At 72.3% G+C, this 57671-nt stretch carries 42 protein-coding genes and 1 pseudogene (1 of these 43 cut by a window edge); 16 read left to right on the forward strand and 27 right to left on the reverse strand.

Features of this window, described 5'->3' with window-relative positions; translation table 11 throughout:
- Positions 1 to 165: 165 nt before the first annotated feature.
- Entirely contained in the window at positions 166 to 1218 is a 1053-nt protein-coding gene (locus ACFZBU_RS15550; RefSeq protein ID WP_391584077.1) for a 2-dehydropantoate 2-reductase, read from the reverse strand.
- A gap of 662 nt (positions 1219 to 1880) precedes the next feature.
- Here ACFZBU_RS15550 and ACFZBU_RS15555 point away from each other — a divergent pair.
- Both ACFZBU_RS15555 and ACFZBU_RS15560 read left to right on the forward strand, forming a co-directional pair.
- Positions 1881 to 2648 (forward strand): SDR family NAD(P)-dependent oxidoreductase, encoded by a 768-nt coding sequence (locus ACFZBU_RS15555; protein ID WP_391584078.1) that lies wholly within the window; start codon positions 1881 to 1883, stop codon positions 2646 to 2648.
- A 308-nt stretch (positions 2649 to 2956) separates the two neighbouring features.
- On the forward strand, positions 2957 to 3334 hold the full coding sequence (locus ACFZBU_RS15560) for a MerR family transcriptional regulator (protein ID WP_391584079.1): 378 nt from the start codon (positions 2957 to 2959) through the stop codon (positions 3332 to 3334).
- 325 nt (positions 3335 to 3659) lie between these two features.
- On the opposite strand, the gene ACFZBU_RS15565 is transcribed toward ACFZBU_RS15560, so the two are convergent.
- Positions 3660 to 4538, reverse strand: a complete 879-nt coding sequence (locus ACFZBU_RS15565; RefSeq protein WP_391584080.1) for a DMT family transporter — start codon at positions 4536 to 4538, stop codon at positions 3660 to 3662.
- Positions 4539 to 4566: 28 nt separating this feature from the next.
- Here ACFZBU_RS15565 and ACFZBU_RS15570 point away from each other — a divergent pair, with 28 nt between their 5' ends.
- The gene (locus tag ACFZBU_RS15570; protein ID WP_391584081.1) at positions 4567 to 5997 is read left to right on the forward strand and encodes a PLP-dependent aminotransferase family protein; all 1431 of its coding nucleotides are present in this window, start codon (positions 4567 to 4569) and stop codon (positions 5995 to 5997) included.
- A 60-nt stretch (positions 5998 to 6057) separates the two neighbouring features.
- The gene (locus tag ACFZBU_RS15575) at positions 6058 to 6306 is read left to right on the forward strand and encodes a hypothetical protein (protein ID WP_391584082.1); all 249 of its coding nucleotides are present in this window, start codon (positions 6058 to 6060) and stop codon (positions 6304 to 6306) included.
- Here the strand turns inward: ACFZBU_RS15575 and ACFZBU_RS15580 are convergent.
- Positions 6296 to 6892 (reverse strand): GNAT family N-acetyltransferase, encoded by a 597-nt coding sequence (locus ACFZBU_RS15580; protein ID WP_391584083.1) that lies wholly within the window; start codon positions 6890 to 6892, stop codon positions 6296 to 6298. The genes ACFZBU_RS15575 and ACFZBU_RS15580 overlap by 11 nt on opposite strands.
- Before the next feature lie 280 nt (positions 6893 to 7172).
- Here ACFZBU_RS15580 and ACFZBU_RS15585 point away from each other — a divergent pair, with 280 nt between their 5' ends.
- Positions 7173 to 9107: a LamG-like jellyroll fold domain-containing protein gene (locus ACFZBU_RS15585; protein ID WP_391584084.1), complete on the forward strand. Its 1935-nt coding sequence runs from the start codon at positions 7173 to 7175 to the stop codon at positions 9105 to 9107.
- Positions 9108 to 9269: 162 nt separating this feature from the next.
- Here ACFZBU_RS15585 and ACFZBU_RS15590 read toward each other — a convergent pair whose 3' ends face one another.
- Together ACFZBU_RS15590 and ACFZBU_RS15595 are read right to left on the reverse strand one after the other, a co-directional pair.
- Positions 9270 to 10049 carry an SDR family NAD(P)-dependent oxidoreductase gene (locus ACFZBU_RS15590; protein ID WP_391584085.1) on the reverse strand — a complete coding sequence of 260 codons (780 nt, stop codon included), beginning with the start codon at positions 10047 to 10049 and terminating at the stop codon, positions 9270 to 9272.
- A 174-nt stretch (positions 10050 to 10223) separates the two neighbouring features.
- Positions 10224 to 11441, reverse strand: coding sequence for an MFS transporter (locus ACFZBU_RS15595; protein WP_391584086.1), 1218 nt, complete (start codon positions 11439 to 11441; stop codon positions 10224 to 10226).
- A gap of 64 nt (positions 11442 to 11505) precedes the next feature.
- On the opposite strand from ACFZBU_RS15595, the gene ACFZBU_RS15600 reads away from it, so the two are divergent.
- The 3 genes from ACFZBU_RS15600 to ACFZBU_RS15610 all read left to right on the forward strand — a co-directional run bounded on the left by ACFZBU_RS15600 (position 11506) and on the right by ACFZBU_RS15610 (position 14054).
- Positions 11506 to 11889 carry a MerR family transcriptional regulator gene (locus ACFZBU_RS15600; RefSeq protein WP_391584087.1) on the forward strand — a complete coding sequence of 128 codons (384 nt, stop codon included), beginning with the start codon at positions 11506 to 11508 and terminating at the stop codon, positions 11887 to 11889.
- A 100-nt stretch (positions 11890 to 11989) separates the two neighbouring features.
- Entirely contained in the window at positions 11990 to 13354 is a 1365-nt protein-coding gene (gene hisS, locus ACFZBU_RS15605) for a histidine--tRNA ligase (RefSeq protein ID WP_391584088.1), read from the forward strand.
- Between the two features lie 55 nt (positions 13355 to 13409).
- Positions 13410 to 14054 carry a LysE family translocator gene (locus ACFZBU_RS15610; RefSeq protein ID WP_391584089.1) on the forward strand — a complete coding sequence of 215 codons (645 nt, stop codon included), beginning with the start codon at positions 13410 to 13412 and terminating at the stop codon, positions 14052 to 14054.
- Positions 14055 to 14188: 134 nt separating this feature from the next.
- Here the strand turns inward: ACFZBU_RS15610 and ACFZBU_RS15615 are convergent, their stop codons facing one another.
- The 4 genes from ACFZBU_RS15615 to ACFZBU_RS15630 all read right to left on the reverse strand — a co-directional run bounded on the left by ACFZBU_RS15615 (position 14189) and on the right by ACFZBU_RS15630 (position 16717).
- Entirely contained in the window at positions 14189 to 14548 is a 360-nt protein-coding gene (locus ACFZBU_RS15615) for a GNAT family N-acetyltransferase (protein WP_391584090.1), read from the reverse strand.
- Positions 14549 to 14791: 243 nt separating this feature from the next.
- Entirely contained in the window at positions 14792 to 15109 is a 318-nt protein-coding gene (locus ACFZBU_RS15620) for a GNAT family N-acetyltransferase (protein WP_391584091.1), read from the reverse strand.
- A gap of 180 nt (positions 15110 to 15289) precedes the next feature.
- Positions 15290 to 16120 (reverse strand): oxidoreductase, encoded by an 831-nt coding sequence (locus ACFZBU_RS15625; RefSeq protein ID WP_391584092.1) that lies wholly within the window; start codon positions 16118 to 16120, stop codon positions 15290 to 15292.
- A 207-nt stretch (positions 16121 to 16327) separates the two neighbouring features.
- Positions 16328 to 16717: a hypothetical protein gene (locus ACFZBU_RS15630; RefSeq protein WP_391584093.1), complete on the reverse strand. Its 390-nt coding sequence runs from the start codon at positions 16715 to 16717 to the stop codon at positions 16328 to 16330.
- Between the two features lie 249 nt (positions 16718 to 16966).
- Between ACFZBU_RS15630 and ACFZBU_RS15635 the strand changes: the two genes are divergently transcribed.
- Complete coding sequence (locus ACFZBU_RS15635) at positions 16967 to 17419, forward strand: heme-binding protein (RefSeq protein WP_391584094.1); 453 nt, start codon at positions 16967 to 16969, stop codon at positions 17417 to 17419.
- A 171-nt stretch (positions 17420 to 17590) separates the two neighbouring features.
- Here ACFZBU_RS15635 and ACFZBU_RS15640 read toward each other — a convergent pair whose 3' ends face one another.
- On the reverse strand, positions 17591 to 18712 hold the full coding sequence (locus ACFZBU_RS15640) for a dienelactone hydrolase family protein (protein WP_391584095.1): 1122 nt from the start codon (positions 18710 to 18712) through the stop codon (positions 17591 to 17593).
- A gap of 170 nt (positions 18713 to 18882) precedes the next feature.
- Entirely contained in the window at positions 18883 to 19419 is a 537-nt protein-coding gene (locus tag ACFZBU_RS15645) for a helix-turn-helix domain-containing protein (protein ID WP_391584096.1), read from the reverse strand.
- A gap of 161 nt (positions 19420 to 19580) precedes the next feature.
- On the opposite strand from ACFZBU_RS15645, the gene ACFZBU_RS15650 reads away from it, so the two are divergent.
- Positions 19581 to 20741, forward strand: coding sequence for a pyridoxal phosphate-dependent aminotransferase (locus ACFZBU_RS15650; protein ID WP_391584097.1), 1161 nt, complete (start codon positions 19581 to 19583; stop codon positions 20739 to 20741).
- Between the two features lie 279 nt (positions 20742 to 21020).
- Here ACFZBU_RS15650 and ACFZBU_RS15655 read toward each other — a convergent pair whose 3' ends face one another.
- The 3 genes from ACFZBU_RS15655 to ACFZBU_RS15665 form a co-directional block, all read right to left on the reverse strand.
- Positions 21021 to 21416, reverse strand: a complete 396-nt coding sequence (locus ACFZBU_RS15655; protein WP_391584098.1) for a cupin domain-containing protein — start codon at positions 21414 to 21416, stop codon at positions 21021 to 21023.
- A gap of 102 nt (positions 21417 to 21518) precedes the next feature.
- Positions 21519 to 22163, reverse strand: coding sequence for a hypothetical protein (locus ACFZBU_RS15660; RefSeq protein WP_391584099.1), 645 nt, complete (start codon positions 22161 to 22163; stop codon positions 21519 to 21521).
- Between the two features lie 228 nt (positions 22164 to 22391).
- A complete protein-coding gene (locus ACFZBU_RS15665; RefSeq protein ID WP_391584100.1) occupies positions 22392 to 22832 on the reverse strand; it encodes a MarR family winged helix-turn-helix transcriptional regulator in 441 nt (146 codons plus the stop codon).
- Positions 22833 to 22891: 59 nt separating this feature from the next.
- Between ACFZBU_RS15665 and ACFZBU_RS15670 the strand changes: the two genes are divergently transcribed.
- Positions 22892 to 23302 carry a VOC family protein gene (locus tag ACFZBU_RS15670; protein ID WP_391584101.1) on the forward strand — a complete coding sequence of 137 codons (411 nt, stop codon included), beginning with the start codon at positions 22892 to 22894 and terminating at the stop codon, positions 23300 to 23302.
- Here the strand turns inward: ACFZBU_RS15670 and ACFZBU_RS15675 are convergent.
- Positions 23296 to 23424 carry a hypothetical protein gene (locus ACFZBU_RS15675; RefSeq protein ID WP_391584102.1) on the reverse strand — a complete coding sequence of 43 codons (129 nt, stop codon included), beginning with the start codon at positions 23422 to 23424 and terminating at the stop codon, positions 23296 to 23298. The genes ACFZBU_RS15670 and ACFZBU_RS15675 overlap by 7 nt on opposite strands.
- Before the next feature lie 788 nt (positions 23425 to 24212).
- On the opposite strand from ACFZBU_RS15675, the gene ACFZBU_RS15680 reads away from it, so the two are divergent.
- Entirely contained in the window at positions 24213 to 24464 is a 252-nt protein-coding gene (locus tag ACFZBU_RS15680; RefSeq protein WP_391584103.1) for a hypothetical protein, read from the forward strand.
- Between the two features lie 97 nt (positions 24465 to 24561).
- Here the strand turns inward: ACFZBU_RS15680 and ACFZBU_RS15685 are convergent, their stop codons facing one another.
- The 9 genes and pseudogenes from ACFZBU_RS15685 to ACFZBU_RS15725 all read right to left on the reverse strand — a co-directional run bounded on the left by ACFZBU_RS15685 (position 24562) and on the right by ACFZBU_RS15725 (position 39395).
- Complete coding sequence (locus ACFZBU_RS15685) at positions 24562 to 25134, reverse strand: hypothetical protein (RefSeq protein WP_391584104.1); 573 nt, start codon at positions 25132 to 25134, stop codon at positions 24562 to 24564.
- A gap of 72 nt (positions 25135 to 25206) precedes the next feature.
- A complete protein-coding gene (locus tag ACFZBU_RS15690) occupies positions 25207 to 25788 on the reverse strand; it encodes a hypothetical protein (protein WP_391584105.1) in 582 nt (193 codons plus the stop codon).
- Positions 25789 to 25849: 61 nt separating this feature from the next.
- Positions 25850 to 26335 (reverse strand): annotated as a pseudogene (locus tag ACFZBU_RS15695) (BTAD domain-containing putative transcriptional regulator); the annotation flags it as partial.
- Between the two features lie 371 nt (positions 26336 to 26706).
- Positions 26707 to 27906 carry a methyltransferase domain-containing protein gene (locus tag ACFZBU_RS15700; RefSeq protein WP_391584106.1) on the reverse strand — a complete coding sequence of 400 codons (1200 nt, stop codon included), beginning with the start codon at positions 27904 to 27906 and terminating at the stop codon, positions 26707 to 26709.
- 952 nt (positions 27907 to 28858) lie between these two features.
- Positions 28859 to 30793: a CocE/NonD family hydrolase gene (locus tag ACFZBU_RS15705; RefSeq protein ID WP_391584107.1), complete on the reverse strand. Its 1935-nt coding sequence runs from the start codon at positions 30791 to 30793 to the stop codon at positions 28859 to 28861.
- Positions 30794 to 31398: 605 nt separating this feature from the next.
- Positions 31399 to 32352 carry an alpha/beta hydrolase gene (locus ACFZBU_RS15710; protein ID WP_391584108.1) on the reverse strand — a complete coding sequence of 318 codons (954 nt, stop codon included), beginning with the start codon at positions 32350 to 32352 and terminating at the stop codon, positions 31399 to 31401.
- Positions 32353 to 32355: 3 nt separating this feature from the next.
- Positions 32356 to 35376: an ATP-binding cassette domain-containing protein gene (locus tag ACFZBU_RS15715; RefSeq protein ID WP_391584109.1), complete on the reverse strand. Its 3021-nt coding sequence runs from the start codon at positions 35374 to 35376 to the stop codon at positions 32356 to 32358.
- Positions 35369 to 37930 carry an ATP-binding protein gene (locus tag ACFZBU_RS15720; protein ID WP_391584110.1) on the reverse strand — a complete coding sequence of 854 codons (2562 nt, stop codon included), beginning with the start codon at positions 37928 to 37930 and terminating at the stop codon, positions 35369 to 35371. The genes ACFZBU_RS15715 and ACFZBU_RS15720 overlap by 8 nt, the downstream gene beginning before the upstream one ends.
- 133 nt (positions 37931 to 38063) lie before the next feature.
- The gene (locus tag ACFZBU_RS15725; protein ID WP_391584111.1) at positions 38064 to 39395 is read right to left on the reverse strand and encodes an ABC transporter substrate-binding protein; all 1332 of its coding nucleotides are present in this window, start codon (positions 39393 to 39395) and stop codon (positions 38064 to 38066) included.
- 228 nt (positions 39396 to 39623) lie between these two features.
- Between ACFZBU_RS15725 and ACFZBU_RS15730 the strand changes: the two genes are divergently transcribed.
- Both ACFZBU_RS15730 and ACFZBU_RS15735 read left to right on the forward strand, forming a co-directional pair.
- Positions 39624 to 40526, forward strand: a complete 903-nt coding sequence (locus tag ACFZBU_RS15730) for an alpha/beta fold hydrolase (RefSeq protein WP_391584112.1) — start codon at positions 39624 to 39626, stop codon at positions 40524 to 40526.
- 114 nt (positions 40527 to 40640) lie between these two features.
- On the forward strand, positions 40641 to 42965 hold the full coding sequence (locus tag ACFZBU_RS15735; protein ID WP_391584113.1) for a hypothetical protein: 2325 nt from the start codon (positions 40641 to 40643) through the stop codon (positions 42963 to 42965).
- A gap of 48 nt (positions 42966 to 43013) precedes the next feature.
- Here the strand turns inward: ACFZBU_RS15735 and ACFZBU_RS15740 are convergent, their stop codons facing one another.
- The gene (locus ACFZBU_RS15740; protein WP_391584114.1) at positions 43014 to 43655 is read right to left on the reverse strand and encodes a TetR family transcriptional regulator; all 642 of its coding nucleotides are present in this window, start codon (positions 43653 to 43655) and stop codon (positions 43014 to 43016) included.
- A 61-nt stretch (positions 43656 to 43716) separates the two neighbouring features.
- On the opposite strand from ACFZBU_RS15740, the gene ACFZBU_RS15745 reads away from it, so the two are divergent.
- Positions 43717 to 46320: a beta-glucosidase gene (locus ACFZBU_RS15745; protein WP_391584115.1), complete on the forward strand. Its 2604-nt coding sequence runs from the start codon at positions 43717 to 43719 to the stop codon at positions 46318 to 46320.
- Positions 46321 to 46419: 99 nt separating this feature from the next.
- Here ACFZBU_RS15745 and ACFZBU_RS15750 read toward each other — a convergent pair whose 3' ends face one another.
- Together ACFZBU_RS15750 and ACFZBU_RS15755 are read right to left on the reverse strand one after the other, a co-directional pair.
- The gene (locus ACFZBU_RS15750; RefSeq protein WP_391584116.1) at positions 46420 to 51960 is read right to left on the reverse strand and encodes an amino acid adenylation domain-containing protein; all 5541 of its coding nucleotides are present in this window, start codon (positions 51958 to 51960) and stop codon (positions 46420 to 46422) included.
- Positions 51957 to 56978 carry an amino acid adenylation domain-containing protein gene (locus ACFZBU_RS15755; protein ID WP_391584117.1) on the reverse strand — a complete coding sequence of 1674 codons (5022 nt, stop codon included), beginning with the start codon at positions 56976 to 56978 and terminating at the stop codon, positions 51957 to 51959. Before ACFZBU_RS15755 ends, ACFZBU_RS15750 begins: the two co-directional genes overlap by 4 nt.
- Before the next feature lie 670 nt (positions 56979 to 57648).
- On the opposite strand from ACFZBU_RS15755, the gene ACFZBU_RS15760 reads away from it, so the two are divergent.
- Positions 57649 to 57671, forward strand: the beginning of a protein-coding gene (locus ACFZBU_RS15760) for a glycerophosphodiester phosphodiesterase (RefSeq protein WP_391584118.1). It continues 1909 nt past the right edge of the window; only the first 23 of its 1932 coding nucleotides appear in the window; it begins with the start codon at positions 57649 to 57651; its stop codon lies off the right edge, out of view.

The following is a 57671-nucleotide window of genomic DNA, read 5'->3' on the forward strand; positions in this document are numbered from 1 at the left end:
GCGGCCGGGTTCACCGGGCGGCCGGGTTCACCGGGCGGCCGGGTTCACCGGGCGGCCGGGTTCACCGGGCGGCCGGGTTCACCGGGCGGCCGGGTTCACCGGGCGGCCGGGTCGCGTGGCTCGGGCCGGGGACGCCCATCCGGCAGCGGGGCGTGTCGGGCCCGGTCAGGCGGTCGCGACCGCCGCGGTGAGTTCGGCCAGCAGATCCGGCCCGCTCCACTGCCGGGACTGCCCGGCCGGTGCGGTCTCCGCCTCGCGGATCAGCTCGATCAGGCGCGCATTGGCCGGCGCGGTCAGTCCGTTGCGCTCGGCGATCGCGAGTATCTCGCCCTGCACACTGTCGACCTCGGTCCGCCGACCCCGTTGCAGGTCCTCCCACATCGAGGAGCGTGCCTTCGCGTCGATCCGGAGCGCGGAACCCGCCAACCGACGGAACAGCGGATCGGGCAACCCCAGCAGTTGCCGGTTGCGCGCGGCGGAGCCGGGGCCCAGCTTGGCCGGCCGGATGCCCTCGGCCCGGAACGCGGTGAGCGCCTCGCCCTGGCACAGCGCCAGGCACGCCCGGTAGTCGCGTTGCCCGAGTTGATCGCGCAGCGGCAGGCCGGACAGCGCGTTGATCGCGTTGTTCAGGTTCATCAGCAGCTTCGCGTGCTGCACCTCGGGCATGTCCTCGCGGACCTGCACGGGGATGCCGGCCTCGGCCAGCACGTCCACGAGCGGGATCGCCCGCGGATTCGCGTCGATCATCAACGCACCCGAGGTGCCCTGATGGAACACCGCGGGCTCGGTCCGCACCACGTTGTACGGGACCATGCCGGCCAGCACCGTGTGCCCGGGCAGCGCGGCCCGCAGCACGGCCGGGTTGCGCACGCCGTTCTGCAGGCTGACCACGATCGCGGCCGGGCTGAGCCGACCGGCCAGCTGCCGGCCGGCCTCGGCGGTGGCCGCGGACTTGACGGTGACCAGCACGAAGTCGGCGCCGGCCACCGCGTCCGGCGTCTCGGCCAGGGTCAGCTGCTCCGGTCCGACCACCGTCGCGGGACGGCCCGCGCCGGTGACGGTCAGGCCGTCCGCGAGCGCGTCCAGGACGGCCGGGCGGCCGATCAGGGTGATGTCGGCGAACGCGGCGAGCCGACCACCGAGCTGGCAGCCGACGCTGCCGGCGCCGAAGATCGCGATCCGGGGTCGGGACCGCGAACGTGGAGCGGGTTGGGACATGTACGGCCTCCGCCTGTGGATGGAAGAGCCAGGGAATCAATCCGCAAGCGTACGTCCCCGGGCCCGCATGCGCGTTCGAGGCATCCGACGGCCGGGGCCTGCGCGTCGGGGGCACCGAATTCCGGCCGAGCGCGGCTCCCGGGGCCCGGTCGTCGGGGCCCGATTTCCGACCGGGGCCGGGCCGGCAGACGGCGTTCTTCGCGGTCGGGGCTCGGGCTCCGACTGCGGGCTTTCGGCCTTGGGCTCCGGGCTTTCGGGCTTTCGGCCTTGGGCTCGGGCCCTTGGGCTTCGGGCTTCGGGCTTCGGTCTTGGGATCGGGCCTTGGGCTTCGGGCTTCGGGCTTCACGCCTCGCCGGCTTCGGGCCCCGAACCTCGCGCTTCCGGTGTCGGGCCCCGGCTTACGGCCACGAGCCTCCGGCTTCGGTCCCGGCCTCCAGCTTCGACCTCCGACCTCGGCCTCGGCCTCGGCCTCGGCGCCGAGCCGAAAGCGCGTGCCTGCGACAGCATCCGCGTCGGATCCGCAACCGCCGACCCGTACCCCGCACCCGGCCGCCGCTCCCCGTTCGCCGCCCGCCGGGGGTTGCACACCCCGGGGTCGCCCGCCCGGGGTCGCCCGCGATCGCTTGACCCTGTCGTTGGCGGCAGGGTTGCACGATCGCCGCATGAACCTCGATGACAGCCTCACCGCCCGCTCGCCCCGCGTCGTCGTGATCACCGGCGCGGGTACCGGTATCGGCCGGGCCGCCGCGCACGCCTTCGCCGCCGAGGGCGCGCACGTGATCGCCGTCGGGCGCCGCGCCGAACCGCTCGCCGAGACCGCCGCGGGCCACCACCGGATCACCGCGCTGACCGCCGACATCACCGCCGACGGCGCGGCCGAACACATCGTGCGCACCGTCGCCGACGCCCACGGCCGGCTCGACGTCCTGGTCAACAACGCAGGCATCGTCGGCTCCGGCAACCTGGGCACCTACACCCGCGAGACGATCGACCCGCTGCTCGCCACCAATCTGATCGCCCCGGTCCTGCTCACCCAGACCGCTCTGCCGCTCCTGGAGGCCGCCGGCGGGGTGGTCGTCAACATCACCACCTCCGTCGGGCAGCGCGCCTGGCCGGGCAACTCGCTGTATGCGGCGACCAAGACCGCCCTGGAACTGCTCACCCGCAGCTGGGCCGTCGAACTCGCCCAGCGCGGGGTCCGGGTCGTCGCGATCGCCCCCGGCGCGATCACCACACCGATCGCCGACCACCAGGGCTGGACTCCCGAGCAGCACGCCGCCATCCGCGCCTGGCAACTCGCGCACACGCCGATGGGCCGGATCGGCGCTCCCGAGGAGGTCGCCTGGGCGATCACCACACTCACCGCGCCCGCTGCCTCCTTCGTCACCGGCGTGGTCCTCCCGGTCGACGGCGGCGCGGTCGTGGCGTAGGTCGTGTCGGCATCGCACAGGCCGCATTCGGGGAGCCTGCGGCTTCGACCCCGGGGCGCCGGCACCCGTCTCGGATCCCGCCTCGGGCTCCGCCGCCTCCGGTGCCGCGCATCGGCGTGCCGGGGAAACATCCGCGCGGCGATCCTCCTCGGGCGTTTCGCCGAGCCGGCGAGACGCGCGCAGCCAGGAGCCCGAACGGCGGATGGCCGGGCGTCGCGGTACTCGGCGTGGGATCGAGGACAGGCCCTGGCAGGCACCGGTCGGGCGGGATGCTCGTGATAGGAGTGGTGCGGATCGGAGGTGTCCGGATGCGGATCGGTGAACTGGCGAAGGCGACCGGTACGACGCCGCGTGCGCTGCGCCACTACGAACAGGCGGGGTTGATCGAATCGGTCCGGTCGGCGAACGGCTACCGGGTCTACGACGAGGACGCCGTGGCCCGGGTCCGCTCGATCCGCGACCTGCTCGGCGTCGGGCTCACCCTGGACGACGTGCGTGCCTTCCTCCCGTGCCTGGACGCGGGCGTCGACGTCGCCGCGCAACCGCCCTCTGCCTCCGCCGTCCGGATCGCCGTGGACCGATTGGCCGTCCTGGACGCCCGGATCGCCGCCCAGACCGAGGCCCGGAACAACCTGGCGGCGGCGCTGCGGCGGGCCGGCGTGGACCGCATCCGCCCGGTGGCCTGACCCGGTCCGCCCGGGAAGGTCAAGGCCCGCGTCACCCGACCCACGCGCACCCGGGCGGCGGTGTCGGCGCCGGACGAGCGCCGTCGGGCCGTCCACGACCGGGCGGTAGCCGAGCGGTGCGTGCGTCCGGGGTCACCGGCGCGCTGCGCGCGGTGGCCGGGGCGGGGCATGCCTCCCCGGTCACCCGAAGCGGCAGGCCCCGGACGCACCGTCCCGGTACCGCCGGACGATCTCCACCGCGACCGCGTCGGCCGTCGGGCCGTCGGCCGGTCCGCACCCCCGCCGAACCCGCCCCTCGTGGACCCGTGTTCGTGCCGACCCCGGGTCAGGCCCGGGCGGGGGTCGACCTGGCGCGCTGGGTCAGCACGATGCAGCCGAGCACGGCGAATGCGGCGATCGGCATCGCGGGCGACAACGTCTCGCCCAGGATCAGCACCGCCCACACCAGCGTCAACAGCGGCTGGCCCAGTTGCAGTTGGCCGGCCGCCGACACGCCGATCACCGCCATCCCCCGGTACCAGCCGACGAAGCCGAGGAACTGGGAGACCGCCGCCAGGTAGAACAGCCCACCCATGCCTCGGGCATCGAGGTGAACCGGCTCATTCGCCAGTCCCAGTACCGAGATCAGCGCGGTGGCCGGCGCCGCGAGCACCACGCCCCAGGCGATCACCTGCCATCCGGGCATGTGCCGGGCCAGTCGGCCGCCCTCGGCGTAGCCGGCCGCACACAACACCAGTGCGCCGAACAGGTACACGTCCGCGAGGCCGACCCCGCCGCTGCTCTGTTGCACGGCGAACGCGAACACCGCCGCCGCACCCGCGACCGACGCCGCCCAGAAGGACCGACTCGGCCGTTCACCGACGCGCAGCACCGCGCAGACCGTGGTGGCCAGGGGCAGCAGACCGACCACGACCGCCGAATGCGCCGTCGACGAGCTCTGCAGCGCGAGCGTGGTGAGCAGCGGCCAGCCGAGCACGCAGCCCACGGCGATCACGGCCAACCCGAGCCGGTCCGCCCGCGCGGGCAGCGGGGCCCGCACCGCCAGCAGGCCCGCCCCGGCGAACAGCGCCGCGAGCAGCCCGCGCAGCCCGGTGACCGTCCAGGGGCCGAACCCGTCCAGGGCCCACACGGTCGCCGGGAAGCTGAGCGAGAAGGTCACGATCGCGAGCGCGGCGAGGGTGGTGCCGCCGATCGCTATCGGCATCGGTCGAATAGCGCTATCCTGTACTGTCATGAGTCAGAGTAGCGGTCCCGTCGATCTTGTTGCCACCCTGCGCCGGGAGCTGAACCGCTACTCACCGGGCGAGAAGCTGCCGTCCAGTCGCTCCCTGGTGGACCGGCATCGGGTCAGTCCGGTGACGGTCTCCCGCGCGATCGCCACGCTCGCCGCCGAGGGGCTCGTGATCTCCCGGCCCGGGGCCGGCGTCTACCGCGCCGCGCCGAGCCGCCCGATCGCGCCGACCGGCGACACCTCGTGGCAGGAGGTCGCGCTCAGCGCGGAACCGGGCCTGCCGCCGCAGCGCAGCCCGGACGCATCCGGCGTGTTGTCCTCGCTCGTGGTGGCCCCGCCCGAAGTGGTCGACCTCAACAGCGGTTATCTGCACGCCTCCCTCCAACCCGAACGCGCGCTCGCCGCCGCGCTCTCCCGCGCCGGCCGCCGTCCGGGCGCGTGGGAGCGCCCGCCGCTGGAGGGCCTGCCGGAGTTGCGCGCGTGGTTCGCCCGCGACATCGGCGGCACGGTCGCCACGTCGGACGTACTGATCACCGCCGGCGGCCAGAACGCACTGACCACGGCGCTGCGTTCGCTGGTCGCACCGGGCTCACCGGTGCTGGTCGAATCGCCGACCTACCCCGGCGTACTGGCCGTCGCGCAGGCCGCCGGGCTGCGTCCGGTACCGGTGCCGATGGATGGCGACGGCGTACGTACCGACCTGCTCGCCGACGCGTTCGCGGCCACCCGGGCCCGGGCGTTCGTCTGCCAGCCGGTGTTCCAGAACCCGACCGGCACGGTGCTCTCCGTGGCTCGGCGTGCCGAGGTGCTGCACGTCGCGCACGAGGCGGGCGCGTTCGTCGTGGAGGACGACTTCGCCCGCCGGCTCGTGCACGCGGACGCGCCGCCGCTGCCCGCACCGCTGGCCGCCGACGACCCCAACGGCGTGGTGGTGCACATCCGTTCGCTGACCAAGCCCACCTCACCCAGCCTGCGCGTCGCCGCCCTGACCGCGCACGGCCCGGCCTTCGAACGGCTGCGCGCCGTCCAGACGGTGGACAGCTTCTTCGTTCCGCGCCCCCTCCAAGAGGCCGCCCTGCAACTGGTCGGCGCGCCGGCCTGGCCGCAACACCTGCGCATGCTGAGCGCGGCGCTGCGCGATCGGCGCCGGGTGCTGGCCGGCGCGCTGGAGCGGCGGCTGCCGGAGCTGTTGCCGGGCCGACTGCCGTACGGCGGCTACCACTTCTGGTTGCGGCTGTCCGACGGCCAGGACGTTCCGGCGTTGACCTCGGCCGCGCTGCGCGCCGGTGTCGCGGTGACGCCGGGACCGGCGTACTTCACCGCCGAGCCGCCGGCTCCGTACCTGCGCGTCGCGTACTCCTACCCCGAGGGCCCGGAGCAATTGGTCGAGGGTGTCGAGCGGTTGCACCGGGCGTTCACCGGGCAGGGCTGACCCCGGGTTCCGGGCGTCCACCGGGCCCGGCGGGTCGGCGGCGCGCGGGACTCGGGGCTGGTGGCGATCGCCGAGTCCGGCGCGGACGGCCGGACCGGCGAGATGCTGCGGGTGGCGACCGCGCACGGCCCGCGCACCGCGGTGTTCGCTGCGACGGCGGGCGCCGGGGTGACGCGGGTGAGCGCACCGCGTGGCCGGCGAGCGGGCCCGGCGAGCGTGGCCGACACACGATTGCTCGCCGGGCCGCACTTTCGCCGGGTGGTCGGCGAGGCCGCGGGCACCGTTGCCGCGAGGGGCGTCACGCCTTGAGGATCCGGTCGGCCGGCACCTCGAAGATGATCTCCAGGCCGTCCTCCTCGTCCATCTGCTCGCCGACCTCGACGAAGTGGAAACCCCGGATGGTGGCCAGCGACGCCGCGTTGTCCGGCGCGATGGTCACCCGGACGGTCCTCACCTCGGGCTCGTGGGCGGCCCGCTCCAGCAGTGACTTCAGCATCGCCCGGGCATGACCGCGACGGCGCGCCTCGGGCACCACGGTGTAGCCGATCTCCACCATGCCCACCTCGTCCGGCGGCCCGTGGAAGCCGGCGTACCCCACCACCGCACCGTCCGGCTCGGACACCGCGGCCCGGGCCAGCCACGGAGCACTCTCGGGTTCGGCGGTCACCTGCTCGAAGCGCCGCCGCCACAGCCGGCGGGCCTGATCGGAGACGAAGAATTCGGGCAATTCCAGGCCGGTCTGGTAGCGCGCCTGGGCCAGATCGCCGGCCAGCAGGGCGGTCAGCGGCCGACCGATCAGGTAGACCCAGCGGACCCGCTGCTCGGGAACGACGCCGGGGCGGGCGATGAGTGGGTCGGACGGCGGGGGCGAGGAATCGTCGAGGGGTTCGGTCATCATCGGATCATCGGCGACGACCGACCGGTCGTCCAGCGTATTTCCCGAGACCCCGGGAGGTTCGCCGGATCGGCTCCACAGCTTTCCCACACGACGATCGGCACGCCGCCGGCAGCGGCGTTCGGCACGGTGGTGGGCTCGCCTGCCGATCCGCCGGAAGTCGGCCGATCTGCGAATTCACCCGGTCGACGGCGGTTGTTGGCAGTACGGACAATCTGCGTGGGTTTTCCACCCAATACCGTGCGCATGCCCCCAACCAGCTCGGCGCCGGAGAACCATCATGTGTCAGCAGCACGACGACGACTGCGATCAGCCGCCCGTCACCCCCCTGTCCGGACCCGCACGACGGGCGTTCCTGCGCTCCGCCGCGCTGGCGGGCGCCGGCGTCACCGCGGCGGGTGTGGTGGGTGCCTCCCCGGCCGCCGCCGACGATGCCGCCGGCGCCGCGGCGGCCGACTCCACGGTGGACGCGCAACACCTGCCGGCCTGGCGTCCGGACGGCGACAGCCGTAGGTTCACGCTGGTCGTGATGCCGGACACGCAGTACATGTTCGACGAGCCGAGCATCACCAGCGCCCCGATCGAGGCGTCCTTCCGGTACATCCTGGAGCACGCGCGGGACGACAACATCGTCTTCATGTCGCACCTGGGCGACCTCACGCAGAACGGCCGCAAGGCCGAATTCGACGGAATCGGCCGGGCGTTCGAGATGCTCGACCGCAAGGGTGTCGGCTACAGCGTGCTGGCCGGCAACCACGACATCGATTCCAACACCGACGACCGGCGCGGGCGTTCCCCGTACCTGGACACGTTCGGACCGCAACGCTTCCGCGGCAAGCGTTCCTTCGGCGGGGCGACCGCCGACGGCTACAACACGTACCACCTGTTCCGCGCCGCCGGTCGCGAATGGCTGGTGCTCGCGCTGGACTGGCGGCCCTCGCCGGCCGGTATCGCCTGGGCCAGGAAGGTGATGGCGGATCATCCGCACGCGCCGGTGATCCTGACCAGCCACGAACTCGTCTCGGCCGACCGACCGGGTCAGGAGGCGGAGTTCTCCGAGCACGGCCGGCAGTTGTGGAACGATCTGATCAAGGGCAACGACCAGATCTTCCTCACACTCAACGGCCACTATTGGCCGGCCGGGCGCACGACGCAGAAGAACGATGCGGGCGGTGACGTGCACCTGCACATCACCAACTACCAGAATCGTTACTTCGGCGGGGCCGCGATGATCCGGCTCTACCACTTCGATCTCGACCGCAACACGATCGACGTCGAGACGCTCTCCCCGTGGATCCTCGGCCGCAGCAACCGGGGTCTCAACGAACTGGAGCGCCGCGAGATGGAGTTGACCGGCCCGGAGGACTACTTCTCGGTGCCGATCGACTTCGACCGGCGCTTCGCCCGTTTCGCCCCGATACCGCAGCGTGCGGCCCGCCCCGCCCAGCGCATGGTGGTACCCGGGACGGTCGCCTACTGGCGCTTCGACGGCTCGCACCAGGACGGCGCGCCGATCCCCGGCGCGCAGCGCTTCCCCGACCTGTCCGGGCGCGGCAACGACCTCACCCTCGTGCCCGCTCCGGGCGCCGCGGCCGGTTCGGTCAGCTGGTCCCATCAGTTCCACCCCGATCAGCCGGGTCACGGCAGCATCCGGCTCGCGGGCGGCAAGTCGCCGCTTCGCGGCGGACATCTGCAGACCGCCAACGATGCCCCGCTGAACACCGCGACATTCCGGTCCGGCTACACGATCGAGGCGTTCTTCAAGCTGCCGGCCGACTGGGACGGAGGCCGGGACGGCTGGTCGGCGCTGCTCAGCCGCTGGGGCATGAGCGGCGAGGCGCGCAAGCCGCAAGGCGATCCGCAGGAGCCGCTCGTCACGCTGAGCCTGTCCGGCGGTCGCGAACTCCAGTGGTGCGTCTATCCGTTGAACAGCGACGGCTCGGCGACCAACTGGGGCCACGAACTCGGTCCGGACACGTGGTGGCACGTCGCCGTCGTGAACGACTCCCGGCAGACCACGATGTACGTCGACGGCTGCCCGGTGGTGCGCAACCCGTCGGCCCGCTCGATCGGCCTGACCACGCTCAACCTGCCCTGGATGCTGGGCGGTTACGCGTACGACGGCAAGCTGGACCAGACGCTCAACGCCTGGGTCGGCGACGTGCGGATCGTCGATCGGGCGCTGCGACCCGACGCGTTCATGATCGGCCGCTGAGGGCACCTTCGCCGGACGGTACGCCGGGATCGCGGCAGCCGTGCGAGGAAGGGGCGCGCCGGACCCGAGTCGACATCGGCTCGGGTCCGGGGCGCGGTGTGGCCGGCGTGTGGCCGGCGTGTGGCCGGCGTGTGGCCGGTGTGTGGTCGGTACGGTCGGCGCTCAGTGCACCGAGAGTCCGCCGTCGACGAAGATCGACTGGCCGGTGACGTACGCCGATCCGGCGCCCGCCAGGAACACCGCCGCGGCCTCGAAGTCCTCGGCGAGCCCGTTGCGGCCGACCATGGTGCGCGCGGCCAGCGAGGCGACCCTTTCCGGGTCGGCGGACAGTCGCGCGTTGAGCGGGGTCATCACGAAGCCGGGCACGAGCGTATTGGCGGTGACCCCGTACGGCGACCAGGCCTCGGCCTGGGAGCGGGCCAGTGACTCCAACCCGCCCTTGGACACGCCGTAGGCGCCGCTCTGCACGAATGCCCGATGCGCCTGTTGTGACGAGACGTGGATGATCCGCCCGTAGCCGCGCTCGGCCATGCCGGGCCCGAAGCGCTGCCCCAGCAGGTAGGGCGCCTCCAGGTTCACCGCCATCGTGGCGTCCCAGACATCGTCGCCGAGCTCGCTCATCGGCGGGCGCAGGTTGATGCCCGCGGAGTTGACCAGGATGTCCGGCTCGCCGAACGCCTCCACCGCCGCCTCGGCCGCGGCGCGCACCCCGGCACGGCTGCCCAGATCACCGCTCACCCAGGCCGCCTTGCCACCCCGAGCGGTCAACTCCTCGACGGTCTCGGTCAGTTCCGCCTCCCGTCGGGCCACGACCACCACGCTCGCCCCGGCCCGGGAAAGGGCTCGGGCGATGGCGCGGCCGATACCGGAACTGCCGCCGGTCACCACGGCGACCCGGCCGTCCAGCGAGAACAGTGCGGAGAGGTATGCCTGCGAGCTCATGACGAAAGCCTAATACCGGGATCGATCTCGCCGGCGGGGCGGGTTGACGGCCGGTCTCGCACCCCGCCGGGCATGTTCCGGCGCTCGGCATCCCGCCGATCCGACAACGTCCGAGAACCGAACGGCGCGCCGGCGGCTCGGCGCGCCGGGGCGCTGTCCGTGCGCAGCCGTCGATCAGGCGTCCGCGCCCCGGCGTCGAGCCGGAAAGCCGTGTGCGCGGGCTGCGACGACCACCGCGAGCACCGGGATCAGCAGGACCAGCACGCTCCACGGGAAGGAGCCGGTGCCGAGCAGGTCCAGCAGGATCGCACCGGCCACGCCGCCGCCGGCCATCGCCGCGTTCCACAGGGTGACGAGCATCGCCTGGGCGGCGTCCGCCTCGTCCCCGCCCGCGTCGCCGACGGCGGTCTGCAGGAGGGTGGGCGCACCGCCCCAGCCCAGTCCCCACAGCACGACCGCGGCCAGGACCAGGGCGTGGCTGTCGGAGAATGCCGCAAGGATCGTGGCCGCCGCGGCGAACAGTAGCGTGGCCGCGATGGTCAGCTCGCGCAGCCGTCGGTGGATCGCGGTGCCCACGGCCCAGATGCTCAGCAGCGACGCGCCGCCGAAGACCAGCAACACCACGTCGGTGGAGTCGCCCAGGTCCAGTCGATCCAGGTAGGTGGCGATGTAGGTGTAGAGGATGGTGTGCGCCAGCACGAACACCAGGGTGACGAACAGGACCGGCGCCACACCCGGGATGGCCAGAGTGCGCAGCAGGGGCGTTCGCTCGTCCGCACGTTGTCCGGGCTGATCCGGCACGATCGCGACGATCCAGGCGATCAGGACCAGCGCAAGTACGGTCATCGCCCAGAAGGAGACCCGCCAACCGAACTCGTCGCCGAGGAAGGTCCCGGCGGGCACTCCCAACGACAGGGCGATCGGAATGCCCGCCATCACGATCGCGATCGCCTTGCCCTGGAGGTGCGCCGGCGCCAGGCGACGGGCGTATCCGGCCAGCAGCGCCCACGCCACGCCCGCGGCCACGCCGGCGACGAATCGGGCCACCATGGTCAGCGGGTAGCTGCCGGAAACCGCGGTGACCGTATTGGCCGCCGCAAAGCCGGCCATCGCGGTGAGCAGCAGCCGTTTACGACGCCACCCGGCGGTCGCCGCCGACAGCGGAATCGCGGTGAGCGCCGTGCCGATTGCATAGATCGTCACCGACTGTCCCATCGCCGACTCCCCCACCCCCAGGTCGGCACTCATCGCGGGCAGTACACCGGCAGGCAGCGTCTCGGTCAGACTGGTCACGAACACCGCCGTGGCCAGCGCCAACAGCGCCGCCATCGGCAACTTCCGGTCGTCGATCGTGGTGGGTGAGGGTGTCGGGGTCGCGCTTCGGCTTCTCATGCTGCGTATGCTCGAACCATCACATTGATGTGAGGGTCAAGCGGCGAGACACGAGGTGGATCACATGCGCATCGGCGAGCTGTCCGAACGCACCGGTACTCCGCGCCGGTTGTTGCGCTACTACGAGGAGCAGGGCCTGATCGTCGCCGACCGCTCCCCCAACGGCTACCGCGACTACGACGAGTCCTGCGTCGACCGGGTCCTACAGATCCGCGGCCTGCTCGACGCCGGGCTGCCGACCCGAATCATCAAACAGATCCTGCCCTGCCTCGACAAGCCCCGCATCATCCACTTCCCGGACGCGACACCGGAGATGATCGCCACCCTGGAGCACGAACGCGACCGGATGACCGAACGCGTCAACTGCCTGACCCGCAACCGCGACGCAATCGCCGAATACCTCGACGCGGTACGCAACCCCAACCCCCCGCCCACCTTCGCGGCGTGAAGGCGTGACGGCGCATATTTCCTTGCCCACCCCTGCCGACTCTGTGAGGGTTGCCGAACCCGAACCCGCAAAACGATCCTCGACCGGGATGCTGCATACCGTGCGCGCTGATCCGCCTCTGCGTCCGACTCCGCTCAGCGGATTTCCGGAATGGCTTCCGGAAGTCCGCCTGGTCGAGGGGCAATGGCTCGACCACATCCGGCGCACGTTCGAGTCGTACGGCTTCACCCCGATCGAGACGCCGGCCGTGGAGGCACTCGACGTCCTGCTCAAGAAGGGTGAGACCGCCCAGGAGGTGTACACCCTGCACCGGCTCCAGGCGGACCGGGACGACGACAGCGATGCCCGGCTCGGCCTGCGCTTCGATCTCACCGTGCCGTTCGCGCGCTATACCGCGCAGAATTTCAACGATCTGGTCTTCCCGTTCAAGCGATATCAAATCCAGCGTGTCTGGCGCGGTGAACGCCCGCAGGCGGGCCGGTACCGGGAATTCGTGCAATGCGATATCGACGTGATCAATGTGGACCGGATTCCACTCCACTTCGATGCGGAAATGCCGCGCATCGCCCACGAGATCCTCACCGGGTTGCGAATCGGCCCGTTCACGATCCACCTCAACAATCGCAAGATCCTGGAGGGCTTCTACGCCGGACTCGGCCTCACGGATCCGCCGGCCGCGATCCGGATCCTCGACAAGCTGGACAAGGTCGGCCTCGACCGGGTCGGGAACCTGCTCGTCGAGGAACTCGGCCTGAAACCGGACCTGGTGGCGAACTGCGCGAGGTTGGCCGGGATTCGCGGCACCGACGCATCCGTGGTCGAGGAGATCCGCGCGTTGGGCGTCGAACACCCCCTGCTCGACGAGGGCCTCGCCGAACTGGCCGTCGTACTCGCCGCGTTGGCCGATCTACCGCGCGGTTCGATCGTCGCGGACCTGTCCATCGCGCGCGGACTCGACTACTACACCGGCACCGTCTACGAGGCGAAGTTCGTCGAATTCCCGGACTACGGCAGCATCTGCTCGGGAGGCCGCTACGAGAACCTGGCGGGCTCCTTCATCCGGCGCGACCTGCCGGGTGTGGGCATCTCCATCGGCCTGACCCGGATCTTCGCCAAGCTCGTCGCCGAGGGCCGGCTGCCGATCGGCCCGAAGTGCCCCACGCAGGTGCTGGTCGCGGTGCCCGACGCCGCGTCGTTCGCGCTCGCGCAGCGCACCGGCGCGGCGCTCCGCGCCCGCGGAATCCGCACCGAGGTCTACCACCAGCCGGACAAGTTGCAGAAGCAACTGCGGTACGCGCTGCGCAAGGGCATCGGCCACGTATGGTTCCCGGCAGCCGATCCGGGCGCCGGGGTCGGCGACGGCGGAGCGCACCAGGTGAAGGACCTGGCCTCGGCCGAGCAGGTCGTCGCCGACCCGCACACCTGGCTGCCGCCCGAGCCGCCCGAAACGCTTGCCACCCGGTAGTCCGCCCGGACAAATCGGTGGCGGCCCGGCCCGGCGCGGGTTCAGGATGCGGGGCATGACGCATACCCTCCTGGCGTTCCTGGGCGCCTGCACGCTCATCGCGGCGAGTCCCGGGCCGAGTTCGATCCTGATCATCCGGCACTCGTTGCACAGCCGTCGCGCGGGCTTCCTGGCGGTGCTCGGCAACGAGACCGGGGTCTTCATCTGGGGACTCGCCGCGGCCTTCGGGCTCACCGGCCTGCTGGCCGCATCCCAGCTCGCCTACGACATCATGCGCATCGTCGGCGCCGTCGTCCTGGTCGGCTTCGGCATCCAGGCCATCCGCGCGGCCCGCCGCGACGGCCTGACCGGATTCATCACCGACGAGGCCGGCAACACGACGAACGCCGAGCCCGAGCCGGGCAGCGGTCGGCGCGCCTACCGCGCCGCACTGACCCTGAACCTGGCCAACCCGAAGGCCGCCGTCTTCGCGATGTCCTTCCTCCCCCAGTTCGTTCCGCACGGCTCGCCGCAGCTACCCACGATGGTCGCCCTGGCCACGATCTGGGCGGTGTATGAGGTCGGCTACTACAGCCTGTACGTGTGGTTCGTCGGCCGGATGCGCACGGTGCTCAGCCGCGCCAAGGTCCGCCGCCGGTTGGAGCAGACATCCGGCGGGATCATGGTGGCACTGGGCATCCGGATGGCCGTGGAGTCGTGAACAGCCACCCCACGCCCGGCCCGCAGGCCGAGCCGGTGCGTGAATCGGTCGGCCGGCCGCGATAAACGAACGGGCCTCCACCCCCGCAGGCGCCGAAGACGCCCGACAGGGCCGAAGTCACCCGACCAGACAACTCACAGCCCGAACGCGTCGCGCCGATCCTCCGGGACCAGGTCGACGTACTCCGGGTGCTTGGCGATCCAGTCCTTGATGAACGAGCAGTAAGGCAGCACCGCGAGGCCCCGCTCCCGGACCGCGTCCAGCGCCGCCCGGGCGAGCCGACCGCCCAGACCCCGGCCGCCGAACTTCGGGTCGATCTCGGTGTGTGTGAAGGCGACCTCGTCGCCGCTGACGAAGTACTCGGCGAAACCCACGAGTTCCGTCGCCCGCAACGGCGGGGCGACCGGGCCCGTCGAGGTGTCGGAAGCGGCCTCGGCGGTGGTGAATATCTCGTAGCGGGACTGCGCGGGGTTGTCGCTCACACGCGTTTCCATACCGCTGCCTCCTGGGTCACGATCGGGACCTGCGGCCCGGGCAATGTGGTCCGCGCGCACGCCCTTCGGCCACACCGATCGCCGCGCTCGCGCGTCCCACCGTATCCGGCACCGCCGGCGGCCGTGCCTCCCCCGTCCCCGCACCGCCTGCCGAGGCCCGCCGTCCCGAACGGGCTCGGGCCCACTCGGGCTCGTGCGTCAAGGCTGCCAGGCCCGCGCCGCCGCCGACACCCTTCGCCCGGATCACAAGCCCAGGGCGGCCCGGTGCCGCTCGGGGATCAGGTCGAGGTATTCGGGGTGCTCGATCATCCAGGCGCGCAGGTAGGCACAATTGGGCACCACCCCGACCCGGCGCTCGCGCGCGGTGTCGAGCGCGGACCGCACCAGCACATCGCCCAGACCGTGCTCCGCGAAGCGCGGATCGACCTCGGTGTGGATGAACGCGATCACGTCGTCCTCGCCGGGAAAGTACTCGGCGAATCCGGCGAGTTCGGCCGGATCGCCGCCCACGTGGAGCTCGAATCGGGACTGCGCCGGGTTGTCGATCACGCGCGTGTGCATGGTGCCTCCTGGTCCGGACCGGGACGTACGACCCGGACCCTCAACCGTACCGACCACTCGCAGCCCACCCGACAGGCGCAGCCGCGACCCTCCGGCCCCGGTCGCCCGCGGCCGGTCCGTTGCGTGCCGCCCCGGCCCGGTGCGTGCCCATCCCGCCCGGTGCGTGCCGGCCGGCTCCGCTCACGCGTCGAACGTGGTGGCGCGGGCGACCTTCTCCCACGCCTCGATCTCGGACCGCAGGGTGTCGAGCCGGCCGACGATCGCATCCACCGCGTCCGCGCCCAGCGGCAGGTTCAGCGGGGTGGCCTCGTCGGCGAGCGCGGCCAGGATGGCCGCGGCGGCCTTGGCCGGATCGCCGGGCTGTTGCCCGTCGGCCGCGCCGACCATGCGTCGAGTGGTGCCCACCGCGCCCTCGGAGTACGCGGCGATCTCGGCACTGGCACCGGCGGCGCCCATCAAACCGGTTCGGAACGCACCCGGCTCGACCACCAGCACCTTGATGCCGAACGGCCGCACCTCGTCGGCCAGCGCCTCGGACATGCCCTCCAGGGCGAACTTGGTGCCGCTGTAGGCCGAGAAGCCCGCGAACGACATCCGCCCACCCATACTGCTCAACTGCACGATCGCCCCGGACCGCCGGGCACGCATGTGCGGCAGTACGGCGCGCACCAGCGCGGCCGGGCCGAAGACGTGCACATCGAACAGCGCGCGCAGTTCCGCGTCGGTGGTCTCCTCCAGCGCGCCCACGTGGGTGCGGCCGGCGTTGTTGACCAGGACGTCGACCCGGCCGTGCCGGGCGACCAGTTCGGTGACCACGGTCTCGATCCCGGCCGCGTCGGTCACGTCCAGCCGGACCGCCTCGATGCGATCCGGGTGTGCCGCCACCAGATCGCCCAACGACTCGGGCCGGCGCGCCGCGGCCACCACGGTGTCGCCGGCGGCCACGGCCGCCTCGGTGACGGCCCGTCCGAAGCCACTGTTCGCGCCGGTGACCAACCAGATCCTGCTCATCGTGAGGTTCCCCCTTGTGATCGTCCCCGCCGACTCGGCAAGTCGTCGTCGGCGTGCGTTTCCCGTGCCATCACCCTGCCGTGCCGGCCGACGCCCGGTCCAAGACCACCGGTGATAGCCGATGGTTATCGACGGGGCGCAGTTCCCCGACCACGGACCGGACCCGGGGCCGGCGGGGCGAAGAGCCGCAGGCGCACCCGGAGCGGATCACGGCGGGCCGACGAGCACCGTGTGGTCCGTGGCGCCGGATCGCACCTCGAACACGGTGAATCCGTGCGGGCCGGCCAGGACCTGGTGCACGCAGCCGGACGGGATGAACACGACGTCGCCCACCTTCATGTGCACCCCGCTCGCCAACCCGGCACCGGAGAAGACGTCGCAACTGCCCGCGGTGAGCAGCACGACGGTCTCCTCGCCCTCGTGGTGGTGCACCGCGGTCCGCTCGCCCGGTCCGAGCGTGGCGAAGAAGCCGCACAGGCGTCCGGCGCCCACGGTCGCGGCGGATACACGTTCGCTCATCCGGATGCCCTGCGCACCGACGACGTCGGCACCGGCGGGTACGAGCACGGCTTGGTTCACGGGTTCACGGTCGGCCATGGGTTCAGGGTCGACGCGGGGTCGATGCCGGAAACGCGCGTGCCGCCGAACCACACCGAATGGGCGAGTCCGTGTCCGCCGCCCATAGGCCCGAATCCGGGCCCGGAACGGCTCTTCCGCGATCACCGCCGCGCCGGCACCCTTGGGCCCTGTCCGGCGGATCCCGGTGGGCAGCGCCGCTCTGCCCCGGTTCTGGCCGGGCCCGGCGCGGTCCGGCCGGGTTCGCGCGGCCCGACGACGGGAGCAACGATGGGCAACGGAAGCCGGGCCGGCCACGTCGTGCCGAACCACGATGTGGCCGCGAGTGCCGCACGGGCGATCGTGCGGAACGTGGTGGCCGCGGCGTCGGCGGCCGGTCGCGCGGTGAGCGTCGCGGTGGTGGACGGCGCCGGCGTGCCGGTCGCGTTCGAACGCATGGACGGGGCATTGCGGTTCAGCGCGGATCTGGCCACGGCCAAGGCCCGCACGGCGGCGGCGTTCGGCCGGGCCACCGCGACGATGGAGGAACAACTGGGCGATCGGCCGGTGTTCGCGCAGAGCTTCGTCCAGCAGGGGAGTTGGTACCTGGGCCGCGGCGGCCATCCGCTCCTGGTCGACGGCCGACCGGTGGGCGGGGTCGGAGTCAGCGGGGACGCGGCGCAGTACGAGGACGAACTCGCCCGCGCCGCCGCCGAATCCTTCGGCAGAGACGCGGGTGGGTGAGCCGGTGCCACGCCCGACACCGGGCGGCTTCGCTCCCGATGTCGGGCAACCCACGACCGCACCGGTGCCGCGCCCGACACCCGCCGGCCCCGGCCCCGATCCGGGTTTCGGTCGACCCACCACCGCACCAGACCCGCGCCCCACACCGGGCCGCCCCGATCCCGATGTCGGTCAGCCCACGATGCGCTTCTCCACCGCCACCGTCGCCCGTTCCACCCCGCGAGCCACGTCCCGGACCAGCCCGTTGACGCGAAGCAGCACCGCCGAGGCGACCGTGCTCGCCGCCTCGACCAGGTTCCCCGACGCCGCCGCCGTACTCGCCGCCACCGCCGCGCCGCGTACGCCGCTCGTCGCCGCCGGGAACGGCAGCGGCAGTGGGCCGGCGTGTGAACGCAGGTCGGAGAGTTGGCCGTTCTTCAGCGCCATCACCGCGTCCTCGCCGGACACGTACCCCTCGCAGTGGCCGTACCCCTTCAGCGCCGCGTGCAGGAACGCGGTCGCGTAGACGTTGGTGATCGCGTGTTGTTCGGCGAAGCCGATCCCGGGCTTGCCGTCCCGGGGCAGGCCGGGAAGGTGGATGTCCATGTCGCTCGGATCGAGGAACTGCACGTGGTTGCCGCCGCTGATCTCCACGTACGCCTTGTAGCCCTGCGGAACCAGGTCCAGGTAGTGCACGCCCGATCCGGGGGAGATCTTGTCGTTCTGCCCGGACACGATCAGCGTCGGCGCGCTCACCTTGGCGACGTCGGCGTCGATCAGCGCGTACAGGTCGGGTTCCTTGACGTTGCGGCCGGGCGCGAAGCCCATGACCGCGCGGATGCGCTTGTCCCGGGCCGCCGCGACCAGCGCGCCCGCTCCGCCCAGGGACACCCCGACCGCGGCGAACGCGTCCTGCTTGATCATGCCGCGCAGCGGATTGAACCGGTCGTCGTCGATGTCGATCAGCTTGTCGATGGCATCGCTGATGGTGTCCGCGTGCACGTGCGGGTCGAGCGCGAGGATGTTCTCCGGGAAGTAGCGGAAGACGATGTAGCCGTGCCGCACCACGTAGTCGGTGAACCAGTCGTACATGTTCGAGCCGGTCCAGGTCGCCGGTGCGAGGACGACGGACGGGTACGAGCCCTCGGACTTGTCGGCCGGGGCCAACCAGCCGTCGTGCTCGGCCGGGTAGCTGATCTTGGCGAGGGTGAACCCGGGTCCACCGGTCCAGAACGGGAACTCGATGGTGCCGATGCCGTAGGGGCCCGGCTGGTCCGGGCGTACCGGACTCTCGGGCACGAGTGTGGTTGCCATGAGGCGAGTCAACCCTTCGCCGACTCGCTTTGGCACCGCAATACTTGGCCAAAGTATCGAGACCCCGGTCACAGTCGTGTGGGGGCGGCGACACGAAGGGTGAAATCCGGCCGGCGGGCGGCGGGCGGCACGGTCGGTGTCGCACAGGGTCGTCGACGGGCTGCCGGCGACTATTGATGGACCATCAGCAGCACGGCCCGGTTGTCGTCGGCCAGGCCCCGGTAGACGTGCGGACCGGTCGCGTCGAAGCGGATCGAGTCGCCCGTCGACAACTCCCGACGGTCGGCGAGCGGCCCGGTCTCGATCCGGCCGGCGGTGACCAGCAGGCATTCCTCGACGCCGGGACGATGCGCCGCCGAGACCTGTTCGGCGTCGGTGACGTCGAGTTCGTACAGTTCCACCCAGCCGCGGACATGCACCCGGTGCAGCAGGCGGGCGTGCACCGCCTCGCCGCTCACCTGCGGCCCCTGGTCGGCCCGGACCACCGAGACCGCCGGCGCGCCGCCGTCGAGCAGACCGCCCAGCGGAACGTCCAGCGCGCCCGCGAGGGACCACAGCGTGCTCAGCGTGGGATTGGCCTCGCCCTGCTCGATGCCGTGCAGCGTGGTCTTGCTCAGGCCCGCACTCGCGGCGAGGTCGGCGAGCGAGCGGCCGGCCGCCTCACGCAGCACCCGAATGTTGTGCCCGATTTCCCTTGCGATGGTCATGCCGTTCATTATGCTGGATCACCGTACCAGTTTACCGGTACGCATGAGCCGGTGCTCCTGGACCACGCTCCCGAACACCGTGGGAACGGGCCCGTCGTGCCGGTGCCGCCTGGGCGCTGTGGGACGCTCCCCCGACTCCGTAGGGATGGAAGAACATGGTCATGCGCGTCTCCCGCCTGGAGCACATCCCCGGCATCGGCGTGGACAGGGTCGGCGACGCCGCCGACGCCGCACACGATCCGGACCTGCTGCGTCTGGAGAACCTCGACACCGACATCCGCCCGCCGGCCGTCGCGCTCGCCGCCACCCGGGCCGCGATCGACGACGACGCGGCCAACAGCTACCTGCCGTTCCACGGTTCGCTCGCCCTGCGCGAGGCCGCCGCGGCGCACGTGGGCCGCATCGCGGGACGCGCGTACGACCCGCACGAGGAGGTGATCAACGCGGCCGGCGGGCTCAACGGCATCCTCGACGTGCTGCTCGCCACGGTCGAGCCGGGCCGCGAGGTGGTGCTCGCCGACCCGATCTACGCCGGCCTGGTCAACCGGATCCGCCTCGCCGGGGGCGTTCCGCGCCATGTGCCGTGCACCGCGGGCCCGGACGGCTGGAGCACCGATCCGGACGAACTCGCCGCCGCGGTCGGCCCGAACACCGCCGCCGTGCTGGTGATGTCCCCGGCGATGCCCACCGGCGCGCTGCTCGACCACACGCACTGGGACGCGCTGGCCCGCGCGGTGGCCGAGCACGACTGTTGGGTGATCCACGACGCGGCGATGGAGCGCATCCGGTTCGACGGCAGGGCTCCCGACCATCCGGCGGCGCATCCCGGGCTGGCTCATCGCACCATCACGTGCGGTGCCGCCTCCAAGGAACTGCGGATGATCGGCTGGCGGGTGGGGTGGGTGGTCGGGCCCGCCGAGATCATGGCCGACGTCAAACTCGTCGGCCTGAGCAACGTGGTCTGCCCCGTCGGCATCGGTCAGGCGGCCGTCGCCGCCGCGCTGTCCGCGCCCGACGCGGACGCCGACGTCGCCGCCGCGACCGGGATCTGGCGGGAGCGCTGCGCGACCATCCTGGACGCACTCGCCGACTACCCGTGCATCCGACCGCACGGCGGCTGGTCGCTGCTGATCGACACGGCCGCGATGGGCCTGGCCCCGGAGGTCGCCGCCGAACGGCTGTTCCGGCTCGGCCGGATCGCGGCCACGCCGATGAACGGCTGGGGTCCGCAGGGGAGTACGCACCTGCGTCTGGTCTTCGCCAACGAACCGGTGGAGCGATTGGGCGACGTACGCGCCCGGTTCGCGGCGGCGTTCGGCTGACCGGGCCGACCAGCGGTGCTTTGTGGCGACCGGGGGTGTAGGTGCGCGCGGGCGGCGGTTGGCGGGTGGGCGCCGGCCGGGCGCTGCTGCGGGTGCGCCTGCCGGTGAGCGCGTGCGGGCGGGGCGCTGCCGCGGGTGAGCGCCTGCGTGGGCGCGTGCGGGCGGGCGCCTGCGGGCGGGGCGCTGCCGCGGGTGAGCGTCTGCGGCCGCGCAACCCGAGTGCGCCGGCCTGGGCTGCCGCGCCGACGCGACGCCCCGGGTGCGTCGCGTCGGGCGTCGTCAGGCCAGTCGGTGGCCGGTGGTGCTGTCCACGTGGTCCGGGATCTCGCCCAGGTGCCGGTCCCCCGTGGTCGAGGTTCCCGTGGGCTCGAACATCAGGATGGAGCCGCCCGGCGACGACGGCTTGTGCTCGGTGCCCTTGGGCACCACGAAGGTGTCTCCCTTGCGCAGCACCACCGTGTGTTCGCCGCCGTCCGCTTTCCGCAGTGCGATGTCGAACCGCCCGTCGAGGACGAGGAAGAACTCGTCGGTGTCCTCGTGTACATGCCACACGTGCTCACCCAGAGTGTGGGCGATGCGCACGTCGTAGTCGTTCATTCGGGCCACGATCCGAGGGCTGTACACGTCCTCGAAGGTCGCCAGTGCTTCGGTGAGGTTGACGGGCTTGATCTCCATGACCCGATTCTCGACCATCGCTCGGGCGCGCGTCTTGTACGTTTCCAACCCGCCGACACCCCGCACCCGATCCGCTGCCCACGCGGCGGCCGGCTGCCGTACTCAGCGCCCGGAGCCCCCCTGGACCAGCCGCAACCGCGCCCGTTCACGCGGCTTCTCGGTGGTTCCGCCATCGAGGCCGAGGCGGAGGCGGAGGCCCGGACCGCTACCGATACCCGGACCGTCCGGGCCGTCGGAGCCGTCGTTGAGGAGCCTGCACATCGCTTCCTTGGAGTGGTCGCCCTCGTCGAGCAGTCGACGGATCAGCGGCTCGTCCTCCGGCCGGTCCGCGCGCTCGGGGTCGGCGATGCCCTCGGACAACCGCTGGACCAGGTCGAGGAGCGCGTGGTCCTCGGGTGTCAGGCCGCCGGCCCGCCAACCCTGTGCGGCCGGATGATTGCGGCGCAACGCCGCGCCCGCCGCCACCGCGCGGGCCGAGTTCGCGTCCCGCAGCACGGCTATCGCTCGCGCGGCCCACGCCCGCGGGCTCTGCCGGCGACGGTAGGCGAGCCGATGCTCGGGGGGCGCGACACGGCGTCGCGCGGTGCGCACGGCGGCGACGTGTCCGCGCATACGATCCACCGTCGGGCCGTCGACCCACTCGATGCCCCAGGCCGCGATGCCGTCGACGACGATTCGCACCTCGGTCCCGGCGACCCTGGTCAACTCCCCGTCCAGCCCGACCTCCCGGATCTCGCGATCGCTCACCGCCGCTCCTTCCGATCGCGTGATCACCCGTTCGGCCACCGTTCCGGATCATGCCCATGCCGAAGGGTCCGAACACAAAATACATCTCTGCACCGACCTCGCGGATCGGCTTGCATTTGCGACTCAACAATGGGCATACAGCCGGCAGATGCCACTCCGATCGGCCGGCCGCGTCGACCGCCGACCTCCGACCGTCGACCCGGCCGCCGCCGGACCCGATGTGCCTGCTCAGTACGGGAGTTGCCCGTGCACCCGAAGCAACAGCTCGTTCAGGACGCCCTGTTCGGAGGCGTTCAACGGCTCCAGCAGTCGATCCTGGACCTCGCGCGCATCCGCCTCCAACTCGGCCAGGGCAATGCGGCCGGCCGCAGTGAGACTGACCCGGACGCGACGGCGGTCCGTCGGGTCGCGCACCCGCTCCACCCATTCGGCGACGGCGAGTTCGTCGAGCACCTTGACCACGTCGCTGGGGTGGATGGCCAGCCGGGCGGCCAGGTCACGCTGCGCATGCGGACCGAAGTCGGCCAGCGCGGCGAGCACGGCCATGTGCCACAGGCGCAGCCCCCTGTCGGCGAGGCGGTCGGCGAGCCGGCCTCGGGCGGTCTTGCCGACCCGGGACAGCAGGTAGGTGGTCAGCGCGGTCAGCGTCGGCGGCGCGGTCTCGTTCATGGCGACTACTATAGGCTCCGACCAATGATTGGTTCTCACCTACGAATTTCGGAGTTCGGATGGACGCCCTGCACCCCCGCCTTCTGGTCGACCGCTTCGCCGACTGCTTCCGCTTCTACGACGCCGTCCTGCCCGAACTGATCGGCGCCACCCGCACCCGCGGCGCCGCGCACGGTCCCTACGCGAGCTGGGACGTGGGCGCCGAGGGCGTGCTGATGTTGTTCGACCGCACGGCGATGGCCGAGGTGGTGGGCGCCGGCCACCTGCCCGGCGAGCCCCCCGCGCCGGTGCAGGACCACACGATGTTCGTCAGCCGGGTCGCCGACCTGGACACGGCGTACGCACTGTGTCTGGCGCACGGCGCACAGCCGGTCACCCCGCCCACCCACCGCCCGGCCTGGGGCGAGGGCCTGCACACCGCCCACGTCCGCGATCCGGCCGGCACCCTGCTCGAACTCCAGTCCTACTGAGGCGCGTTCGGCACGGTGACCGGTTCGAGTCGGGCCAATACGGCGCTCGGGGCCTGTTCCCGGGGCAGCGCGGCGCCGCGCTCGTACGCCTCGCGGCAGCCCGCCGTGCCCAGGGTCGCCACGAGCCGGTCCACCGGCAATCGCAGCCGGGCTGCCCGCGTCGAAGATCCCGCGCAACGCCGCACTCAGCCCGAGCACCTCGGCCGCGCCGACCGAATCCCCCTCCCACCGCAACACCGCGGCGAGCAACTCCGCCGTCGGCGCGACGTCGGCCGGATCGCGACGGGCGACCGCCGCGGCGGAGGTGGCGGGCAACAACTTCCGGGCCCGCGCGAGCAGGTCGGTTCGATCCACGCGGGCGGAGGCCCCGGGGTCGGCCCGATCGATGTGCGCGGAGGCCCCGGCGTCGACCCGCGTCGCGGTGCCGAAGGACACCGGGTCGGCCCGATCCGGCGCACCGGACGCCCTCGCGTCGATCTCGTGCATGCCATCCGTCGACGCCGGGTCGAGACCCTCCTCGGCCGCCGAGAGGAGGGTGGCCAACCGCCCCTGGGCGAGCATGTCGCCGACCATCTCGGCGGGCAGCGACAGGCTTTCGGCGAGCGCCTCCAGGCGGTCGAGCATCTTCTCGGCGTCCGGGAACTCCCCGACTCTGCGGTGCAGTTCGGAGCGGCCGGAGAGTACCGCGAGCTCCAGATAGCGATGCCCGCGCGTCCTCGCCTGCCGCTCCGCGGCCGCCAGTTCGCTCCGCGCGCCGGCCAGGTCGCCCGCCCGCATGCGCTCGGCGGCGAGCGTACCCCGGTACAGCGACGCGTCGTCCGCGGCACCCAGTTCGCTCGCCGGCGCGACCGCCCGCTCGAACGCGGCGATCGCCGGCTCGTGTTCGCCGCGAATCGAGTGGTGCGCACCGATGGCCATCAGCGCCGTCGCCAGACCCCACCGATCGCCGACCGCCGCGAACCCGGCCGGCGCCTCGGCCCGCGCACTCGCCCCCGCCTCCCAGTCACCACGATCGGTGTGCACGAAGTCCGTCACCCAGTGCGAGCAGGCCCGGACCCACGGATCCGACCCGGACGCCATCCGGGCCAGTTCGCGCTCGCCCGCCTCGGTGTTCCCGGACAGGAACGCGGCCGGCGGCAGCCCCACCACGAGCGCCGGGTAATGCCCGAACACGTCGGTCCGGGCGCAGGCTTCGAGCAGCGAACGCAGCTCCTCGCCGTCCGCGAGCCGCGGCGCGCCGATCCCGGCCAACAGGCGCATCACACGGCGAACGCGGCCCGCGCGTGCTCGGGCAGCGCGTCACCGAAGCGCAACACCTCGGGCACGATGGTCTCGAACGGCGCACCGATCCCGCGTATCCCCCAGTACCAGAACAACGCATCGGCGAACCCGGCCGCATCCACCGCCTGCCCGGCGTCCACGAACGCCCGCAGCGCGGCCATCAGGTTGTCGTACTCCGCATCCAACAGCGCGAGCGATTCCAACTGCGCGGATGTGCGCAGGAGCGGGTCCTGCTCGTGCGCGAGCGCCAGGAAGTGGCGCTCGAACCGGGCCGCGAACCCGGCCTGTTCACCGGCCGGCAACAACTGCTCGGCCGCATAGGCGCGCACCGTCTCCAACATCCGGTAGCGCGGTTCGCCGTCCCCGACCGCGTCCACGATCGACTTCTCCACCAGCGAGCCGAGGACGTAGAACACATCGTCCACGGGCAGCAGTTCGTCGGCACACACCGTCTCCGGCGCGGCCACCGTCGCGCCGCCCGGGAACACCGACAGTCGCCGGGCGAGCAGTTGTTCCGGCTCGGCCGGCAGATCCCAGCTCCACTCGACCACCGCATGCAACGTGCGCCGACGCGGCGGCCCGGCCCGGCTGCCCGAGGCGAGCAGGCGGAACCTGTCGTCCAGTCACCGGGCGATCTGCTCGACGCTCATCGCGCGCAGCCGCGCGGCGGCCAATTCCAGGGCGAGCGGCATGCCGTCCGGCCGTCGGCAGATCTCCACCACGGGGCCGAGCGTGCCGGCATCGAGCACGAACCCCGGCCACACCGCGCCGGCCCGATCCGGGAACAGCCGCACCGACGCCGCGTCCGCCGCCGCCGCAAGGTCCGCGGCCGAGTCGCCGACCAGGGTCGGCACCGGCAACGGGCCGACCCGGCACAGCGCCTCGCCGGTGATGCCCAGCGGCTCTCGGCTGGTGGCGACGACGGTCAACTGCGGCAACCGGTCCAGGAGCCGGTACGTCAGCTCCGCCGCCGCGTCGACCAGGTGCTCGCAGTTGTCCGGGATCAGCACCGCCGCACCGACGTCGAGCAGTTCGGCGATCCGCTCCAGCGCGGTGCCGGTCCGGCGCGGCCGACCGTCCGAGGAGCGCAGATCCCACGAGCCGAGCGCGGACAACACCGCGTCGGCCACTCCGTCGGGCGTGCCGACGCCGGCCAACGGCACGAACCACACCCGCCCGCGCCGGTACGCCTGATGCCGGGTCACCCCTCAGATCGGCCGGCACCTCGGCATGCCGGCCCAACCGCAGCTCCGCCTCGAAGCGGTCCTCGGCCGCGTCCACCCGCAACCCGTGCAACCGCGCCGCGACCGCCCGGGCGAACGGCGCCTCCGCCAGGTCCGCCGGCGCCGGCCCCCGCCACAACGCGAGGGCCTCGACAAGGGCCGAGGCCGCCTTGTCCGGCCGGTCCGCGGCCAACTCGCGGCGCCCGTGCGCGGCCGGCTCCTCGAACCGATGCGCGTCCACGTCCTCGGCCCGGATGCCGAGCCGATAGCCGCCGCCGACCAGGTCCACCGACACGCCGGCCGGCCGCAACACCTTGCGCAGCCGCGACACCAACGTCTGCACCGCGTTCCCGGCATCCGCGAGCGGCTCCGCCCCCCGCAGCCCGTCCACCAGCGCGTCCACCGACAAGACCCGACCCGCGTCCAACGCCGGCCGGGCCGGCAACATGCGCAACCGCACCCCACCGACCTCGATCGGCACACCGTCATCGCCCCGAGGCCGCACCCCGCCAAGCAACCCAACCTGCATCCGGCCAGGATCGCAGAACCCCGATCCGGGGCCGGTGGGCGGTGGGCTCGCGGAGCGGGATCGGCGTTACTGCGGCCACGACGAACCATCGCGGCGACGACGCGTGATCGAGGTATCGCGGAACGTGCGATCACACGTCGGGGGTGCTGCTTCGTCCGCTCGTCCCACGTCAAGGGTCGGCAGAACGGCCCCTGACGTCGCCGCCACGGACGGGTCCCACGATTCGCCGCCTACCCGGCGGAACCGGCCCTGGCGACCCGGGCGTCCCTACGATCCTCCTTCGCCGACCACGCCGCGGTCGGGCCACGCGGGCGTCCGGCAGAACCTGTGCGACTGGCCGGCCCCGAGCCCCCGGCATCTACCGAGGCGCGTTACCCACCTATCCGCCGAGTAGTGGCCCGAAGAAAGGCGTCACCGGGCATTCCGGTGCGGGAAGGCAGTTCGCGGTCGGGTGCCTCATACCACGGGCGCTGTTCCACCGTGCCGCCGTCCACGGTGACGGTCAGCCCGAATCGCTCTGCCTCCGGTCGGCCGACAGCGGTCCACCAGGCGTGGGCAGCCTCGACCTCGCTCCACAGGTCGCGGGTTCCGGTCTGGTGGACGACGGGAATGCCGTCCTCGGGGAATACCGCCTCGGCCAGGGAGGGTTCGCCGGCGTCGTCCCATCCGTAGAGGTACATCCGGCCGTCGTCCCGGATGTCGGGCATGCAGTCGGGGACCATGAGGCCGATGACGAACTCCGCGGCCCGGTGTGTGGCACCGGCGACGTCGGCGATCGTCAGGGCGGGGGTCGATGCGCGAGCGGTGCGTTTCCAAGTGCCGGGCCAGTGGACGTTCGGGTACTCGGCGCGCTGGGCGCGCAGTTTCATGAAGGACAGCCCACCCCGGAAGCGACCGTGTGCCTGGTTGCCGGTGACGGTCAGGTGGACGACTTGGTCGTGGGGGTTGTAGTCGGTGCCCCAGGGCATCACGACTGTGGCGCCGGACGCGGCCTGATCGATCCACGCGGCAGGGATGCTGCGGACCCCTGCGGTGACGTGGACGCGATCGTACGGGGCGTGCGGGGGGTGGCCGAGTGCACCATCGCCGGTGATGACGGTGATGCTCGCGGCGTATCGAGTGCGGTCGATCGCGTCCCGGGCCCGGGCGGCGAGCACGGGGTCGACTTCGATGGTGGTGACATTGGCGCCGCGCGCGGCCAGAAGCCCGGCCGTCCAGCCGGTCCCGGTGCCGATCTCGAGTACGCGCATGCCGTCGGCCAGGTCGAGCACGGCGAGTTCGAGGGCAACGACGGTGGGCGCGGACGAGGACGAGGTGGCGAGTTCACCGGGTTCGTCGCCGGTGTGGGCGCCGTCGTCCCACTGAGTCACGAGCGGGATGTCGTCCTCGACGGCGGCAAGCCAGGCATCCGGATCACGGTCGCGGTCGATGGCTCGTTCGTAGCCGCCGTCACGGAAGGGCCAGATGCGGTCGGGGACGAAGTCGGCCCGCCGGACGGTGGCGAACGCCTGCTCCCAGCCGGGCGGCATGGTCCCGGCCAGGGTGAGGAGTTCGGCGATCGGCGCCGTCACTTGTCGTCCCTACGATGATCGCCGCCGCCGGGGGCCGGAGGGCTGTCGGGAGTGGGGTTCGAGGGCTTCCGATCCTTGGGGCTGACGGGTCGCTCGTCGTCTGCCGGTGGGCCACCGTGATTTCCCATGCCGTTCCTTCCTCGGTGACGACGTCCCGACTCGGAGCCGCCGCGGTGGGTGAGCCTTGGGCATTGGGCGTGTATCCGCTCTCGCTGCGCCAAGCCCGGAATCGGGCGGGCACGAAGTCGACGCGGCGGACGGTGTCGAAGGCGCTTTTGAGCGCACGTCGCGCCGGTAGTGCTCGCGGGTATGGCCTGATTCGGGGGAGATCTGCTCTCTCACCGTACGGGCGACATACACAACCCGTCAATCACTATCAGTCATGCATAATTGACCCATCGTCACCGATCTCAAAGGTGTCCGCCGGCGTCTATCTCGCCCATCTGACGCCCTCGGACACGGCGCTCCTGCCCGACATGTACGAGCAAGCGATGTCGAACCGGTGGATCGGCGTGGTTGGCGCGTTCGACGCCCGGGCCGCCCACCGCCGCCCATGCCGTCGCGACACCGCGGAGTACCGGCCGACTTGGCGGGGCCTCCGCGTGGCGGCTGCCACGTCGGGACGGAGCCTGCCGGACGGAGCCGCCCGTCGCCGGATCCGTACGAACTGACCCGTCGAACTGGTGGACCCCATCCCGTCTCGGGCTCCATCAACCCGCGATCGCCACGCCGCCCGGGCAGCCCAGGCAACCCAGGCCACAAACGCCCGACATCGACAAGGCCGTTGTCGCGCTACGGAGCACCAGGAGGACCCGGTCCTCACCGACGCCGACACCGTCGACATGACTGACCCGCCCCGGCGCAACAGCGGCGGCGCAGGCGGGCGCCCGGCCGGGGATGTGCATCCCCGGCCGGGCGCCCGCACACGAACTTCGCGGCAGTGGTTACCCGATCAGGGGCAGACGCTCGTGCACGGGGTGCCGAAGGCCGTGGGTGCGGCCAGCGGGATCGTCACCGAGGACGGGTTCGCCGGGCCCGACTTCACCTGCCAGATGCCGGCCAGGAGGCCCGGGGTCTGGGTCAGGGTCGCGGCCAGGTGCGGGGTGTCGGCCGTGGTGATGTTCACCCGGATTCGGTGACCCGGGGCGATCGAGGCGAAGGTCGGGAAGACCTCGATGTCGTAGCGGGTGATCTGGTTCGGCTGTACGGATGTCGTGGTGGTCTGGGTGGACGGGTGGTACGGCATCAGGGTGGTGCCGTCCGGGGCGTACCAGGTGCGGGCCGGGTCCAGGGCGCGGTGGGAGCCGGCCAGGGCACCGGAGCTGAGCGGGACGGAGGAGCCGTCGGGGGCCACGTCGGTGACGGTGACCACCCAGTGCGTCTCGGGAGTGTTGGATTGCGCGTACAGGGTGGCGCCGATCGGGCCGGCGAGCACCTTGGTCTCGGTCAGCGGGGCGGTCGTGTAGACGAGCGAACTCGAACCGGTTTCCCGCGCCGTGTTGCTGTCCGTGCAGGCGGGGTCCTTGATGAAGCCGCCGAGCCATTGTGCGGTCGAGCGGGTGCACGGGCTGTTGTTGGTGGTCCAGCTGATCCACTCGCTGCCGTTGCCGGTCGGCGCGGTCGGGGTGAGCAGGCCGTCGTTCGCGGAGGCCGGGGCGCTGCCGGTGCGACCCCGGTCCAGGTACAGGCGGGTGGGATCGGCGCCGGTGAACGGGTAGTTGCGGGTGTCCAGCCAGCGGTTGCCGCCCAGTTCCTTGACGTGCAGCGGGTTCGGGTTCGCGCTGCCGGTGATGCCGGTGTCGATGCCCTTCAACCACTTGTCGTACCAGCGCAGTTGCAGGGCCGGCAGATCCAGGGTCGGGTCCTGGCGCGGGTCGTGGTACCACGGGCCCATCAGGAGTTGGTAGCGGTCGGTGACCGGCTGGCCGGCGATCATCGGCGCGCCGACCGGACGGCCCGCCCACGCGTTCTGCAGACCGGCGTAGTTCATCAACGCGCCGCGCTGGAACAGGTCGTACCAGCCGCCGACCAGGAACGCGGGTACGCCGTTGGCGACCACGCCCGCGAGCATGTCCGCGGGACGGCGCTGCTGCCAGAACGTGCCGTCGTACGCCTGTTCACCGCCGCCGAGCAGGCCGGTCAGGATCGGCAGGTTGGCCGAGGCGACGCCGCCGAGGTGTTGCAGCTCCAGGGTCAGGGTGTCCAGGATGTTCTGCGTCGAGCCCTGGCGCAGTGCCTCGGCCAGCGGTGCGGTCATGTGCGAGATGCCGGTGTAGGTCAGCCAGAAGGACATGAACTCGGCGTCCGGGATCCCGCCCATGGTGGCCAGTTCGCGGTACAGGTCGTTGCCGGCCACCAGCGGGAAGATCGCCTTGACCGGCGAGTTCGGGCCGACGGACGCGGCGGTCATGATCTGGTTGATGCCGGCGTAGGAGCCGCCGTTGAGGCCGACCTTGCCATCGGAGTGCGGCACCTGGGCGGCCCAGGCGGCGAGTTCGGCGCCGTCCTGGCCCTCCTTGGGCGCCCACGGCGACCAGGAGCCGTTGGAGGTGCCGGTGCCGCGCACGTCCGCGGCGATCGCGATGTAGCCGCGCTGCACGAACCAGGACAGCTCGGCCTCGGTGGAGCCCTTGCCGTACGGGGTCTGGGTCAGCAGCACCGGAAACGAGCCGGCGGCGGGCGTGGTGGTGCCGGCGACGGCCGGTGTGTAGACGTCGACGCGCAGGACCGTGCCGTCGGACATCGTGACCGGCAGGTTCTGCTGCTTGACGATGCCGTACTGCGCGACGCTGCCCTGCACGAGCGGCGTCGCGGCGGCGGGCGTCGAGCTCGCCGGTACCGCGCCGAACAGCGCGGCGAGCAGGGCGAGGGTCGAGGCGAGGGCCACGCCGACGCGTCGGCGGGCCGCTCTGCGTGCCGCTGTTCGTTGCGGGGGGATGTGGACGGGTCTGTGGACGGACACCCTGACCTCCAAGGATCACGCAATGCAAGGGGACGGTGGCGCGAACTGCGTTGGGCGGGATGAGCGGGATAGGCGGGATGGGTCGTGGGATAGGCGGGATGAGTCGTGGGATAGGCGGGATGAGTCGTGGGATGGGTGGGATGGGTCGTGGGATGGATGGGGTCGGTCATCGGGTCGCGTCGGGTCCGGGTGGGCCCGACGGCACAGGGCGGGCACGGCCGCGAGGTGGGCGTGCCGGGATGGCCGCGTGGCGGCACGGCCCGGGGGCCGGCCGGCGGCAGCGTCGGTATCGGGCGTCGGGTGGGCCGTGCCGCCGAGCGCTCCGGTCTTCCGGAGAACGAACTGCGGTAGGGCCACGCGACGTTCGACAACGACCGTTCGAGGGGTGGGTCGGCGGGCCGGCGCCCCGGTCGGGGGCGGGCCCGGGTCTCCGGTTGGCGGACGTGCGCCGCAATCGGGGCACGCACCACGGTCGGCGGACGTGCGCCACGGTCGGGGCACGCACTACGGCCAGCGGACGTGCGCCACGGTCAGGGTGCGAGTGTCCCGGTGAGCGCCCTGCGCACGGAGGCCGCGCGAAGGTCGCCGACGAGGGCGTGCGTGATGGTGCCGGGAATGACCCAACCGCCGTGCAGGTGGGCCAGCACCCGGAATGCCGCGCCCGGAACACCCGCTTCGTGCATCCGGGTCAGGTAGCGTTCGCCCTGGTCGCGGACCGGATCGTATTCGGCGACCGTGATCACGGCCGGCGGCAGGCCGCTCAGGTCGGGTTCGTACAGCGGCGAGACCCGGGGGTCGCGCGGGTCGGTGACGCCGGCCAGGTAGAGGTCGAAGAATTCGTTGCACGCCTCGGGGGTCAGACCACCGAAGTCGAGGATCGCCTCGGGGTCGGCATCGGTGTCCATCTCGGTCAGGTCCAGGCACGGTACGTCGAGCAACTGGGCACACGGCATCGGCAGTTCGCGATCCCGGGCGACCAGGCAGAGCGCGGCGGCCAGGTTGCCGCCGGCGCTGCACCCGCCGACCGCGATGCGCTCGGGGTCCAGGCCGAGTTCGGCATGGTTGGCGTGCAGCCAGGCGTAGCCCGCGACGCAGTCCTCCAGCGGTACGGGATAGGGGTGTTCGGGTGCGAGCCGGTAGTCGACCAGGGCCACCGCGCAGGACACCAGCGAGGTGATCGGTCCGAGTTCGACCTCGGCGGTGTCCAGGTCGCCCTGGAACCAGCCGCCGCCGTGGATGAAGTAGAACATCGGGGCGACGGCGGGAAGCCCGGCCGGTCGCAGGATCCGGACGGTGATCTCGCCGTCCGCGACCGGCACCCGGTGGTCGGTGGCGGTCACGTCGTCGGGCCGGCCGGTGAAGGCCAGCCGCATGGTCGCGTTCGCGAGCTTGCGCCGCTCCTCCAGGGTCCCCGGTGGCTCGTTCGTGTCGCGGTGGGCGGCCAGCAGGTCGATGATGCGCTGAATCGGCGGGTCCAGGGGCATGGGTCAGTTCTCCATCACGGGGTCGGGCACGGGGTGCGACAGGGCGGGGATTGGCTCGGACTTGGCTCCGGGGCCGGGATCGGAGTCGCGATCACGGTCGGGGTCGCGATCACCATGGGGGTCGCGATCACCGTCGGGGTCGGCCCCGGCCGCACGGGAGACCGCGGTACCGCCCCCCGCCGTCGCCGCCCCCGACCGGTCGATCGCGCGGGTGTCGGTGCCGAGGTAGCCGGCGATCACGGCCGGGTCGGTGCGCACCTGTTCCGGCGTACCCTCGCTGATCACCCGTCCGGCGGCCAGGCAGTACAGCCGGTCGCTGATCGACATCATGAACGGCATGTCGTGCTCGATCACGATCATCGCGGCGTCCAGTTCCCGGCGCAGTCGCAGCAGCAGCGGACCCAGTGCCTCGGTCTCGCGTTGCGCAACGCCCGCGGTCGGCTCGTCCAGGCACAACACCCGTGCGTCCAGCGCGATCAGGTTGGCCAGTTCGACGATCCGCCTGGTGCCGGTGGACAGTTGCGCCACCGGTGTGTCCGCGTAGCGGCCCAGGCCGACGAGGTCGATCAGATCGGCCGCCTCGGTCCGTCGGTGTCGTTCCGCGCGAGTGGCGGCTGGCAGGAGCAGTGCGGTGGACAACACCCCGGAGCGGCGGCGCGCTTCCAGTGCGACCAATACCGTCTCCCGCACCGTGAGTTCCGGGAACAGCCGGGCCGCCTGGAAGGTCCGGCCGAGGCCGAGCGCGGCCCGCCGGGCGGGGGCCAGGCGCGAGACGTCCCGGCCGAGCAGCTCGACCGTTCCGGTCGCCGGCGCAAATCCGCCGATCGCGTTGAGCAGTGTGGACTTGCCCGCGCCGTTGGTGCCGATCAGGCCGAGGATCTCGCCGGGACGCAGCTGGATCGACACCGAATCCACCGCGGTGTTGCCGCCGTAGCGCACCGACACCTCGCGGGTGACCAGTACCGGGGCATCGGTCGAGGCCGCGGGCGTCTCGGTCCGCTCGCGAACCCGCAGGGGGCGTTCCGGTTTCGGCGCAGGCGTCGGCGGCCCGGTTTCCGCCGGCAACCGCCCTTCGGCCCAGCGCAGCAGCGCCGCACGTGCCGCGTTCGCGATCTGGGTCAGTCCGCCCGGGAAGTACAGGAGCAATACCAGCAGTCCGATGCTGGAGGCGAAGATCGGCACGAGCGAGTTGCCGGGGAAGAACGCGGGCAGTCCGACCACCCACACCGACCCGATCACCGGGCCGACGGTGGACCCGAGGCCGCCGATCACCACGATGGCCACCAGGGTCAATGAATCCGAGACCTGGAAGAAACGTTCGGTGAGCGGCACACTCTGCACGCTGCCCGCGAGCAGCGCGCCGCCGAGTCCGGCGATCGCCCCGGACAGCGCGAACGCGGTGACCTTGGTACGCAGCGGCGCGACGGTGCAGGCGGCAGCCGCCTCCGGGTTGTCGCGCACCGCGATGGTGCGCCGCCCGGTGCCGTGCGCGCGCAACCGGGCGATCAGCGCCAGGATCACGATCAGGACGGCCAACAGCACGTAGTAGTAGGTGCGTTCGTCGGACAGGTCGAGGCCCAGCAGGTCGCCTCTGGGCAGCGGCACCGAGGACGCGTTGCCGTCGGTGAGGAACGGCCGCCGGTAGAGGTAGCCGGCCGCGGCGACGCCGAGTGCGAAGGTGCTGACGGCGAGCAGCATGCCGTCCACCCGCAGTGCGCCGGCGCCGACGATCGCCGCCAGCGCGGCCGTCACCAGCGCGGCGAGCAGCGCGGAGAGCGCGAACGGCAGGGCCTGGAAGGCGATCGTGCGGTCCGCGCCGATGTCGATCGAGACACCCCGGGTGAGCGCGGCCGTGGTGAGCGCACCCAGACCGGCGAACGCCATCTGGCCGAGCGAGAGTTGCCCCGCCCACCCGGTGAGCACGGTGAGCGAGCAGGCGCAGATCGCGAAGGCCAGGATCGTGCCGTAGAGCAGGTGCCGGGAGGCCTGGGTGACCACGAGCGGCAGCAGTACGGCGACCAGGAGCGGTACGACCAGAACGAGCCGGTTCAGGTGCCGGATCCACCAGATGCCGCGCAGCCGTTCCGGGATCGGGGCCGGACGCGGTCCGGTGGCGAACGCGCGTACGTCGCCGCGACCGTCGGTGCGGGCGTCGCGCCGGGCGCGCACCCACACCGCGGTGACCACCGCGCACAGCAGCAGGAAGTCGACCAGTCCGGTCTGTTCGACGAAGTTGAATCGAACGGCCGCCTGGAGTACGCCGATCAGGACACCGGCCAGCATCGACCAGCGAAACGAGGTCAGGCCCGCGATGACCGCGGCGGCCATCGCCCGGACCATGGTGTTGGGGCCCAGGTCGGCGGTGGCGGCGACCCGGCCGGACTGGCCCGCGATCAGGATCATCGCGAGGGTCGAGAGCAGACCGGCCAGGGTCCAGACCACGGTGGACACGATCTTGGGGCTGATCCCGACCGTACGGGCCAGGTTGGGGTTCTCGGCGGACGCGGTGACCGCGCGGCCCTGGGTGGTCCGGCCGAGGAACCAGGTCAGCGCGCCGGCCACGACCGGGACCACGACCAGGACACAGACCTGGGCGCCGGTCACCCGGACTCCGGCGATCTCCCACTGCGAGGTGATCGCCACCGGGTAGCTCGCACGAACCGCGCCGTCCACGTCGGGCAGCGCCCGCACCGCCGCCACGCAGGCCTGCGCGACGCCGATGGTGGCGATCAGTACGGTCACCCGCGCCGAATGGAACAACCTACGGATCACCGCCAGTTCGACGATGGTGCCGGCGAGCGTACCGACCAGCAGGGCGCCGATCAGGGCGGCCCAGAACGGCACCCCGTAGTTGATCACCGCGAGCGGCAGCAGCGCCGCACCGATCACACCGAGGTTGCCGACCGCGAAGTTGATCACCCTGCCGGCGCGGTACACCAGCACGATGCCCAGTGCGATCAGACCGATCGCGAGGCCGTTGACCAGCCCGTCGAAGGCGATCTGGCGAGTCATCAGGTCAGCCATGGTCGGCGCCCTTTCCGGCGGCTCCGGCAGGTCCGGCAGGTCCGGCGGAATCAACGGGTCCTACGGGTCCGGCGGATCCCACAGCGGGTCCTACGGTCCCGCCGGAACCGGAACCGGAGCCCGACCCGGAAGCGCCGGACCCGGGCCCGGCCCCGGAGCCGACCACGGCACCCGCACCCACACCCACACCATCGCTCTCGCCGGCGGCCTCGTCCGCCCCGTGCGCCCCGTCCGTGTCACCCGCGTCATCCCCGCCCGGGTCCCCCACCCCCGCATCACCACCCAGGAACACCGCCCGAACGAAGTCGCGTTCGGCCAGATCCGCCGCCGCCCCCTCGAACCTGATCCGGCCCTTCTCCAGGAAGATCGCTCGATCGGCGATCGACATCGCCACGTTCAGCGACTGTTCCACCACGATCATCGCGAGGCCCTCGGCCTTCAACCGCTCGATCACCGCGAGCAGTTCGGCCACCATCGCCGGCGCCAGGCCGAGCGAGAGTTCGTCGATCAACAGCACCTCGGGGTCGTGCAACAGCGCCATGGCCAGCGCCAACATCTGTTGTTGCCCGCCGGACAGCGCCGAGGCCGGCTCGTCGGCCCGCTCGATCAGTTGCGGGAACAGCGCGAGCGACCGCTCGATCCGGGTCCGCACCTGTTCGGGATCGCCGCGGTGGATGTACGCGCCCATCTCCAGGTTCTCCCGCACGCTCATCCCGGGGAACACGCCCGCGCCGCCCGCCAAGGACACGATGCCCAGCCGGATGCGCTGCTCCGGCGCGACGAAGGTGACCGTACGGCCCCCCAGTCGGATCACCCCGCGTTCGGGAGTGGCCAGACCGGCGATCGCCCGCAGGATGGTCGATTTGCCGGCGCCGTTGGTACCGAGCAGGGCCAGCACCTCGCCGCGCCGAACCTCGAAGCCGACGTCGAACAGGACCTGGACCTGGCCGTAGGAGAAGTCCACATGGTTGAGCTGGAGCACCGGGATGCGATCGGGTTCGGCCTGCCGGCGTTCGTGCTCCTCGTGTTCCTCGTGCAGTTCGGCCACGATCAGCGCGAGGTCGTCGCGCACGTACCCGGCGCCGCGCATGATCAGCAGGCCGCCGATCACGGTCGCCGGAACCAGGGTGATCAGCACCGCGGTGCGCGGGCCGAAGCTGTCGATCAGCGGCGCGGAGACCAGCCCACCGCCGGTGGCACCGATGAAGAACACGTAGATGGACGCCATCGCGGTGCCCAGGCCGCGCAGCCGATAGGGCACGATCGTCTGCATCAGCGGGCCCATCAGCGCGAACGCACACGACAGCAGCACGATCTGCGGCACGCCGAAGACGGTGTAGAGCACCGGGTTGGGCGAGAAGTACTGCAGCGGCGCGAACAGCGCCGAGGGCACGATCAACAACCCGATCAGGCGCAGCGCCTGCGCCGGGTCCTCGCGGAAGCGGCGGTCGTAGTAGCGGCCGATGAACGGCAGTACGAGCAGTCCGCCGATGCCGCCGGCGGTGCCGACCAGGCCGCGGTCGAACGCGTCCAGGCCGTACTCCTGTTCCAGGAACAGGTTTCCCAGCACGGGTGTGGTGAACAGGCCGAAGCCCATCGCCGCAAAGGCCAGGATCACCGTCTTGAGGGTGCGGATCCGCCCCAGCCGGGCGAACGCCGCCTCGATCGAGATCGGCGGCGGGTTCTCGTCCTCGATCACCTCGCCGAGCACTTCGGTCTTCTCCCATTGCCCACGCGGGGGTTCGGGCAGGAAGAACGCGAACGCGGCGAAGATCACGACCGGCAGGCCGAGCAGGTAGTACGCCCATCGCCAGCCGTCGGGCCCGCCGACCGCCGCGGCGATGCCGCCGACCACCAGCGGACTGAGCACCGCGCACAGCCGACCGGACACGCCGATCGAGGCACCGAGTCGGCCGCGGATCCCGATCGGGTAGGTGTCGGCCAACAACGATCCCTGCACGGGACCGCTGTTGGACTTGGCCACGCCCGCGCCGAACCGGGTCCAGAAGAACATGAACGCGTTCGTCGCGAAGCCGGACAGGAACACCATCAGGGCAAAGAACGCGGTGGATATGCCGATCACCGGACCGCGCCGGAAGCGGTCCGCGATCCAGCCCATCGGCACCGCGCCGAGCACGGTGAACGCTCCCGCGGCGACGCCGAGGAAGACGATGGTGCCGTTGCCCACGCCCAGGCTGTCCCGGATGTCGGGGGCGAGCACGGCGAGCGCGGCGCCTTCGAGTTCGTCGAGCGCGGTCAGGATCAGCAGCACCGTGAACACGGACGTGCCGCCCCGGCGCAGCCCTTGCCGCAGGGTCGTTTGTTCGGTGGCCGGCTTCCCGCCGGCCGGGCCGGGACCGCCGCCGACGCCGGGGACGGCGGTGTCGGCGTCGGCGGCGGGGCTCTGCGGGGCCGGCGGCGACTTCCGGCCGCCGGGCGACGTGCGCCCGCCGGCCCGAGGTGATTCGTCCAGGACCGCACCGGCGAGGTCCGCCAGGTTGCCCGGCTCGCCTGCGGTGTCGTCGCGCTGGGGTGCGGCGGTGCCGCCGTCCATATGTGATCGGCCTTTCTCGTGGTTCGCGTGCCGTCACTTCGTGCCGTGCGGGTGGTTGCCGCCACGTCCGGCCCGTGATTCGGCGCCTCGTGCCTCGGCCCTCGTCACGTCGTCACGCCGTGGCGGGGAGTCGTCACTTCGTGGCGGAGATCGGTGGCCCCGCCGGCAGCATCTGGTTCTGAGCCGCGTCCCAGCGGTACACGCCCACCGCGTCGCCGGCGCTGTGCTTGCCGGGGGCGAGCGAGGCGAGCGGCATGCCGGGCAGTGCGAGCTTGGTCAACGATTCGGCGCCGCGCTGCCAGGATGCGGCGGTCAGATCGCGGCCGGCGGCGTCCGCGGCCTGGACGAACAGCCGGAACGCGGCGCACGAGTTGGCCACCGCGCTCAGACTCTCCCGGCTCGCCGCCGCCGCGTCGAAGCGCTCGCCGCCGCCCGCGTTGTACTCGTCCACGCACGTCGTCACCGCCGGATCGGCGAGCAGTTCCGCCTTGGTCGGGATGTACGGCGCGGCCACCGTCACCCGCTGCATCGTCGCCGGCTTGATCCCGGTGGTCTTGACCACGGCCGGGCTCAGTGCCTGGGCCGAGGTCGCGTACACCTGCTCGGGCAGCCAGTTCGCACGTTGCAGCGCGATCATCAGGTTGGAGAAGTTGGACGTGTTGAGGATCGTGTCGGCGCCCGACGAGCGCATCTTCTGGACCAGGGTGTCCAACGCCTGGTCACCGGCGGCCTGGTCGGTGCCGTAGTCGTCCAGCGGGGTCTGCGTGACCACCTCGACACCGGCCGCGTCCAGGAGCGGTTTGACGGTGTTCTTGGTGACGGCGGCGTCCTGGGCCTCCCAGTAGAGCGCAACCTTCTTGCCCTGGAGCAGCTTCTGGTCGAGCAGTGCCTTGACCGCTGCGGCGCGCTGGCGGTCGTCGGCCATCTCCAGGGCGACGAAGGGTGCCTTGGAGCGGCGATCGCGTTCGGCGGACTGGCCCCACTGGCCGAGGTACGGCGTGCCGTGCGTCTCGGTGAAGCACAGCGGGGTGTCCCCGGTGAGGATGCCGATGGCCAGGAAGACCTTCTTGTCCTCGCTCAGTTCCACGCACGCGGCCTGCGCCTCGGCCGGCCCGGTGGGCAGGAACGGGCGGAAGGCGAGTTCGATGGTGCGGCCCTGGACGCCGCCGCGCTTGTTCTGCGCGGCGACCCAGGCGGCGTACAGGTCCTTGCTCGCCGGGCCCTCGCTCGGTACACCGAACGCCTTGAGCTGGGCCGGATCGGTGGCGGCGACGCCGAGCCTGACGGTGGTGTCGGTAACGCCTCGCGCCGGGCCGCTCGGGGCGGCGGCCGGGCCGGCGGGCTTCTTGTCGTCCGATTTCTTCTCGACCGAACAGCCGACCGAAGCGGTCAGGCCGAAGGCGGCGAGCAGGACGCCTACTGCGATACGTCGCGCCGGAGCGGGTCCATCTCCTCGGAGCAACACAACGGCTCACCTGTCCTTCGAAGGAAGCAGTGGATCACGGGTGGTTCGGAAGTGGGACGGCGGTGGAGTCGACGAGCACGGGGTCGGCCCGATCGGGTGGGCGGCGCCGGGAGTGCCGTCGTGCGAGGGCGGATCCGTGGCGGGCATGGCGGCCGGAGGCCCTGGCTCCGACGAATCCGGGGGGATTTGTGTGTCACATCACGTCGGCGGGACGCTAACATCGAATACATGCCAGATGGAAGGCTTTCGTGGACGGCATCATCCCGACTCCTCGCCGGCGGTACACCCGGCGGGGCCGAATCGCACCATTCCGACCCCCCTCGACCACCCTTTTCCGCGGCGGATCTGCGCTACTGCGACCTGCCCTCGACCGAGCCCGACCCGAGCGCGGCCCCGCTGCTCCTGCTGCACGGATTCGCCGGCAGCCTGGCCGACTGGGACGGTGTCGCGCCGCTGCTGGCGCGGGATCGACGGGTGCTCGCGTACGACCATCGCGGGCACGGTGACAGCACCAAGTTCGCCGACCGATCCGCCTACACCTTCGATCACCTCTCCGCCGATCTGGAGGGGTTCGTCGAGCGCATGTTGCCCGAGCCGTTCGATCTGCTCGGCCACTCGATGGGCGGCGTCCTGGCGCTGCGGTACACGCTGGCCCACCCGGACCGGGTGCGCTCGCTCGTGCTGATGGACACCGCCGCCGAGCCCACCTCCACGCCGCTGCTGCGGGTGCTCGGCGCGGGCATGAACGCGGTGGTGGGCCGGTTCGGCCTGGCCCCGCTGCTGAGGGTGCTCAAGCCGTTCACCCGCACACCGGCGGACGCCACGCCCGAGGTGCCGGCCCAGCGCGAGCGGCAGACCCGCGCGATCACCGGGATGGACCCGGCCGCCTTCGTGGGCTGCGCTCGGGCGCTGGGCGCGTACCCGTCGCTGGCCGGCCGGCTGGCCGAACTCTCCTGCCCGGTCACCGTCGTCGTCGGCGAACACGACCGCCGGCTTCGCGGCGCGGCCGAACAGTTCGCCGCGGGCATCCGGGGGGCGCAGCTTCGCGTCGTCGCGGGAGCCAAGCACAGTCCGCAAACGGAGCGCCCGGACGCCTGGTTGGCCGCGGTCCGGGAGCACCTGGCCCGGTAGCGGCACGGCCCCTTTCCCCACCCTCACCTCGCTCGCCCGCGGATCGTCCGCCCCCAGGGGCCGTTCGCAGGCCGGCCCCGGTTTCCCTGTTTTCCGACACGAAAGGACGATCGCGTGATCGTCAGTACCGACTTTCCGCCCGGGCGGTGGCGGGCCCGGTGGATTTGGGCCGAGCCGGAGGGTGGGCGACCACAGGGGCGGCATGCCGTCGCGTTGCGGGCCGTGCTCGATCTGGAGCGGGTGCCCGAGCGGGTGCCCACGCGCGTGGTTGCGCTGTCCGGGTACGCCCTGGCGGTGAACGGGGTCGAGGTGGCGCGCGGGCCGGTGCGCGCGAATCCGCGCATCCGACCGTACGACGATCTCGATCTGGCAGCCCATCTGCGGCCGGGCGCCAACGTGGTGACCGCGCTCGCCTGGATCCACGACGGGCCGACTCCGTGGTGGTTGCCGCCGTCGCCGTTCGGCAACGACCTGGTACACGGGGCGTTCGTGCTGGAGGCCCGGCTCGGTCCGGACGCGTGGTTCGTCACCGACGAGCGCTGGCAGGGCCGCGTCCTGGACGGGTGGACCGCGACCCCCGGCGGCGGCACCGTCTCCGGGCGCGGTCGCGAGTTGCTCGACGCCCGTACGCTGCCCGCCGATTGGCAGCACCCCGACCACGATCCCGGTTGGCCGGCGGCCGTACTGCGGCGCGCGATGACCACCGGCGAGCCGGGTCGGCCCGAGCCGCCCAGCTACCCGGGCGGCCCGTTCGGCGGCCGGCCGATCACCTGGGCACACCCGCGCGAGACGATCCTGACCCCGGGCCCGGCAGGTGCGTACACGGCGGAGCAGGTGCTCTCCGGCACCCTGGTCGTCGACGCCCACGGCCCGGCCGGCGCCGAAATCGTGGTGCACACCGCCGAGTTCGTGGACCCGAGCGGCAGGCCCGCGCCCGGCGAGCACGACGCGAGCCTGGCGGTGACCGCCGACGGCACCCGCCGCGTACTGGAATCGTTCGACTCCTACGGTCTGCGCGGCGTCCTGGTCGAGGCCCCGAACGGCGTCACCGTGCACCGCGTGGCGGTCCGCGAACGCACCTATCCGGTCACCGGCGACGCCTGGTTCGCCTGCTCGGATCCGCGGCTGGAACACATCTGGCGGGTCGGCCGGCGCACCGTGACGCTGTGCTCGGCGGATGCCTACGTCGACTGTCCCACCCGCGAGCAGCGGGCCTGGACCGGCGACGCGGTGGTGCACCAGATGGTCGACCTGACCACCAACTCCGACTGGCGACTGGCTCGTTGGCATCCCCGGCTGGCCGCGTCACCGCGCTCGGACGGGATGTTGCCGATGGCGGTGGCCGGGGACGCCGAGTGGGCCGACTTCACGGTCATCCCGGACTGGGCGCTGCACTGGGTGCACTCGGTGTGGAACCTGTACCGCTACGTCGGCGATCGGGAGGAGATCGCCGAACTGCTGCCGGTGGCCGAGCGGGTGCTGCGCTGGTTCGTGCCGTTCCTGGACGACACCGGCGTGCCCACCGACGTGTTCGGCTGGGTGATCATCGACTGGTCGGCCGTGCACACCGAGGGCATCTCGGCGGCGCTGTGCGGCCTGTGGGGCCGGGCGCTGCTGGAATTCGCCGAACTGGCGGACTGGCTCGGCGATGGGGGCCGGGCGCAGTGGGCGCGTGCCGCGCATGCCCAGCTCGCCGCGGGCTTCGAACGCCTGTGGGATCCGGAACGGGAGCGCTACGCCGACTCGATCGCGGACGGCGAGCGCCGCCCGATGGCGTCCCAGCACGGCCAGGCGGCGGCGATCGTGGGCGGTCTGGTGCCGGCCGAGCGGATCGAGCGGTTGGTGGAGGTGCTCACCACCGAGAAGGACCTCGTACACGCCGCGTTCAGCGCCCCGGACGGGCCCGCCGAACCGGGCTCGGACACCGAGGTCGGCGGCGCACACCTGCGGGCCGGGCCGCCCGCGCCGTGGTGGGACGCCGATCGTCAAGTGGTGCGCGCCCAGCCGTTCTTCCGCTACGTGGTGCACGACGCGCTGGCCCGGGCGGGCCGGGCCGATCTGATCGCCGGCCTATGCCTGGACTGGGCGGCGCTGCTCGCGCGCAGCGACACCTCGTGGAGCGAAACCTGGTACGGCGGCACGATCAGCCACGGCTGGTCCGCCACGCCCACCCGCGATCTGATGACGCGCGTACTCGGCGTCGAACCGGCCGAACCGGGCTTCGCGGTGGCCCGGATCGAACCCGCGCTCGGCGACCTGACCCGGGCCTCGGGCGCGGTGCCCTGCCCGGCGGGCCCGATCGAGGTGGCGGTGACGCCGACGCTGCTGAGCGTGCACAGCCCGGTGCCGTTCGTGCACGCCGGCCGGTCCTACCCCGCCGGCCGACACGACATCCGCCGAACCGACCGGCGGCGGCTCACCTCCGACGGGACGCACTGACCGGGACGTACCTCCTGCCCGCCGCACCGACGGGGGCCCGTCTCCCGGTCACCGCTTCGCCGTTCCGCCGCCCTCGGGCAGCGGGACGGCGAGCACCGCCAGGAAGCGGTCCAGGAACTGTCCGTAGGCGGCCACCATGTCCACCCGGTCGGGTTCGAGCAGCCACTGCACCTGGAGGCCGTCCATCGCGGCCAGCATCAGCTCGGCGCAGTGCTCGGCGTCCACGTCGGCGGCGATGTCGCCGTCGTCCCGGGCCTGCGCGAGATGCCCGGCGGCGATCTCGCGCGCGATCCGGTAGCGCTCGACGAAGTACGCGTGGGCCGGATGCGCGGGATCGGTGGCCTGTACGGACAACGTCGCGAACAGCCGGATCAGCAGCGGTTGCCGGGCGTTGAGCGCGACCACGTCCCGGCTGGCCCGCACCCAGGCGATGCCGGAGACGTCCACCGGCTCGTCCGGGGTCAGGGTCAGTTCGTCCTTGTAGCGCAGTACCGCGGTGAGCAGGTCCTCCTTCGAGGCGAAGTGGTGCCGCAGGCCGGTATGCGACAGGCCCACCTGGGCGGCGATCTCGCGCAGCGAGACCGCGTCGTACCCGCGCGTGGCGAACACCTCCAGCGCCGCGTGCACGATCTCCTGCCGCCGCGCGACACCTCGCGCGTACGGGCCCCGTGCCCCCGTGCGATCCGACATCCGTCCGGCTCCCCTCGTGAAAGCATTCCACCTGGAATGTATTGAATGTAGTCTGCCCCGCGTGTCGCAGGCCAACGGTCATGATGACCGCACCCTTCCCCCGTCCTCGGCCGAAGAGCCGTCCGGCGCCTTCGAGTCGCCGGAAACCACCCCTACGCCCACGCTCGTCCCGACGCCCACACCCACTCCCGTGTACAGCCCGAGGGCACCGGACGCCCGCACCCGTGAACTCGTCGACGCGGCCCTGGCCCGCCTCGATCTCGAAGCCAGGGTCCGCCTGCTCACCGGGTCGGGATTCTGGCGAACCGCCGCCGAACCCGCCATCGGGCTGCGCGAGATGGTGCTGTGCGACGGACCGGCGGGCGTGCGGGGCGAGCGCTTCGACGAGCGCGAGCCGTCCGCGTCGCTGCCCTGCCCGACCGCGCTCGCCGCGTCCTGGGACGAGGAACTGGTCGAGCGGCTCGGCGGCCTGCTCGCGATCGAGGCGCGCCGCAAACACGTGGACGTCGTACTCGGCCCGACCGTCAACCTCCAGCGCAGCCCGTACGCCGGCCGCCACTTCGAGTGTTACTCGGAGGAGCCGCTCCTGTCCGGTCGGATCGGAGCGGCGCTGGTGCGCGGCATCCAGGCCGGCGGCGTGGCGGCCACCGTCAAGCACTTCACCGCCAACGACTCGGAGACCGAGCGCTACTCGGTCGACGTACGGATGTGCGAGCGCACGCTGCACGAGATCCACCTCGCACCGTTCGAGGAGATCGTGCGCGCGGGCGGGGTCTGGGCGCTGATGGCCGCATACAACAGCGTGGACGGCATCACCATGACCGAAAGTCCGCTGCTGGAAACGCCGTTGCGCAGCGAGTGGGGCTTCGACGGGCTGGTCGTCTCGGACTGGTTCGCGACCCGCTCCACCGAGGGCGCCGGGCGCGCCGAACTGGACCTGGCGATGCCGGGTCCGGGGCCGGACCGGCCGTGGGGCGCCGCGCTGGTGGCCGCGGTACACGCGGGCCTGGTCGCGGAGGAGGCGGTGGAGCGCAAGGTACGCCGGCTGTTGCTGCTCGCGGCCCGCGTCGGCGCGCTCCCCGCGATCGCACCACCGCCCGCGCCCGCGCGACCGGTGCCGGACCCCGCCGCGCTGCTGCGCGAGTCGGCCGCGGCGGGCATGGTGCTGCTGCGCGACACCGGGACGGCACTGCCGCTGGCCCCGGACACGCTCCGCCGGGTCGCGGTGCTCGGTCCCAATGCCGACACCCCGCGCATCCAGGGCGGCGGCAGCGCGACGGTCGTCCCGCCGTACGCGATCAGCCCGCTGGCCGGGCTGCGCGCGGCGCTGGGGCCCGACGTGGCGGTCACCCATGCCGTCGGCGCGCGCATCCGGCACCGGCTGCCCGCGGTCACCGGCGCCGACGTGCACGATCCCAAATCCGGCGACCCCGGCCTGTGGGTGCGCTTCATCGGCCCGGGCGGCGAGTTGCTGCACGAGGAACTGCGGGGCGGCGGACGGCTGTTGTGGCTCGACGATCCGATCGTGGCGCGAGCCGTGGCGATCGAGGCGGTCGGCGTGCTCCGGGTCCGCGCGGACGGGCCGCATCGGATCGGGGTGGCCGGCGTGGGCCTCTTCCGGCTGCTCGCGGACGGTGTCCCGCTCGTGGACGACGACCTGGTGACCGAGGATCCGCTCGGCGGCATCCTCACCCCGCCCGAACGCTGGGCCGTACTGGAGCTGACCGCCGGTCGGGAGGTCGAGCTGCACCTGCGCCACGAGTTCGCCGCGGAGCGTCCCGGGACCGGGTTCGTGCTCGGCGTGGACCCGCCGCCGGTGCACGAGGACGCGGACCTTGCGCACGCCGTCGCGGTCGCCGCCGACGCCGAGGTCGCCGTGGTCGTGGTGGGCAGCACCGAGGAGAGCGACAGCGAGGGCCGCGACCGCTCGCATCTGTGCCTGCCGGGCCGGCAGGACGAGTTGATCCGCCGGGTCGCGGCGGTCAACCCGAACACGGTGGTGGTGGTCAACAGCGGCTCCCCCGTGCTGCTGCCGTGGCGGGCGGACGTCGCGGCGATCCTGGTCGCGTGGTTTCCCGGTCAGGAGTTCGGCGCGGCGCTGGCGGACGTCCTGCTCGGGCGCAGCGAGCCGGGCGGCCGGTTGCCGATGACCTGGCCCGAACACGAGGACGATCCGGCGGTGTTGTCCACCACGCCGATCGCGGGCCGGCTCGACTACGCCGAGGGCATCCACATCGGCTATCGCGGCTGGGCCCGGGCGGGCGCGACGCCGGCCTATCCGTTCGGCCACGGCCTGGGGTGGACCACGTGGGAGCACGTCGGGATCGAAACGGCCGCCTCCGGCGCCGACTTCGTGGCCCGGGTGACGATGCGCAACACCGGCCCGCGGGCGGGCCGGCAGCTGCTCCAGGCGTACCTGAGCCGCGCCGAGGGCATCGTGGAGCGGCCCGCGTTGTGGCTGGCCGGCTACACGTGGGCGAGCGCACCCGCCGGCGCCGAGGTCACCGTCGACCTGCCGATCCCGGCTCGCGCCTTCGAGCACTGGTCCGCGGAGGCCGGCTGCCGCGAGACCGAACCGGGTCGCTACACACTGCACGTGGGCGCCTCCAGCGCCGACCTGCCGCTGACGGCGACCCTGGAGGTGGACCCGGGTCCGCGGCCCTGAACCTCGCTCGCGGTCGGCCGGTCCATCCCGGGCCGGTCGACCGCGCGCGGTGCGGGCGCGGCACCGAACGCCGCGTCCGCACCGTGCGTGTGCCCCCGATCAGGTCGCCGGCCCGCCCACCTCACCCACGCGGGTCAACTGCCGGTCGGCCTGCGCCTGGATCGTGTCCTTGTCACCGATCTCCACGTCCGGGATCGCATCCGGCAGCGCGTCCTCCATCCGGCTCAGCGGCCGATACGACAGCCCCACCAGGCCCCAGACGCCCAGTACCAGACCGACCAGGACCAGCAACAGGCCGGTGCCGCGCCCGGGTCCGGTACCCAGCACCACGCCCACCGAACCGGCGAGCGCGCCGTCGGGGCGCAGCAGCGGCTCGAACACCCGGTCCGCGAGCGGTCCGGCGGTCACGAAGCCCAGCGGCATCATCGACATCGCCAACATCTGATTGGTGGCCAACACCCGCCCCTGCAACTCCATCCCGACCTTGGTCTGGATCAGGGCCATCCAGTGCGAGTTCAGGATCATCAGCGCCGCCCACAACACGAACAACCCGAGCGCGACGAACACCGGTTCGGGCCGACTGCCCGCGAACACCGCGGCCAGGCCGACCACCGAGGTGAAGCCGATCATGCCGGTGGCCCGCCGCGCGGTCCCACCCCACAGCGCCATCACCAGCGCGCCCAGCACCGCACCGACCCCGCCGAACGCGGTGACCACGCCCAGCGTCACCGCCGAGCCGTCGGCCAGCACCATCGGGGTGACCAGCACGGTGGCCACCGCGAAGAGGTAGTTGAACACCACGAAGAAGACCACCATCGCCACCAGGCCGCGCCGGCGCACGATGTACCGCCAACCGGTGACCACTTCGCGCAACAGCGGCTCCTCGCGCTTCTCGAACAGGGTGTCCGGGAAACGTACTCGCAGCAGTACGGTCACCCCGATCAGGAACGTGGCCATGTCGAACAACACCACGCCGTGCAATCCGACCGCCGCCACCAGCACGCCGCCGGCCAGCGCGGCGAGCATGTCACCGGATCCGGTGCCCAGTTGAGCCAGCCCGTTGGCCTGGCCCAGATAACGTTTGGGCACCAGCTGGGCGATCGCCGCGATGTAGGCGGGCCGTTGGAAGGCGTTGCAGATCGAGCCGACGCACGCCACCACGTAGACATGCCACAGGTGCAGGTGGCCGGTCCACAACAGCACGCCCAGCGACAACATCGCGGCGGCGGCCACGGTATCGGTGGCGATCATGATCCGCCGCCGGTCCACCCGGTCCGCGACCGCACCCGCGATCGGCAACAACAACACCGCGGGCAGCACCGCCGCGACCGAGATCATCGCGAAGTCGAAGGCCGAGCCGGTCCGGAGATAGACCCACACCCCGAGCGCGAACGTGGACAGCGCGGTGCCGATCATCGACACGAACTGCCCGCCCGCCACCTTCGCGAAGGTGGCCAGGTCCGGCCGCGCCGAGGCCGGTCGCGCGCTCGGCCGCTCGGCCGCCGGTGTCGGACCCGCCGACCAACGGCTCAACACCCGGGCCAGTTCGCCGGCCTGATGCTTGAGGAAGTAGTGCCCGGCGCGCGGGATCACCGCCAGCTCGACCCGCGGGCCGAAGTGCTCCCATTCGGCGTAGCGTTCCTCGTACAGCAGCGTCGCCCGGTCCTTTTCGCCCACCACGCACAGGATCGGCGCGGCCACCGGCGCGGGCCGCTCGTCACCGTAGGCGCGCGTGTAGAAGTCCTCGGCCTGGCGCACGTCGTGCCGCAGCGCCCGGATCAGGAACCGCTGTTCGGCCTCGTCGTAGACGTCGGTGAAGCCGCCCATCGCGCGCAGGTAGTCGAGGTAGGCACGGTCGGAGAGCAGCCGGTCGCCGGGCAACCGCCTGGCCACCCACTCGGCGAACCGGCCCGGCAGCCGTGCGGCCGGGAAGGTCCCGCCCAGGGCGACGCCGCGCAGTTCGGCGCCGGCCGCCTCCAACCGCCCGGCCAGCGCGGTCGCCAGCGCACCGCCCAGGCAGTGCCCGTAGAGCAGGATCGGACCGTTGATCCGCTCGGTGATCTGCGCGGTCAGCCGATCGGCGAGCAGCTCCAGTGACTCGGGCTCGTCCTCGGGCCGACTGGGGTCGTGTCCGGGCAACTCCACCGCATACAGGCCATGTTCGGGTGGCAGGGCGTCGGCCAGCGGCTGGAAGGTGATCGGACTGCCACCGCCGTACGGCACACAGACCAGGGTCAGCGTGGTCGGCCCGGCATCCCTGGTGAGGCGGTGCAGCAGCGTGCGCGGGCGCTCGGCCGGGTCCGGGTCGCCGGCACGTTGGTCGAGCAGGGCGGCGAGTTCGCGCACGGTGGGCCGTTGGAACAGGTCGATGATGGACAGCCCGCGGCCGATCGTGCGGACCGCGCGGACGGCGGAGAAGCTGTCGCCGCCCAGCGCGAAGAAGTCGTCCGCCGCACCGACCCCGGTCGTGCCCAACACCTCGGCGAACGCCGCGGCCACCGCCGCCTCGGTCGCGGTGTCGGGCTCGACGTGGCCGGTCTCGACCGGTGCGAGCTCGGGCGCAGGCAGCGCCGCCCGGTCCACCTTGCCCGCGTCGGTCAGCGGCAGTGCGTCCAGCACGAGCACCGCCGAGGGCACCATGTAGTCGGGCAGGCGGGTCCGGCTGGCGGCCCGGATCGCGGCGCCGTCCACCGCGGCGTTCGGGTCGGCGACCACATAGCCGACCAGTTTGCGCGCGGCACCCTCGCCGCGGGCCACCACGATCGCCTCGCGAACCCCCGGCTGCCCGGCCAGTTCGACCTCGACCTCGCCGATCTCGACCCGGAAGCCGCGGATCTTGACCTGGTGATCGGTCCGGCCGAGGAACTCGATCAGGCCGTCCGGACGACGCCGGACCAGGTCCCCGGTGCGATACGCGCGTCGACCGGCCCACTCGACGAAGCGCTCCGCGGTCGTCTCCCGCCGACCCAGATAGCCGCGGGCCAGCCCGGCCCCGGTCACGTACAACTCGCCCGGCACACCCACCGGCAACACGCGACCGCGCCCGTCCACCACGTGCGCGCCCACGTTGCCGAACGGCAGTCCCAGCGGGGCACTCGACGCCCCGGCCGGCACGCCGGTCACCGGCGCGCCGAGCATCGAGACGGTGGTCTCGGTCGGGCCGTAGTGGTTGTGCAGGGTCAACTCCGGCCGGGCCGTCCGGATCCGGTTCACCAGATCGGCGCGCAGCGGTTCGCCCGCGCAGATCAGCAGCTCGCGCGGAAGCACCTCGGCGAGCCGATCGCCGAGCGCGGCCAGCCCCTCCAGGTGGCTGGGCACCAGCTTCATCGCATCGATGCGATGGGCGCCCAGATACCGGGCGAACGCGTCCGGATCGGTGGCCTGGTCCCGGGTCAACAGGTGCAGGCAACCGCCACCGGTGAGCGCGCCGAACACATTGGTGGTGCCCAGGTCGGCGGCGAACGTGGAGACCAGCGCCCAGTTCCAGGGCCGCCCGTCGGCCGCCCGCCCCGGGCCCACCCGCTCGCGCAGACCGGCCAGGTAGTTGCGGTAGTTGCGGTGCTCGACGGCTACCGCCTTGGGCGTGCCGGTGGAGCCGGACGTGAACAACACGTAGCAGAGGTTCCCGGGCCCCGCCTCCGCGCCCGAGCCGGCTGGGGCGGCTGGGTCACCCGGCGCGGACGGATCGGCCGGGGTGGTCGGCGTGGCCGAGCCGAGCAGGCCGGACGCCTCGCGATCCGCGACCCCCTGCCCATCGCCCTCCGACCCCGCGGGCCCCGCCTCGACCGGCACGATCGGCACCGAACCGGCCACCCGCCCCCGTAGGTCCTCGGTCGTGACCACGGCGACCGCATCGGCCGCGCCCAGCAACGCCCGCACCCTCTCGTCCGGATACACCGGATCCAGCGGCAGATAGGCACCGCCGGCCTTGAGGATGCCCAGCATGCCCACGATCAGCGCGCTCGAACGCTCCACGAACAGCCCGACGACCCGATCCGGGGCGACTCCCTCGCCGCGCAGCCGATCCGCCAACGCCATCGCCCGCGCATCGAGTTCCGCGTAGCTCAGCTCCCCGTCGGCGCCGCGCACGGCGGGTGCGTCCGGGGTGCGCCGAGCCTGCTCCTCGACCAGGGCATGCAGCGTGCCCTCGGTGTCCCACTCCCGAGCGGTGTCGTTCCAGCCGGCGAGTCGGCGTTCCTCGACGGCCGTCAGCAGCGGCAGGTCGTCCACCGGCCGGTCCGGATCGGCGATCATCGCGTCCAACACGGTGGTCAGGTGGCCGAACACCCGCCGGATGGTCGCCTCGTCGTAGAGCACGCTGCGCCAGACCAGGTCGGCGACCAGCTGATCGCCGGGTCCGGTGTCCAGCACGGCGACCGCCAGGTCGAACTTGGCCGCGCCGGTGTGCGTATCGCACCACTCGACCTCGACGCCGGGCAGCACGGGACGGGCGGGCGCCTGGTTGTGCACGTTCAGCAGGACCTGGAACAGCGGCGTGTAGGCGAGTTCCCGCTCCGGACCGAGGGCGTCGATCAGCCGGTCGAAGGGGAGTTCCTGCCGCGCGAACGCGGCCAGGGTGTGCTCCCGCACCCGGCCCAGCAACTCCCGCACGGTCGGCTCGCCGGACAGGTCGGTACGCATCGCCAACGTGTTCACGAAGCAGCCGAGTAGGGCGTCCGTGCTGCTGTGCGTGCGCCCGGCGACCGGACTGCCCACCGTGACGTCCGTGGTCCCGTTGTACCGGCCCAGCACGATTTGCAGAGCGGTCAGCAGCACCATGTACGTGGTGCCGCCGGTGCGTTCGGCCAGGGCCCGGATCCCCCGCGAGCGCTCCGCCCCGAAGGCGACCTGGATCCGCTCGCCGCGGGTGTCCGCGACGGCCGGGCGCGGGCGGTCCTCCGGCACGGTCACCGTGCCCGACGCGCCTCGCAGCCGGGCCAGCCACCAGGCCGTCTGCCGGTCGAGTTCGGCCGCGAGCGTGGTTTGCTGCCGGTACGCGAAGTCCGCGTACTGCACCGGCAGCGGCGGGAGTTCGGGCGGATGGCCGGCGCATCGCGCGGTGTACGCGGCGGTCAGGTCCCGGAACAGCACGCCCACCGACCACGCGTCGGCCGCGATGTGGTGCAGCACCACGCTCAGCACGTACCGCTCGGCCGAACGCAACAGCGTCACCCGGATCGGCAGTTCGCCGGCGAGGTCGAACGGGCGGCGGGCCTCGGCGGCGAGCAGCCCGGCCACCTCCGGCTCGGGCCGGTCGAGCACGGACACCCGGAACTGCTCGATGTCGTGCACGGTCGGCAGCACGTGCCCGTCCACGCTGGGATACACCGTGCGCAGCACCTCGTGCCGGGCGACCACGTCGGTCAGCGCGGCCACCAGCGCGCCCTCGTCCGGCCGTCCGGTCAGGCGCAGCACGAGCGGCATGTTGTAGGCGGCGCCGTCGGGTTCGTACTGGGCGAGGAACCACATTCGGCGCTGCGCCGCGGACAGCGGCGCGGGCACGTCCGCGGGCCTGGGCATCAGGTCGGTGCGGGGTGTCGCCACGCGGGCCCGGGCCAGTCGGCGGCGGAGCAGCTCGCGGCGGGCCTGCTCCGGGTCGGGCTCGGGGCGGGTGGTCAGAATCTCCTCGGAGTCGGTCATCCCACGTCCAGGTCGGTCGAGGTGTCGGTGGTGGCGTGGCCGGTGTGGTTGCTCGACGGGCTCGGGGCGCCGAGGGCGGCGGGCCCTGCGGGGACACCGAGCCCGTCGAAGCCGCCGGGCTCGTCGAGTTCGCCGAGCAGGATGTCCTCGATCCGCCGGGCCATCGCGGCCAGCGTCGGCGCCTCGAAGACCACGCGCAGCGGGAAGTCGATCTCGAAGCGTTCGCTCACCACGGCCATCAGGCGCAGCGCGAGCAGTGAATTGCCGCCCAGCGCGAGGAATCCGTCGTCGCGGCCGATCCGGTGCGGGCCGAGCAGCTCGTGCCAGATCTCGGCCAGAATCTCCTCGCAGTCGCCCTCGGGCGGGGCGCCGCTGCCGCCGGGCCGGGGTTCGGGCAGGGCGGCCCGATCGATCTTGCCCGCCGGGGTCAGCGGCAGCGCGTCGAGCGGGACCAGTACGCCCGGAACCAGGTGCCGGGGCAACCGTTCGGCGAGCGCGGCACTCAGGTCCGCGGCGTCGAAGGCGGCCTCGGTCACGACGTAGCCGACCAGGGTCGGTCCGGCCGGTCCCTGCCACAGTCGCGCGACCGCGCCGGTGACGCCCGGGAGCGCGGTCAATCCGGCCTCGATCTCGCCGAGTTCGATCCGGAAGCCGCGCAGCTTGACCTGGTGGTCGGCGCGTCCGTGGTATTCGAGCGTGCCGTCGCGTCGGCGGCAGGCGAGGTCGCCGGTGCGGTACATCAGCGCGCCGGGCGGCCCCAGCGGGTCGCGGACGAAGCGCTCGGCGGTCTGTTCGGCCCGGCCCAGGTAGCCCAGCGCGACTCCGGCGCCGGCGATGCACAACTCGCCGGGCGCGTTGATCGGCGCGGGCCGTCCGGCCGCATCCAGCACGTACACCCGGGTATTGGCGATCGGTGTGCCGAGCGGGACCACGCGTCGCGCGGCATGCGTGCGGTCCACCCGCAGGACGGTGGACCAGACGGTGGTCTCGGTGGGGCCGTACATGTTCCATACCCGCGCACAGCGGTCGAGCAGGGCGCCGGCCAGGTCTCCGGTCAGTGCCTCGCCGCCGCAGAGCGCCACCAGGTCGGGCCGGCCCGGCCAGTTCGCGTCGAGCAGCATGCGCCAGGTGGCCGGGGTGGCCTGGCACACCGTCACCTCGCGGCGGGCGAGCCACTCGGCGAGCCTGCGGCCGTCGCCGGCGGTCTCCCGGGAGGCGATCTCGACCCGGGCGCCGACCACCAGCGGCAACCACAGTTCCAGCGCGGCGATGTCGAACGTGAGCGTGGTGACGGCGGCCATCGTGTCGGCGGGGCCGAGTCCGGGCCGGTCGGCCATCGAGAGCAGGAAGTTGACGATCGCCCGGTGCGGTACGACCACCGCCTTGGGCCGGCCGGTGGAGCCGGAGGTGTGGATCAGGTAGGCCGGATCCTCGCTCTCGGCCCGTCCGGGCAGCGCAGCAGAGGAGGCGGCGGCGACCTCCGGGCCGTCCACCAGGACCACTTCGTAGCCGGGATCGGCCAGGAGCGGGGTGCCGGCCGCGTGCGCCCGCTCGCCGACGATCAGGGTGACCTTGGCGTCGTCGAGCAGCGCCCGGTTGCGGGTGACGGGTTGCTCGGTGTCGATGGGCAGGTAGGCGGCGCCGGTGCGCAGTACGCCCAGCAGGGCTGCGGGCAGCAGGTGGGAGCGCGGCATCGCGATCGCCACGAGGGTGCCGCGTTCGGCGCCGCGGGCGCGTAGGGCATGGGCCAATCGGTGTGCGATCGCGTCGAGTTCGGCGTAGGTGAGCGTGCCGGAGTCGGCCGAGACGGCGATCCGGTGCGGGGTGCGGGCGATCTGCGCCGCGACCAGATCGGCCAGGCCCAGGTCGGGCCGCGCGGTCGGGGCCGGGTTGTCCGCCTGGATCAGGCGTTCGCGTTCGGCCGGATCGAGCATGATCGTTTCCGCGATCGCTCGGTCCGGCGCGGCCAGCACCTCGGCCAATACGGCCATCAGATGGTCGATGATCGTCTCGATCGAGGCCGGGTCGTAGCGTCCGGTGCGGTACTCCACGGACAACAACGGTCCGGAGGCCGGGAACTCGAGGAACATCGACAGGTCGGTCTTGGCCCCGCCGTTGCACACCTCGTTCAGGAACTCCAGTTTCAGTCCCGGAAGTTCGACCGAGGCACCCGGGTGGTTCTGGACCGCGAGCAACATCTGCGACACCGGGGTCGAGGATTCCGCGCCGGTCACGCCCGCGAGGCGCAGCTGCTCCAGGTAGGGCAGTGCGCAGTGATCGAGCGCGTCGAACACCACCGGACGCAGCCGGTGCACCACCTCACGGAACGTGTCGGTGCCCTCGATCCGAAAGCGCAGCGGCACGGTGTTGAGCAACGGGCCGACCACGTCCTCCAGTTCGGGCACCGGGCGGACCGCGAACGGGGTCAGCACCGCCTGATCGGTGCGGCCGGTGACGCGGTGCACGAGCGTGCCGAGCGCGGCGAGCAGGGTCATGTACAGGCTGGCACCTTCGCCTGCCGCCCATTCCTCGGCGGCGCGCAGGAGTTCGGGATCCAGGCGACGGGCCAGTCGGGCTCCGCTCGGGTCGAACGGGTCGGGGTGGTCGCGGTCGCCGGGCAGGTGCTGCTCGCCTCCCAGGCTCTTGAGCCGACCGGCCCAGCGCTGCGCCTCCTCGTGTTGGGCGTTCGCGTAGCGCCGCTCCCATTCGGCCACGTCGCGGTATTGCAGGGTCGGTTCGGCCAGTGGCAGCCCCTGGTAGGCGCAGGCCAGGTCGCGCAGCAGCAGGCCGATCGACCAGCCGTCCATCGCGATGTGGTGCACGGTGAGCAGCAGTTCGTGCCGGTCCGGGCGGACCCGCACCACCAGGGCGCGCAGCAGTCGGCCCTCGGCCCGGTCCAGTGGCCGCATCGCCTCGGCGCGCAGCACGGCATCCAGGCGTTCCTCGTGCGCGTCCTCGTCGCCGTCCGCGCCGGGCAGGTCGAGCACCGGCACCTCGACGGGGTAGGGCGGGCGGATCTCGGCCGCCCATTCGCCGGTCCGGTGCAACAGCGCCGTGCGCAGCACCTCGTGTCGGCGCACCACCTCGCCCAGCGCCCGGCCCAGCGCGGCCACGTCCAGGGCGCCGGTGGCCCGGATCCGCAGCGGCACGTTGTACAACCCGCTGCCCGACATGACCAGCTCGTGCATCGCGTACTCACGTTGCACGGTGCCCACCAGCGCGGGCCCGTTCAAAGTGCGGTGCGGTGGTTCGACCATCGGGGCGGCGGTGGAACTCTCCGCCCGATCCACCCGCTCGGCCACGGCGGCCGGCGTGGGGCCGGCGAAGAACGCGTCCAGCGTGATCCGCACCCCGCAGGCCCGCTCGATCCGGGCCAGCAGGCCCACGGCGAGCAGCGAGTTGCCGCCCGAGTCCAGGAACGGGTCGTGCACGCCGATCCGGGACGCGTCGAGCACGTCGCGGAAGATTTCGGTGATCCGGGTCTCGGTCGGCGTCCGCGGCGCGACGAACTCGACGTCCCGAATCCGGGATCGGGCCGCGGCGGGCAGCGCGTTGCGGTCGATCTTGCCGTTGAGGGTGAGCGGCAGGTCGGGCAGCACGGTCACCGCGTCGGGCACCATGTAGGTCGGAATCCTGGTCAGGCAGTGCGCGCGCAGCTCGGCCGGAGTGGGTTCCGGAATCCGGTCGGCGCACTGCACGAACGCCGCCAGATAGGGTCCCGCCGCGTCCTCGCGCAGCACCACGGCGGCGGCCTGCACGCCCGGGTGGCCGGTCAACACCGCCTCGATCTCGCCCAGTTCGATCCGGAACCCGCGCAGCTTGACCTGGTGGTCCACGCGCCCGTGATACTCCAGCGCGCCGTCGGGCCGGCGGCGGACCAGGTCGCCGGTGCGGTACCGGCGCTCCCCCGCCACCGTGACGAACCGCTCGGCGGTCAGGTCGGGGCGCCCGTGATAGCCCTGCGCGAGGCCCTCGCCCGCGAGGTAGAGCTCGCCGAGTTCGCCGGGCGCGGCGAGCTCGCCGTGTTCGTCGTGCACGTGCACGGTGGTGCCGGGCAGCGGTATACCGATCAGCGGCTCGGCCCGGTCGGTGCGATCCACCACTGCCCAGGTGGAGTACACGGTGTCCTCGGTCGGCCCGTACAGGTTGTACAACCGCTCGATCTGCGGACATGCGTACACCTGATCCGCGACCCGACGCGAGAGCGCCTCGCCCACCAGGTTGATCGTGCGCACCGCGCGCGGCAGTCCGGGCCCGCGTAACAGCGCGGCCATCGCACTGGGCACGGTGTTGATCAGGGTGACCTCGTCCCGGGCGGGCGCGTCCGCGAGCGCGAGCACGTTCTCCACCAGGATCACCGTGCGGCCGACGGCGAGCGGGAAGAACATCTCGAAGACCGAGATGTCGAAGCACACGGAGGTGGCGAACAGCACCCCCCGGGCCTGGTCCGGCCGGTAGGTGTCGGCCGCCCAGCGCAGCATCGCGGTGACGCCCCGGTGAAGCACCCGCACACCCTTGGGCCGGCCGGTGGAGCCGGAGGTGTACAGCACGTAGGCGAGATCGTCCGGGCCGGTGTGCGCACGGGCCGGTCGCAGGTCCGCGGGCGGTTCGGCATCGACGTACACGAGGCCGGCCGTGGCGCCGGCGAGCAGGTGCTCGTGCGAGCGGTCGGTGACCACGACGGGAGCCTGTGCGTCGCCGATCACCCACTCCAGGCGCTCCCGTGGGTACTCCGGATCCAGCGGGACGTACGCGGCACCCGCACGCAGCACGGCGATCAGCGTCGCGAGCAGGTGCGGGGTACGCGGCAGGCAGACGCCGACCAGATCGCCGTGCCGCACCCCGGCCGCCGCCAGGCGCGCCCCGACCAGGTCGGCCTGCTCCCCCAACTCCTGGTAGGAGAGCCGGTGTTCGCCGGCGATCAAGGCAATCGAGCCGGGCGAGTGATCGATCCGGGTATCGACCAGAGCGGCCAGGGATGCGGCCGGATCCAGTGCTGGGAAAGCGGTTGGACTCATCGACTCTCCTGAGGTGTCCTGGTGCCGATTCGTGGTCGGCGGCGCAGACGATGTGCTCCCGGAGAGATCGTGGAGGAAAGCGTTGACTGTGCCTAGCATCTGCCCCTCACTACTTCGGGTTGGCTGAAAGCCGCCGTCGCGGCCGGTCGTCGTCGGCGTGCCGACGACTCCGAGGCACCCGAACGGTTGCGGCGGACCGGCCGCGACACCGCGTGGGCGCGGCCGGGTGTGCTCGGTGGCTCGGCGGTCGATCGCCGGGTGGTGCTGCGCCGATCATTCGGGCGGTGGGTCCGTCGGTCCGGCGACCGGTCCGTCGAACCTCGGGCCGGTCGGCGGTCGACCGCTCCGTCCAAGTGTCGCGTCGGCCCGTCGGTCCGTCGTCGCGTTGCTCAAGAAGTACCGCCCGGGCCTTGCACCGCGCTTGGTGCGCGCCGGATCCCGAAGCCGAATACGCGCTCTCCGCCGCGCGGATGCTCCGCCCCGCCGACCCTCCCCCGCCCGGCGCGCCCCGTCCCGCCACGGGTACGGCAACGGGCGCGGTTGGGGAAACGCTCTCGGCGATGCTCGCGCGCGGCGATCCGTCCGGCGACGCTCGCCCGTATCCAACCGTTGAGCAGAGCTTCGCCCTCGTGTGTTCGGGGGTTCGTTCGCGCTTCCTACCGTTTCGACCATGTTCTCGCGAACGTCTTCGTC

The organism is Embleya sp. NPDC008237 (assembly GCF_042956465.1).
In the GTDB taxonomy this organism is placed as follows: Bacteria; Actinomycetota; Actinomycetes; order Streptomycetales; family Streptomycetaceae; genus Embleya.

Bases quoted from the DNA above. Each gene is read 5' to 3' on its own strand.
- ACFZBU_RS15645 (WP_391584096.1), bottom strand. From the start codon at position 19,419: ATGACCATCGCAAGGGAAATCGGGCACAACATTCGGGTGCTGCGTGAG.
- ACFZBU_RS15560 (WP_391584079.1), top strand. From the start codon at position 2,957: ATGCGGATCGGTGAACTGGCGAAGGCGACCGGTACGACGCCGCGTGCG.
- ACFZBU_RS15600 (WP_391584087.1), top strand. From the start codon at position 11,506: ATGCGCATCGGCGAGCTGTCCGAACGCACCGGTACTCCGCGCCGGTTG.
- ACFZBU_RS15680 (WP_391584103.1), top strand. From the start codon at position 24,213: ATGGCCATCAGCGCCGTCGCCAGACCCCACCGATCGCCGACCGCCGCG.
- ACFZBU_RS15650 (WP_391584097.1), top strand. From the start codon at position 19,581: ATGCGCGTCTCCCGCCTGGAGCACATCCCCGGCATCGGCGTGGACAGG.
- ACFZBU_RS15655 (WP_391584098.1), bottom strand. From the start codon at position 21,416: ATGGAGATCAAGCCCGTCAACCTCACCGAAGCACTGGCGACCTTCGAG.
- ACFZBU_RS15550 (WP_391584077.1), bottom strand. From the start codon at position 1,218: ATGTCCCAACCCGCTCCACGTTCGCGGTCCCGACCCCGGATCGCGATC.
- ACFZBU_RS15755 (WP_391584117.1), bottom strand. From the start codon at position 56,978: ATGAGTCCAACCGCTTTCCCAGCACTGGATCCGGCCGCATCCCTGGCC.
- ACFZBU_RS15630 (WP_391584093.1), bottom strand. From the start codon at position 16,717: ATGGCCGACCGTGAACCCGTGAACCAAGCCGTGCTCGTACCCGCCGGT.
- ACFZBU_RS15750 (WP_391584116.1), bottom strand. From the start codon at position 51,960: ATGACCGACTCCGAGGAGATTCTGACCACCCGCCCCGAGCCCGACCCG.
- ACFZBU_RS15670 (WP_391584101.1), top strand. From the start codon at position 22,892: ATGGACGCCCTGCACCCCCGCCTTCTGGTCGACCGCTTCGCCGACTGC.
- ACFZBU_RS15740 (WP_391584114.1), bottom strand. From the start codon at position 43,655: ATGTCGGATCGCACGGGGGCACGGGGCCCGTACGCGCGAGGTGTCGCG.
- ACFZBU_RS15665 (WP_391584100.1), bottom strand. From the start codon at position 22,832: ATGAACGAGACCGCGCCGCCGACGCTGACCGCGCTGACCACCTACCTG.
- ACFZBU_RS15570 (WP_391584081.1), top strand. From the start codon at position 4,567: ATGAGTCAGAGTAGCGGTCCCGTCGATCTTGTTGCCACCCTGCGCCGG.
- ACFZBU_RS15580 (WP_391584083.1), bottom strand. From the start codon at position 6,892: ATGACCGAACCCCTCGACGATTCCTCGCCCCCGCCGTCCGACCCACTC.
- ACFZBU_RS15620 (WP_391584091.1), bottom strand. From the start codon at position 15,109: ATGCACACGCGCGTGATCGACAACCCGGCGCAGTCCCGATTCGAGCTC.
- ACFZBU_RS15640 (WP_391584095.1), bottom strand. From the start codon at position 18,712: ATGGCAACCACACTCGTGCCCGAGAGTCCGGTACGCCCGGACCAGCCG.
- ACFZBU_RS15635 (WP_391584094.1), top strand. From the start codon at position 16,967: ATGGGCAACGGAAGCCGGGCCGGCCACGTCGTGCCGAACCACGATGTG.
- ACFZBU_RS15625 (WP_391584092.1), bottom strand. From the start codon at position 16,120: ATGAGCAGGATCTGGTTGGTCACCGGCGCGAACAGTGGCTTCGGACGG.
- ACFZBU_RS15710 (WP_391584108.1), bottom strand. From the start codon at position 32,352: ATGCCCCTGGACCCGCCGATTCAGCGCATCATCGACCTGCTGGCCGCC.
- ACFZBU_RS15730 (WP_391584112.1), top strand. From the start codon at position 39,624: ATGCCAGATGGAAGGCTTTCGTGGACGGCATCATCCCGACTCCTCGCC.
- ACFZBU_RS15610 (WP_391584089.1), top strand. From the start codon at position 13,410: ATGACGCATACCCTCCTGGCGTTCCTGGGCGCCTGCACGCTCATCGCG.
- ACFZBU_RS15715 (WP_391584109.1), bottom strand. From the start codon at position 35,376: ATGGCTGACCTGATGACTCGCCAGATCGCCTTCGACGGGCTGGTCAAC.
- ACFZBU_RS15590 (WP_391584085.1), bottom strand. From the start codon at position 10,049: ATGAGCTCGCAGGCATACCTCTCCGCACTGTTCTCGCTGGACGGCCGG.
- ACFZBU_RS15720 (WP_391584110.1), bottom strand. From the start codon at position 37,930: ATGGACGGCGGCACCGCCGCACCCCAGCGCGACGACACCGCAGGCGAG.
- ACFZBU_RS15565 (WP_391584080.1), bottom strand. From the start codon at position 4,538: ATGCCGATAGCGATCGGCGGCACCACCCTCGCCGCGCTCGCGATCGTG.
- ACFZBU_RS15595 (WP_391584086.1), bottom strand. From the start codon at position 11,441: ATGAGAAGCCGAAGCGCGACCCCGACACCCTCACCCACCACGATCGAC.
- ACFZBU_RS15555 (WP_391584078.1), top strand. From the start codon at position 1,881: ATGAACCTCGATGACAGCCTCACCGCCCGCTCGCCCCGCGTCGTCGTG.
- ACFZBU_RS15615 (WP_391584090.1), bottom strand. From the start codon at position 14,548: ATGGAAACGCGTGTGAGCGACAACCCCGCGCAGTCCCGCTACGAGATA.
- ACFZBU_RS15585 (WP_391584084.1), top strand. From the start codon at position 7,173: ATGTGTCAGCAGCACGACGACGACTGCGATCAGCCGCCCGTCACCCCC.